The sequence below is a fragment of the Rhodoferax sp. genome (assembly GCF_028689295.1).
In the GTDB taxonomy this organism is placed as follows: domain Bacteria; phylum Pseudomonadota; class Gammaproteobacteria; order Burkholderiales; family Burkholderiaceae_C; genus Rhodoferax.
In genome coordinates, this window is sequence record NZ_JAQTWL010000007.1 from 1 (window position 1) to 55,363 (window position 55,363).

Below are 55,363 nucleotides of genomic sequence, written 5' to 3' on the forward strand. Positions count from 1 at the left end.
GCGCTTCACGGCCCGCGCAAAAGGTCGTGGCAACCAGATCAGAAAACCCACGTGCCATGTGTACGTGACGGTTGGTAACTGAAAGAGGCCAGCAAGATATGGGACAAAAAATCCATCCAACCGGCTTCCGCTTGTCGGTCAGTCGCAACTGGGCATCTCGTTGGTATGCCAATGACCGTGATTTCGCTGGCATGCTGGCGGAAGACATCAAGGTGCGCGAGTACCTTAAAGCCAAGCTCAAGAATGCGTCGGTTTCGCGCGTCTTGATCGAGCGTCCTGCCAAGAACGCCCGCATTACCATTTACTCGTCTCGTCCGGGTGTGGTGATCGGCAAGAAAGGTGAAGACATCGAGAACCTCAAGCGCGAATTGGGCCGCCAGCTCGGCGTGCCAGTGGCGGTCAACATCGAAGAAGTGCGCAAGCCAGAAATTGATGCCAAGCTGATTGCTGACTCGATCACGCAGCAGCTTGAAAAACGCATCATGTTCCGACGGGCCATGAAGCGTGCCATGCAAAATGCCATGCGTCTCGGTGCCCTGGGCATCAAGATCATGTCGTCAGGTCGTCTGAACGGCATTGAAATCGCGCGTTGCGAGTGGTACCGCGAAGGTCGCGTGCCGCTTCACACCCTGCGCGCCGACATCGACTACGGAACCTCTGAAGCCCATACCACCTACGGCACCATCGGTGTCAAGGTCTGGGTTTACAAGGGCGATACCTTGGGTCGCAACGATCTGCCGGCTGTGGAAACACCGCGTCCGGACGATGAGCGTCGCCCACGTGGCCCGCGTCGTGATGACCGTGGTGGCCGTCCAGGCGCCGATCGTCCTGCGCCGCGCGCCGCGCGCCGCCCGATGGGCAGCAACGCAGCCCCTGCTGATGGCAGTGACAAACCCGCAGTGGCTCTTGGAGCCGACGCACCTAAACCCACCGTTCAGCGCGTCCGCAAGGTAGCCGCGCCAGCCGCTGCAGCAGCTGACGGTAAAGGAGAATAATTATGTTGCAACCCGCTCGTCGCAAGTACCGCAAAGAGCAAAAGGGCCGTAACACCGGTATCGCAACCCGGGGTAGCTCGGTTGCATTTGGTGATTTCGGTCTGAAGTGTATTGACCGCGGCCGTTTGACAGCGCGCCAAATCGAGGCCGCACGTCGTGCTGTCTCCCGTCACGTCAAGCGTGGCGGTCGTATCTGGATTCGCGTGTTTCCCGACAAACCCATTTCCCAAAAACCCGCAGAAGTGCGGATGGGCAATGGTAAAGGTAACCCCGAGTACTACGTGGCTGAAATCCAGCCCGGCAAGATCGTGTTTGAGATCGTCGGTGTCACCGAAGAATTGGCTCGTGAAGCGTTCCGTCTGGCAGCCGCCAAACTGCCGCTGCGCACCACCTTCGTGTCGCGCATGATCGGTCAGTAATCAGGAGAAATTGATATGAAAACGACTGAATTACGCCAAAAAGACGTTGCAGGTTTGCAGGCAGAAGTCAAAGCGCTGCAAAAGGCACACTTTGGTTTGCGCATGCAAAAGGCAACCCAACAACTCAACAATACAGCCACACTGCGCCTCGCGCGCCGTGATATCGCTCGCGCCAAGACCATTCTGGTCGAAAAGCAAGCCGCTGTTCCATCCGCCAAATAAGGAGCGAAACATGACGGAAGCTAAAACATCCCTCAAGCGCACTTTGATTGGCAAGGTGGTCAGCGACAAGCGTGCGAAAACGGTCACCGTGCTGATCGAGCGTCGTGTCAAGCACGAGCTCTACGGCAAGATCGTCGGCAAGTCCAGCAAGTACCACGCCCATGACGAAAAGGGTGAGTACAAAATGGGCGACATGATCGAAATTACGGAAAGCCGTCCTATCTCAAAAACCAAGAACTGGGTCGCAACGCGCCTGGTGCAAAAGGCCTTGCTGGTCTAAGTCTTTGCTTGGGCTGCGTGTCAGCACTTTACAAAACGGCTCACAATTGTGGGCCGTTTTTATTTATTCAATTGTTTTTTAAATCAGGAGTTAAATATGATTCAAGTCGGTGACCAGTTACCAGCCGCAACGCTGATGGAATTCCATGAAACCGAAGGTGGCGGCTGCAGTCTGGGCCCCAATCCGGTCGATGTTGTGGCCGCCAGTGCGGGCAAGACCATTGCGTTGTTCGCCTTGCCTGGCGCCTTCACCCCCACCTGCTCTGCCAAGCATGTGCCGGGTTATATCGCCAACCATGATGCGCTCAAGGCCGCTGGCGTTGATGAAATCTGGTGCGTCAGCGTCAACGACGCTTTCGTCATGGGCGCCTGGGCGCGTGACCAAAAGACCGGTGACAAGGTGCGCATGCTGGCCGATGGTGATGCGGCATTTGCCAAGGCCACCGGTTTAACGCTCGACCTGACCGGCAAAGGTTTGGGGCTGCGCAGCAATCGCTATTCGATGCTGGTCAAGAATGGCAAAGTGGTCACGCTCAACATCGAGGGCCCTGGCAAATTCGAAGTCAGCGACGCGGCTACGCTGCTGGCACAAGTCAAGGCCTGATCCTTTTCAACTCATCAGGGGACATCTGTGCAGAGACTCCCCTGATCAAAGTCGCGCCATCAAATAGTGCGCGCCTTCAATGGGGTTGAAGTAATAGGGCGCGACTTCCACGAACCCCAACTCCTGGTACATGGCGCGTGCCGTTTCCATTTCGCTCAGGGTGTCCAGCAGCACATAGGCGTAACCGGCTTGACTGGCGGCCTGTATCACCGCTTCGGCCAGACGCCGACCCAAACCATTGCTACGCAAGGCCGGGCGCACATACAAACGTTTCATTTCACAGGCGTTGGGGTAATCGGCCGTGTCCAAAGGGCGCAGCGCGCAGCAGCCGACCATGTCATTGGCTGAGTGGGCTATGAACAAGGCGCCGCGCGGCGGCGCGTAGTCACCTGGCAGGCCCGCCAGTTCTGCCTCAAAGTTCTGGAAACACAGGTCGATGTCCAGACTGTTTGCATACTCTTTAAAGAGCGCGCGCACCTGCTCAACATCATCCGTGCCTTCAAACGCTTGAATTTGAATAGGTTCTGAAGTCATGGTGGGCTAGAACTTGAGTCGTTCATTCAGCCAACCAGTCCGATGACCGTGCCACTCACCAGGCCCATGCAGACCAGAAAAATCACGGCGGCAAGCTTGCGCTCAGACCCACTGTCGCGCGCGCTGGGTGCGGCAAAGTCTAGCGTCTTGTCGCCCGTGATCATGGGTTGAATCAGGTTTTCCTGCTTGCCAAAAAAATAATAGACGATGGCCGACACATGCAAAGTCACCAAGCCCAGCAAGACCAATTTGCCAATCGCCTTGTGGTAGTAAGTCGCATTGCTGACCCAGGCCGAGGACACAAAGCGTGTCAAAGGACCTGCATTGGCGATTTCATCATCACTCATCAGGCCGGTGGTGACTTGCAGGGCTAGGAACACCAGCATAGCGACAACCGACAGGGCGCCCAACGGGTTGTGACCGACATCGTGATGTTGCAGGCCCTTTCCACGCAGGTAACGCCATACCTCCCTGGGGCCGACCAGGAATGTGGAAAAGCGCGACCAGTGGCCGCCCAGCAAACCCCACACCATGCGAAACAGCAGCAAGGTCAACACACCGTAACCAAACTGGAAATGCCAGACCATGGCGCCACCACCCATTTGGCTGGTGACGATCAGGCCGACAAAACACGCCGCCAGCGCCCAGTGAAACAGGCGCGTCGGGGCATCCCAAACACGAACAAGCAAAGCAATTACCTCCTTGAAAGACGCGGGAGAAAGGTTAAATGATTTCTCATACACTTCGCCTCCCATCTGTTTTAGTTTAACGACGAAAGGACTTCCATGAAAAAACTCACTGCTTGTCTTCTGGCGGGCGCAGCATTGGTCATGGCCGTGCCTGCCTCGGCACAATTCGCCAAAGCTGAAGATGCCATTAAATACCGCAAAAGTGCCCTGTTTGTGATGCAGCAGAATTTTGGCCGTGTTGCTGGCATGGCTGGTGGAAAAATTCCGTTTGATGCCAAAGTCGCCGCAGAGAGCGCCGCCGTTGCGGAATTCATGGCCAAGCTGCCCTGGGCTGGTTTCGGTCCGGGAACCGACAAAGGCGAGACCAAGGCAAAACCTGAGATATGGACTGACAAAGCCAAGTTCGACGACCACGCCAAAAAATTGCAGGGCGAAATGAGCAAACTGGCAACTGCTGCCAAATCCGGTAATCTTGACAACATCAAGGTGGCGGTGAATGCCACTGGCGGCGCGTGCAAAGCGTGCCATGACGACTTTCGCGCCAAATAATCTGCGCTTCAAGCCAGGGGCAAGCTTCTAAGTCAGCTGCATGCCCCCGGTATGACCGGCGTTAAGATGTCGCTACCCCATGAACTGCCCAGGACATGCTTATGAATCGACGCCGGTTTGGATCCTTTTCAGCTTCGCTACTGGCGTCTTCATGCCTGGGGCTCAGTGCAAGCGCAAACGCACTGTCGGTCAATGACCTGACCAATGCCCAGGCCTCGCAGGGGCTCAAGCTGGCATTGGAAAAGGGCGCCATTGCGGCCGTCCAGTTGCTGGGTCGGCCCGACGGGTTTTTGGGCAATGACAAGGTCCGGATTCCATTGCCGGGCTTTCTGCAAGACACTGCCAGGTTGTTGCGCAGCTTTGGTCAGGGCGCCCGCCTGGATGAGCTGATTGTGGCCATGAACCGTGCGGCGGAGACCGCAGTGCCGTTGGCGCGTGACATGCTGGTGGGCGCAGTCAAAACCATGAACGTGAAGGATGCCAAGAAAATATTGACTGGTGGCGACACCTCGGTGACGCAGTTTTTTGCGGAAAGAACGCGGCAACCTCTGGGTCGAAAGTTCTTGCCCGTGGTCGCCCGGGTCACCTCGCGGGTCAATCTGGCTGATAAGTACAACCAAGTCGCCGGCAAAGCCGCTGGCATGGGTTTGCTCAAAGGAGACCAGACCTCGATCGAGCAATACGTCACCGCCAAAACGCTCGACGGCATCTACTTCATGATTGGTGAAGAAGAGAAAAAGATCAGGCAAGATCCGGTGGGCACCGGCAGCGCCTTGCTGCAAAAAGTATTTGGTGCCCTGCGGCCTTGATGCGACGACTCCCGCTGTGCTGACCCTGTTACCACGGCGCAACGCGATATTGGTGTTTGTTGCGTTCGCCTTTGCCTACTTCCTCTCATCCCTGATTCGTGCCATCACGGCCACCCTTTCGCCCACGCTGACGCAGGAATTCGCGCTCAATGCGCAAGATCTTGGGCTGCTTGCGGGTGGTTATTTTTTGGGATTTGCCGCAACGCAACTCCCGCTGGGTGCCTGGCTGGATCGGCATGGGCCCAAAAAAGTGATTCTTTATTTCCTGCTGGTGGCGGTGTTGGGCTGCATGGCCTTTGCCATGGCCGACAGTTTTCGCGGTTTGCTGCTGGCGCGCGTGCTCAGCGGTGTCGGGGTCAGCGCCTGCATGATGGCGCCGCTGACCGGTTACCGGCGCTGGTTTGCGGTCAGTTCGCAAATGCGCGCCAATTCCTGGATGCTGATGACCGGCGCCTTCGGCATGGTGGCATCCACCCTGCCCGTGCAGTGGCTGATGCCGCTGGTGGGTTGGCGCCCCCTGTTTTGGGCGCTGGCGGCTTTGGTCGCGTTGGCCATGTTGCTGATCGCCTGGCAGGCGCCCCGTTGGCAGGAGGTTGCCGCCGCCCCCCCCGATATGATTCATCCTGTGGCTGGGACCAGCTATGCCGAGGTCTGGCGTCACCCGTACTTCAAAAAAATGGCGCCCATGGCGTTTTTCATTTACGGCGGCCTGATCGCCATACAGACCCTTTGGGTGACGCCCTGGATGATTCGCGTGGCTGGCTTTACCCCGATGCAAGCGGCTATGGGACTCTTTTGGCTCAACATGGCCATGCTGGGCACCTTCTGGTCTTGGGGCATGGTTTATCCTTGGCTGGCCCGCCGCGGCTACAGCGCTGATCGCCTGATCAGCTATGGCATGCCGCTGAGCTTTATCCTGCTGGCGTTGATCATTGCGGCGGGCTCGGGCATTGGCGTTTGGGCCGGCGTGGCCTGGGCCTTGTATTGCATGAGCTGCACCTTCATTTCTCTGGCGCAGCCGGCGGTGGCCATGGCTTTTCCCCCCGACCTGGCCGGGCGCGCCCTGTCGTCCTACAACCTGGTGTTGTTTGCCGGCGTTTTTGCCGTGCAGTGGGGCATCGGCCTGGCCATTGATGGTTTTCGGGCGCTGGGATCGACCGAGGTGCCGGCTTTTCAGATGGCGATGGCGATATATTTGCTTTGCACCATGGCGTCCTACGCGTACTTTCTGACTACAAAAAGTCATAATCAGCATCCGTGTTGAATCACCAGAGCCAGCACCATGCCCCTTCAAAATTGCAGCACCCGTGAAAGACATGAATAACGGCATTTTCATCATTGCGCATGCACCCTTGGCCACAGCCTTGCGCCAGTGCGTGTTGCACGTTTTTCCGGATGCGGCATCCTCGCTGGCGGTGCTCGATGTTCAGCCCAATACCCCGGTCGATGAATCCCTGGACAGCGCCCGATTGACCATGGCGCTGCTCAATACCGGGCGCACGCTGATCCTGACCGACATGTTCGGCGCCACGCCCTGCAATGTGGCACAAAAACTGGTGGATGGCGTTAATTCCAGACTGGTCGCCGGTGTGAACCTGCCCATGCTGCTGCGCGCCATCACGTACCGCAACGAGTCCATGGATGCCCTGGTGGCGCGCGTGCTCGCCGGGGGTACCCAGGGGGTGATGCAAGTGGCCGTCACGGCCCCGCAAAATCAGCAACGAAAACCAAATGATCAAAACCACGACGACCATCAGCAATAAATTGGGACTTCATGCCCGCGCTTCCGCCAAGTTGACCAAACTGGCAGGCAGTTTCCCATGCGAAGTCTGGATGTCGCGCGGCGAGCGTCGCGTTAATGCCAAAAGCATCATGGGCGTAATGATGCTGGCCGCCGGGATGGGCTCGCAGATCGAAATTGAAACCAGTGGTGAGCAGGAGCAGCAGGCGATGGAGGCGTTGTTGAATTTGGTGGCAGACAAATTTGGGGAAGGTGAGTGACTTTTGCCATCCATGGTCTGGCAGTGGCCCGGGGCATCGCCATCGGGCGGGCGGTACTGGTGGCCTCCAGCCGGCTGGACGTGGCGCATTACTTCATCGAACCCGCGCAGGTTGCCGCCGAGATCAACCGGGTGCGTGATGGCCGCGATGCGGTCGTGGAGGAAATCCACCGACTGCAGACCAGCATCGCCCACATGGGGCCCAAAGACACGCCCCACGAGTTGTCGGCGTTGCTTGATGTACACCTGATGCTGCTGCAGGACGAAGAGTTGTCGTCCGGCGTTCGCCACTGGATCAAGGACCGGCTTTACAACGCGGAGTGGGCGTTGACCACCCAGCTCGAAATTGTGGCGCGCCAGTTCGACGAGATGGAAGACGACTATTTGCGCGAGCGCAAGGCCGACCTGGAGCAGATCACCGAAAAAATCCTGCGCGCCATGCGCGGCGTCTCATCGCCGTTGATCCAGCCGCTGGGGCGCCAGGAGCGCAAGACGTCGCAACAGGATTTGTTGCTCGACGATACCGTGGATGTGCCCCTGATCCTGGTGGCGCATGATCTATCCCCGGCGGACATGCTGCAATTCAAGCAAAGTGTTTTTGCCGGTTTCATCACCGATGTCGGTGGCAAAACCTCACACACAGCCATTGTGGCGCGCAGTCTGGACATTCCGGCGGTGGTGGGTGCGCGCTTGAGCAGTCACCTGATCCATCAGGATGACTGGGTGGTGATCGATGGCGATGCCGGTGTCGTGGTGGTTGACCCATCGCCGATCATTCTCGCGGAATACGGCTTCAAGCAACGCCAGGGCGAACTCCAGCGGGGCCGCCTGGGGCGGCTGCTGCACACGCCGGCGGTGACGATGGACGGACAAAAAATCGAGCTGCTGGCCAATATCGAGATGCCCGACGATGCCACCGCCGCGCTCAAAGCGGGTGCCGTCGGTGTCGGCCTGTTCCGCAGCGAGTTCTTGTTCATGGGGCGCCATGGCAAACTGCCCAACGAAGAGGAACAGTATCTGGCGTATCGGCGCGCGGTGGAGGGCATGAAGGGCCTGCCGGTCACGATCCGTACCGTCGATGTGGGCGCCGACAAACCCCTCGATGACACGCTGCGCGACGACGCCCATCTGAACCCGGCGCTGGGACTGCGTGCCATTCGCTGGAGTCTGGCCGACCCGGCCATGTTCCTGACCCAGTTACGCGCGATGTTGCGTGCCGCCGCCCACGGCCAGGTGAACGTGATGATTCCGATGCTGGCGCACGCACGGGAGATCCGCCAGACCATGGCGCTGATCGACCACGCCCGTGTGCAGTTGGACAACCGTGGCGTGGCCTATGGCCCGGTCAGGATTGGCGCCATGATCGAAATCCCTGCCGCCGCGCTGACGCTCAAGGTGTTTCTCAAGTACTTCGACTTTCTGTCGATAGGCACCAACGATTTGATCCAGTACACGCTGGCCATCGACCGCGCCGACGAGTCGGTGGCGCACCTTTACGATCCGATGCATCCGGCTGTTTTGCGCTTGGTGGCCAACACCATTGCCGAGGGTCGGGCGCAGGGCAAGCCGGTCAGCCTGTGTGGCGAAATGGCGGGCGATGTGAGCATGACCAAATTGCTGTTGGGCATGGGCTTGCGCAGCTTCTCCATGCATCCGGCACAAATCCTGGTGGTCAAACAAGAGGTGTTGCGCTCCGATACCAGCAAGCTGGCGCCCTGGGCCGCGCAAGTGATCGAGGACGATGAACCCTTTGTGCAGCCGCAAAAAGCGGCTTGATCAAGCCGCTTTGCAAATCAAAACAGCCGGAACAGCAGCGGAATCAGCAGGGACGCCAGCACCACCTGCAGGCCCAGGGCCAGCCCGGCAAATGCGCCGGCGTCGGCGTTGACCTGCAGCGCCCGTGCCGCGCCGATGCCGTGCGCCGCCGTCCCCAAGGAAAAACCACGCGCCATCCAACCATTGCCGTCCGTTGGAATCTTCAGGAACCCAAACAAGGCTTTGCCGCTGAGCGCTCCGACCATGCCCGTCACCACGGCAAACACCGCAGCCAGCGCCGGGATGCCGCCAATTTTGTCGGCAATGCCCATGGCGACTGGCGCGGTGACCGATTTGGGCGCCAGCGACAGCACCACGTCATTGGGCAAACCTGCCAGCCAGCCCAGCAGCAAGGCAGAGCCGCTGGCCGCCACGCCGCCCACCACGGCCGCAGCCAGCAACGCACGCCAGTGCTGGCGCAAGGCGGTGCGCCGCTCCCACAACGGCCAGGCCAGCGCCACTACGGCCGGGCCGAGTAAAAAGTGGATGAATTGCGCACCCGAAAAATAGGTGGGGTAGTCCACCCCCGTGAGCGTGAGCAGGCTGGCCAGCGTGATGACCGACCACAGCACCGGATTGGCCCAGGCCGGCTGATCCAGCCGGGCATACAGCGCCTGCGCCAGCACATAGACCACCAGCGTGGCGGTCAGGCCGAACAGCGGCGTGGCGGACAGGTAAACCCACAACTCGACAAATTTAGGCATCGCCGGGCTCCTTGAAGGTCCGCAGAACCAGCACCGTCACGGCAAGCCCGGTCCAGGTGGACAGCACGATAACGACCAGCATGCGCACGCCGTACTGGCCCAGCAGCCCCAGGTGCGTCATCACTCCGACGCCCACCGGTACAAACAGCAGCGACAAATGCGAGAGCAGAAAATTGGCGCACGCCGCCACCGGTTCGCGCACCAGCGGCAGTCGTAGCGCCAACAGCAGCAGCAGCATGCCGATCACCGGCCCAGGAAACGGCAACTTCAGGCCGCGAGACAGCAGCTCGCCCAATGACTGCATGGCCAGCAGCCAGGCCAGTCCGCGCAGGCCGTTCATGCGGCGTCCACTTTAGAACCGGGGCAAGTCCGGGTGCTTGAGCTGGCCGCCGCGCACCAGCATCTTGCCGTACTCGGCGCAGCGCTGCAGCGTCGGAATCACCTTGCCCGGATTGAGCAGTCCCTTGGTGTCGAAGGCGCGCTTGACGCCGAACATCTGCTCGTTCTCGGCGGCGCTGAACTGCACGCACATGCTGTTGAGTTTTTCCACACCCACGCCGTGCTCGCCGGTCACGGTGCCGCCCATCGCCACGCTGGTCTCCAGAATGTCGGCCCCGAACAACTCGGCCCGGTGCAATTGGTCGGCCTCGTTGGCATCGAACAAAATCAGCGGGTGCAGGTTGCCGTCGCCGGCGTGGAACACGTTGGCGCAGCGCAACTGGTATTTCTTCTCCATCTGCTGGATCGCCAGCAAAATGTCGGCCACGCGTTTGCGCGGAATGGTGCTGTCCATGCACATGTAGTCGGGGCTGATGCGGCCGCTGGCGGGGAACGCGTTTTTGCGCCCGCTCCAGAATGTCATGCGCTCCTGCTCGCTCTGGCTCACCGCCACCTTGGTGGCGCCCGCGGCCATCAGCACATCACTCATGCGACCAATTTCCTCTTCGACTTCCTCGGGCGTGCCGTCGCTTTCGCACAGCAAAATGGCCTCGGCGCTGAGGTCGTAGCCCGCATGCACATAGTCTTCCACCGCCGCCGTCATCGGCTTGTCCATCATCTCCAGACCCGCCGGAATGATGCCGGCGGCAATCACGGCCGCCACCGCCTCACCGGCCTTGCGGATGTCATCGAAGCTGGCCATGATGCAGCGCGCCAGGATCGGCTTTGGAATCAGTTTGACCGTGACCTCGGTTACCACCGCCAGCATGCCCTCGCTGCCAATCATCACGCTCATCAAGTCGTAGCCGGGCGCATCGAGCGCGTCGGAGCCAAACACCACAGGCTCACCGTCCATGGTGAAACCCTTGATCTTGACGATGTTGTGCAGCGTCAGGCCGTACTTGAGGCAGTGCACACCGCCCGAGTTTTCGGCCACGTTGCCGCCTATGGTGCAGGCGATCTGGCTGGACGGGTCCGGCGCGTAATACAGCCCCAAAGGTGCGGCCGCCTCGCTGATGGCGAGGTTGCGCACGCCGCATTGCACCAGCGCCGTGCGCGACACCGGGTCGAGTTTCAGGATCCGGTTGAAGCGCGCCAGCGACAGCGTCACGCCCATCAGGTGAGGCATGGCGCCGCCCGACAAACCGGTGCCGGCACCGCGAGCCACCACCGGCACCGCCAGATCAAAGCAGGTCTTCAGCACCGCCTGCACCTGGGCTTCATTCTCCGGCAAGGCCACCACCAGCGGGCGCTGGCGGTAAGCAGTCAAGCCGTCGCATTCATAGGGCGTGGTGTCCTCGCTGTTCCACAGCAGGGCATGGGCTGGCAAATGCGCCGACAGCCCTTGCACCACCTGCGCCTGGCGCTCGGCGCGTTGTTGTGCAGAAAATTCTTGCGGGGTCGCGGAGGCGTTCATCTGAATCCTTGTGATCTCCGGCTGGGAAGAACCGGGTTTGAGAGCCATGACTTTACTGCCTGCAGCAAGCATTGCTGTTGAGCATTTTTATATACTTTTTTGAAATTTCTCAAACCACGCTTTGCTTGAGCCAATCGGCAAACGCCACGCATTCCCAGCGCTCCATCATGCCGGTGCGCCAGCACAGGTAGTGGGCGTGCGGGCTGGGCACGTTGGTGCCAAAGACATCGCTGGTCCCCAGTCGCACCAGCGAGCCGTTTTCCAGCCAGGGCACGGCCAGCTTGAGGCGAATCAGGGCAATGCCCATGCCGGCCGCCGCGCCATCACACATCAGGCCGACATCGTTGAACTGCGAGCCATCCAGCGGCTCGGGCCAGTCCAGCCCGCGGGCGGCAAACCAGGTGCGCCAGGGCTCCAGCGGGCTGCGCAGCAGCTCTTCGCCCTCCATATCTTGCGCCACGTCAAACGGCCCGTGCTCGCGCACAAAGGCGGGCGAGGCCAGCGGGGTGACCTCGTCCTTGAGCAGGCAGACATGCTCGACATCGGCGTAGCGCCCGGTGCCAAAGCGGATCATCAGGTCGGCGTCTTCGGCCACCACGTCGAGCAGCGGGATGGAGATTTGCAGGGTCAGGTCGATCTCGGGGTAGGCTTCGGTGAACTGGCGCAGGCGTGGAATCAAAATGGAGCGCGCAAAGGTCGGCGTGACAGCCAGGCGCAGCTTGCGCTTGCCCGGCATCGCCGCCGAGCTGGGAAATTTTTGCAGCATGGTCAGGCCGTCGCGCACATGCGCCAGGTATTCCACGCCTTCGATGGTGAGTGAAAAGTCGGCCCTGCCAAACAACTTGGTGCCAATGATTTGCTCAAGCTGCTTGACCCGGTGACTCACCGCACTGGGCGTCACGCAGAGTTCTTCGGCGGTTTGCGTGACGCTGCGCAGGCGCGCCAGCGCCTCAAAAGTCAGCAGGCATTGAATGGGGGGAATGCGGGCGGCGGACATGGTCTGATTGTGGCAGGCGCTCAGCTGAATGCACTGCGTAGAATCCCTGCCTTATGACTGACCGCGCCGCCGTACTCGCCCAATACATCATCCCCAAACAGGCCATCACTTTGCTGGCCGGGCGCATTGCGCGCGCCCAAGGTGGCGCGCTGACGACACGCTTGATCGCCTGGTTTGTGCAGCGCTACCGCGTGAACATGCAAGAGGCTACCAACCCGGATATGGCCAGCTACGCCAGCTTCAACGACTTTTTCACCCGCGCCCTCAAAGACGGTGTGCGTCCTTTGGCGCAGGCGGACCTGATTTGCCCGGTCGATGGCGCCATCAGCCAGTTTGGCCGCATCGAAGGCCAGCAGATATTCCAGGCCAAGGGCCACCACTACAGCAGCACCGCGCTGCTTGGTGGTGACGCCACGCTGGCCGCGCAGTTTGACAACGGCCACTTTGCCACGCTGTATTTGAGCCCGCGCGACTACCACCGCATTCACATGCCCTGCGCCGGGCGCCTGACGCGCATGATCTATGTGCCAGGCGACCTGTTTTCAGTCAACCCCGCCACTGCGCGTGGCGTGCCGGGGCTGTTTGCGCGCAACGAGCGGGTGGTGTGCGTTTTTGAAGGCCAGCATGGCCCGTTTGTGCTGGTGCTGGTGGGCGCCACCATTGTGGGCAGCATGGCCACCACCTGGCACGGTGCGGTCAATGCCCCGCGGCCGGGGCGTTTGAGCGAATGGCCCTATGACGATCAGTCCATTGAATTCAAGCAGGGCGATGAGATGGGCCGCTTTTTGCTCGGCTCCACCGTGGTGATGCTGTTCCCGCAAGGGCCGCTCAAATTCAACCCGGATTGGCAACCGGTCGGCGCTGTCCGGATGGGTGAGGTGATGGCGCAGCGCTGTTAACAAGCAGATCAGACATCAGCCGCCACTTAGCCCCTGCTGGGAGGTGCTGCTTGGTCCCGGATCACAAGACAAGAATACAAATTGCCTAGGCAGGTTGGGTGACGGCTTCACAGATCGCAGCCGCATCAGCGGCATCGTTCTTGCCCCGTTTGCCGCTCATGCATAGGGCACTACGAACTTCGGAGCCATCATGCGCACCGTGTGCCCAAACTTGGAAAACTCACGGTTCCAGTGATGGGCGCCGGAGCAGGCTTCCATGCCGATGAGGCAGGGTGGCAGATTGCCAATGAGCTCCAACAGCTTGGCGCGTGGTACCTCGGGGCGCACCAATACAGCCTTGCCTGTTTCATCCACGCCATGGACTGCAAAGACGTTCTTGGCGAGGTCAATTCCAACGGTTACGATAGCCATGATTTCCCCTCTCAGGTGAGTTGATGAAAAGTTTTGCCTCTCCATCTTGGCACTCTGTTGCCGTAAACCGCAACCCCCACGGGTCGCGGCTCGCCTGGGACGGGGATGTCCCTTTCATTCGTTAGCGATCCAGCCGGCCCCGCCCGGACTCCGTGCCGAAGAAACTTGATTTTTTAGATCGTTGATTTGTATGGATATTTTTGAAGTTACTTAAGAGGCAACTCCAATGGGCGAAGATGAAACAAAAACGAATGCCTTCCTGAGCTTCTCTATTGGGGAGGAGCGTGTTACGGATTCACATCGTGCGCTCCTTGCGGCAATTGATGCGAAGCTTTGTCAACTCAAAGGCCCAGTACCGTTTACGATTCGCGACGAGATTGATTTGCATAAACACGTATTGCAATACATCGACTCCTGCATTTCACAGATTTCAACTATGCAAAAATTGATGGGCCTGCCGCGTCTAGAATTCCCGGTACATCACGACCTGCTCCGATTATTCCGGGATCACAATCATCATGTCGGCTATTTGGCATTTGTGCCGCTGGCGTCAACTAAAGGAGCACCCGATTTTTTTGCGTGGCCGACACTGCAGATGATTGATGCTGTGAAGCAGAAACATAAGAAATGGGTTGCGGCAGTTCCGCAAACCACTCTCAGTGAATTGATCTACCTAAATCACGCTTATGTCCTCAGCGTCATCGAAGGAGAGAAGCAAAAGTTCCAAAGTAATGGCGTTCCGCTATTCACAATTCGCAAAGAATACCCGATGGGAGTTATTTATTTTGGCACTAGCCTCGCCGATACGAACGATGAGAAAAATTAGTACCCGCGACTTAAGACGCGAGCCTATACGAAACAAGAGAAGCCAGAAGTGATTTCAATGCCTAAACGCTTGGTGCAGCCGACGCGCATGAAGCCGCGCGCGGCTGACCAAGAACGTTGACGACGCAAAGAATCAGTCAATTTGGCTGTCGGCTAAGGGTCTTTTGCCATAAGTGCAGCAGCCAATTTTGTCAATGAAATAATGCCGATCCATCGCACGCGTAATGGATCCAGCATCTTTGCCCGCACTGCTGTTTCAAGTTGTAAGTTGCCTTGACTTGGTCGCCTGATGCGGATTGAATCGCAACTTTTCGACCTAACAACAAAGGGAAACCATGAAAAGCTTCAAAAAATTCGTCTCCACCGGCCTGATCGTCTGCATCACCGCTGCCGGTCTGCCGTTCAGCGCGCAAGCCCGTATCGTGGCGACCGAAGAAATCACGGCGCCTGCAGCTGCCAGCACCTTGAACGACAGCCGTGCCACCGTGAACCAGTTTTTGGCGCGTGACGAGGTTCGACAGGCTATGCTGGGCCAGGGCGTCACCTCACAGGCCGCGCTGGAGCGTGTGGCTGCCATGTCTGACAGCGAAGTCGCCCAACTGGCCGGTCGCATTGACCAGGCCCCAGCGGGTGGCGATGTGCTGGGTATTTTGTTTACCGTGTTCATTGTGCTGTTGATCACCGACATCATGGGCCTGACCAAGGTGTTTCCGTTCACCCGATCGGTGCGATGACCGGTCGAATTTCTGGTCTTCTGGCCCCCGTCCTGACGGGGGTTTTTGTTTGTGCGGCCTTGCTGCTGGGCGGCTGCGCCACGCCCCAGGTCGCCATGCTCGATGCGCGCTGGCCAGAAGGACTCCCGGCGCAGGTCGTGTTGTCTCAGGTGCCGTTTTTTCCGCAAGAAGACTATGAATGCGGCCCGGCCGCACTGGCCATGGTGGCCAATACAGCAGGTGTCAGGGTCACGCCTGAAGCCCTGGTGGACCAGGTGTATCTGCCAGGTCGCCAAGGCTCATTGCAGCCTGAAATGATGGCTGCCACACGCCGGCAAGGCTTGCTGGCTTACCCATTGAAGCCCAGCATCGAAGCTGTCATGCGCGAAGTGGCGGCGGGCAACCCGGTGCTGGTGTTTCAGAATCTGGCGTTTCCAATTTACCCGGTCTGGCACTATGCCGTGGTGATGGGCTTTGACCGGGAGCGCCATGTGCTGCTGCTACATTCCGGGCGCACCGCGCGCATGGAAATTTCGCTGGTTGCCTTTGAGCGCACTTGGGCGCGCGGGCAATATTGGGCCATGCTGGCGCTGAAACCCGGGCAACTTCCCGCCACCGCCGAGCCTCGCGTTTACGCCGCCGCCGCCGCCACGCTGGAGCGCACCGATGCCCATGGCGCACAGCATGCGTTTGCCGCCGCGCTACAGCGCTGGCCGGATGACCGCGCCGCCTTGCTGGGCGCAGGCAACAGCGCCTATGCGCTGGGTCAGCGCGAGGACGCCGCAAAAGCCTACCGCCAGACGGTGGTCAAGCACCCCGATTTTGCCGAGGCCTGGAACAATCTGGCACAAGTCTTGATGGAACTGGGTCACCGTGCCGACGCCAGCCGGGCCATTGCCCGCGCGGTGGCGCTGGGCGGTGAGCGCCTGCCGGACTACCTGACGCTACAGGCGCAGATCGACCAAAAATAGGGCGGCAGCCCTTGCCGACAAAGCCGGCGGCTACTTGAAAATCACGGTCTTGTGGCCGTTGATCAGCACCCGGTGTTCGCTGTGCCATTTGACGGCGCGGGCCAGCACCTGGCTTTCGGTATCGCGGCCCAGGGCGGTCAAGTCCTCTACCGTTTTGCTGTGGTCCACACGCGCCACGTCCTGCTCGATGATCGGGCCCTCGTCCAGGGCGGCGGTCACATAGTGGGCGGTGGCGCCAATCAGCTTCACACCCCGGTCATGTGCCTGGTAGTAGGGCTTGGCGCCCTTGAAGCTGGGTAAAAACGAGTGGTGAATGTTGATGGCGCGGCCACTGAGCTTGCGGCATAAATCGTCAGACAAAATTTGCATGTAGCGCGCCAGCACCACCAGCTCGGCGCCTTCGCTCTCAATGATCTCGATCTGCTTGGCTTCCACCTGGGCCTTGCTGGCGGCTGTCACCGGCAGGTGGTGAAACGGCACGTTGTAGCCGGCCGCCAGCTGGTAAAACTCGCGGTGGTTCGAGATGATGGCGCAAATGTCCAGCGGCAGCAGGCCACTTTTCCAGCGAAACAGCAGGTCATTAAGGCAATGGCCTTCCTTGCTGACCAGGATCACGGTGCGCATTTTTTGCGCCTGGGCGTGCAATTGCCATTGCATCTGGAACGGTGCGGCAAAGTCGGTCAGCTGGGTTTTCAGCGCGTCAAAGCTGTGCTCGGCACAGGCAAATTGCACGCGCATGAAAAACAGGCCGGTGCTGGTGTCGTTGTATTGCGCGGCCTCTTCGATGTTGCCGCTGTGCGCCAGCAAAAAGCCGGACACGGCATGCACCAGGCCGAGGCGGTCGGGGCATGACAGGGTGAGGGTATAAACAGGGTTCATAGGGGCGGTATTGTCGCAGCCTTGTTTCATCACTCTCCGGGGAAAAACCAAATGGACATCCAGGCACTGCAACAGAATTTGCGCGATTTCGCAGCCGCACGCAACTGGAAGCAATTTCATACACCCAAAAACCTGAGCACGGCGCTGATGGTGGAGGCTGCCGAACTGGCCGAGATTTTCCAATGGATGACCGCAGAAGAATCACAAGCCGCGCAACTTGATCCCGTGATGAAAGAGCACATCGCTGACGAGGTGGCCGATGTGTTGCTGTATCTGCTGCAGGTGGCCGATCAGTGCGCTATCGACCTGCCCAGCGCGGTGGCCCACAAGCTGGTCAAGAACGCCATCAAGCATCCTGAGTCCGGCGCCGCACCGTCGCGTGGATAATCTGATCCATGCGAATCCCCTTTACCAAGATGCAAGGTGCAGGCAACGACTTTGTGGTGCTCGACGAGACCCAGGCCCGCTTTGGCTTGGACACCGCGCACTACCGGTTTCTGGCCGACCGCCACTTTGGTGTCGGTGCCGACCAGATCCTGACGGTGCGCCCGTCACCCGCGCCGGGCATCGACTTCGAATACCTCATCCACAACGCCGATGGCGCCGAGGTGGAGCAGTGCGGCAATGGCGCGCGTTGTTTTGCGCGCTTTGTGCGTGATGCCGGGCTGACCCGCAAGGATGCGATCCGGGTGCAGACCCGGGGCGGGGTGATCGAGCCGGTACTTCAAGCCGATGGCCGCGTCACGGTCAACATGGGGGCGCCGGTCTTTGAGCCAGGGCGCATTCCGTTCGCGCCCGGACAGGTGCCCGCCGAGCCAAGCGGTTCATGGCAGCAATGGCCGCTGCGACTGGCCACGCCGGGGCAAGACACGCTGGTGCGGGTGGCTGTGGTGTCAATGGGTAATCCGCACGCGGTTCAGCTGGTGGACGATGTTGCTACCGCACCGGTTTTGCTGCAGGGCCCGCTGATCGAACACCACCCGTTTTTTCCGAACCGGGTCAATGCCGGCTTCATGCAGGTGCAAAGCCGCCGCCAGATTCGGCTGCGGGTGTATGAGCGCGGCGCCGGCGAGACGCTGGCCTGCGGCTCGGGCGCCTGCGCCGCCGTGGTGGCGGGCATCCGGCTCGGTTTGCTCGACGCCGAGGTCGATGTGCAAACCCACGGCGGCGTGCTCACCATTGCCTGGGCCGGCGACAGCGAGCCGGTCATGATGACTGGCCCGGCCACCACCGTATTCCAGGGTCAAATTGAAATCCCCGACGATCTTCCCAACGCGTAACGACCATGCCAAATTCAAAACTGCCCAGCGCCATCGCCAACCCGATCACCGAGGACGACATTGCCAACTACCTGGCCAATACGCCAGATTTTTTTGAGCGCCATGCCGACATGCTGGCCGCTGTGCAATTGACCAGCCCGCACAGCCAGCGCGCGGTGAGCCTGCAAGAGCGCCAGGCCAACATGTTGCGTGAAAAAATCAAGCTGTTGGAACTGCGTATCATGGACATGATTCGCAACGTCAACGACAACACGGCGCTGTCAGACAAACTGCTGCGTTGGGCGCGCACGCTGTTTTTGAACACCGAAGCCGCTGCCTTGCCCGACCTGATGGCCGCCGAGCTGGCCGACCAGTTTGCCGTGCCGCAGGTCGGCATCAAGGTCTGGGGCGTGGACCCCGCCTACGCTGGCGCGGCGTTTGCACAGGGAGTCAGCGAAGATGCCAGGCTGTTTGCCAGCTCATTGACCGAGCCCTATTGCGGCGTCAACACAGGGCTGGAAGCCATCAATTGGTTGCCCGACCCCAAGGCGGCGGCTTCGCTGGCGATTTTGCCGTTGCGTGCTGGCCAGGTTGGCAGCACCGCGCCGGCCTTTGGCCTGCTGGTGCTGGCATCGCCCGATGCACAGCGCTTCAACAGCACCATGGGCACCGACTTTCTGGCGCGCATTGCCGAGCTGGCCAGCGCCGCGCTGTCGCCGCTGCGCTAACCCGAACCAAATGGCGACATCGTCATTGCGAGCCCTTCGACAAGCTCAGGACAGGCTGAAGCATGGCCATCCATGAACCCCTCAATGACCCGGTGGCGAGCCCGCCCAGGGATGCGCTGGTGCAGCGCTACCTCGACCACGTGCGTTTCGAGAAACGCCTGGCCGAGCGCACCGTGGCGCTTTACACCCTGGACCTGGAAAAGCTGGAAGCCAATGCGGTGCAGGCTGGCGTCAGCTTGACCGCGGTTGAGTCCAGCCACATCCGGCGCTGGGTGGCGCAAATGCACAGTGGTGGGCGTAGCGGCCGCGGCATTGCTTTGATTTTGTCGGGCTGGCGCGGGTTTTACATATGGCTGGGGCGCGAAGGTTTGGTGGCCTGCAACCCGGTGCTGGACGTGCGCGCGCCCAAAGCCGCCAAACCCCTGCCCAAAGCCCTGAGTGTGGACGATGCGGTGCAAATGGCGAGCTTCGAGAACGCCGGCAATGACCCCTGGCTGGAGGCGCGCGATGCTGCCATGGTGGAACTGCTCTACGGTGGTGGTTTGCGGGTGGGCGAGCTGACCGGGCTGGACATTCTGGCCAGTGCTGCGGCGCGCGGCTGGGTCGACTTGGCAGCGGGTGAAGCGCATGTGCTGGGCAAGGGCAGCAAGCGGCGCATTGTGCCGGTGGGTGCCAGGGCGGTGCAGGCGCTGCAGGCCTGGCTGCTGGTGCGCGCGCAGGGTCTGCCGGCATCGACTGCACCCGCTGATGCGGGCAGCGGAACGCAGGTGGCATTGTTCATCGGACGCAACAGCACGCGGCTCACCTCGCAGTCGATCTGGCAGCGCGTGAGGCTGCGCAGCCTGCAAGCCGGACTGGCCGCGCCGGTGCATCCGCACATGTTGCGCCACTCGTTTGCCAGCCATGTGTTGCAGTCCAGCAGTGACCTGCGCGGCGTGCAGGAACTGCTCGGGCACGCCAACATCAGCACCACGCAGATCTACACGCGACTCGACTTTCAGCACCTGGCCAAAGCCTATGATGCGGCCCATCCCCGCGCGCACCTGAAAACGGTTGGTTCAAGTGGTTCAAAATAGCGGTTGGCAAGAATTTTTTTCTATAGGTGACTTATGCAAAAGCAAATCATTGTGGCTTTGGACAAAGGTGTCGAATTTTCGTTTCATGTGCCCGAAGGTGCGCCGCTGACGCATGATGCGGCGCGCGCCTGGCTGGACCGGCAGTTCACCTCGCTCGATTGCGAACCCCTGCGCGCCAGTGGCAAGGTGCTTACCGCCGACAAGATTCTGGTGGTGACGCAGGCCGCCGGTGCCGCCCTGCTGGGCGACTCCAAATGGGCCGCCGACTATGTGGCAGCAGTTAGCGCCGCCTTGGGCAAGCCCATGATCCGCGTCGACGTGCCGGCGATGGCGATCACCTATTGAAAAACGTTCGCCTGCGCGCAGGCAAAGAGCGCTCGCTGCTGCGCCGCCACCCCTGGATTTTTGAATCTGCCATCGCCAAAGGCAGTGCCGATGCGGGCGAAACCGTGCGCGTGAAGGGCGATCAGGGCCAGTTTTTGGGTTGGGCGGCGTTCAGTCCGGCCTCGAAAATCCGCGCCCGGGTCTGGAGTTTTGACGAGGCGCAGCGCATCGATGCGGCGTTTTTTGCCGCTGCGTGCGCCAGCGCCGTCAAGGCCAGAGCCCGCTTTGACATCGACAGCAATGCCATGCGGCTGGTGCACGGCGAATCCGACGGCCTGCCGGGCCTGATCGTGGACCGCTACGGCGACACGCTGGTGGCGCAGTTCACCTCAAGTGGCGTGGAGCGCTGGAAAGACGTCATCGCCGATGCGCTTCTGGCCGCCACCGGCCTGAGCAAACTCTTCGAGCGCAGTGACGCCAGCAGCCGCGCTCTGGAAGGATTGCCCGAGGCCACCGGCTGGCTGCGCGGCCAGGGCGAGGTGGAACTGACCCTGCAAGAACACGACTGGCAACTGGAGGTCAACATTGTTGAAGGCCACAAAACCGGCTTTTACCTGGACCAGCGTGACAGCCGCAAGCGATTTTGTGACTACGCCCGTCGCCTCAAATTTGAGCGCGTACTCAACTGCTACTGTTACACCGGCGGTTTCACGGTGGCGGCACTGACCGGTGGCGCGGCCCATGTGACGTCGATCGACTCATCCGGCCCGGCGCTGGAGAAGGCCGCTGCCAATGTTGCGCTCAACGGTTTTGAAGCCAGTCGCGCCAGCTTCATGGATGCCGACGTCAACGCCTCTTTGCGTCAATTTATCGACCAAGGCCGCAGCTTTGACGCCATCGTGCTCGACCCGCCCAAATTTGCGCCCACCGTGGCGCACGCCGAGCGCGCCGCGCGCGCTTACAAGGATATCAACCGGCTGGCGTTCAAGCTGTTGGAACCCGGCGGCGTGCTGTTCACCTACAGTTGCTCAGGCGGCATCAGCGCGGACCTGTTTCACAAGATCGTGGCTTCGGCAGGCTGCGATGCCGGTGTCGATGGCTATATCCACGAGCGCATGGGCGGCGCACCAGACCACCCCATGACGGTCAATTTCCCCGAAGGCGAATACCTTAAGGGCTTGGTGGTGATGCGTAAGTGAGGCTTGGCCCGGGGTCGTTACACTCGCACCCTTTCGACATCCTTTGATATGAGCCTTATTCCCGCCACCATCCTCACCGGTTTTCTCGGTTCAGGCAAGACCACGCTGCTCAAGCGCGTGCTGTCGGAGGCGCACGGTCAGAAGATCGCCATCATCGAAAACGAGTTCGGCGAAGAGAACATCGACAACGACATCCTGGTGACCGATTCCAAAGAACAGATCATCCAGATGAGCAATGGCTGCATCTGCTGCACCATCCGCGAAGACCTGCGCGAAGCACTGCAATTGCTGGCCGCCAAAAAGCGCCAGGGCCTGCTCGACTTCGACCGCGTGGTGATCGAGACCACTGGCGTGGCCGACCCCGGTCCGGTGGCGCAAACCTTTTTCATGGACGACGAGATTGCCGAAAGCTATCTGCTCGATTCCATTTTGACGCTGGTCGATGCCAAGCACGCCAACCAGCAGCTCGACGATCGCCAGGAAGCGCGCCGCCAGGTCGGTTTTGCCGATCAGATTTTTATCAGCAAGACCGATCTGGTCTCGGCTGCGGAAACCGAAGACCTGATGCACCGACTCAAGCACATGAACCCGCGCGCGCCGCAAAAAGCGGTGCATTTTGGCGAGGTGGCCTTGAGCGACGTCTTCGATCTGCGCGGTTTTAACCTCAATGCCAAGCTCGACATCGACCCGGATTTCCTCAAGGAAGAGGAGCATGCGCACCACGACCACGAACATGGCGAGCATTGCGACCACCCCTCGCACCAGCATGGTCACCACCACGCCCATGATGACGATGTGAAGAGTTTCGTCTTCCGCTCCGAACGGGCATTCGATCCGGCCAAGCTGGAAGACTTTTTGGGCGCCGTCGTCAATATCTATGGCCCGCGCATGCTGCGCTACAAAGGTGTGCTGTACATGCAGGGCACCGACCGCAAAGTCATTTTTCAGGGCGTGCACCAGCTGATGGGCAGCGACCTGGGGCCAGCTTGGGCGCCGGGTGAAAAACCCTGCAGCAAGATGGTTTTCATCGGCATCGACCTGCCCCAAGATATATTCTTGCAGGGTATGGCGCAAAGCCTGGTGTGAGTTCGATGTGTTGACCTTAGCCCGGAGGCTTGATGTTTGTCTCGATTTTGCAACTGATGGGCTTTGCCTCGGCTAAGCCTGTACACTCGCGCGCCGACTCAAAGCCCTTGCATGGGCCTGACCGCAAGACCCATCAGACAAGTTCCGTTGACAAGGTGGAAACGTCGACCACCGCTCAAACTGTTCAGGATAAACCCGCGAGGAGATCTTCCGTGAAAGCAAAAGCTGCCAAACCAAAAGCCACTGTCAAGAAAACCACCATTCCCGTCAAGCCGGTCAAGCCGGTCAAGCCGGTCAAGCCGGTCAAGCCGGTCAAGCCGGTCAAGCCGGTCAAGGCGGCCAAGGCAGTCAATACCGTCAAGCCGGTCAAGGCGCTCCAGCCCGTCAGAGCAGCCAAGTCCGTCAAGGCAATCAAGCCTGTTGTGGCTGCCAAGTCCGCCAAGGCGGTGAAACTCGCCATGACGGTTAAGGTGACCAAGCCAGTCAAGGCCTCCAAGCCTGCTCAGGTTGTCAGGCCCGTCAAGCCAGTCAAGGTAGTCAAGGTAGTCAAGGCAGTTTCCCAAGTCAAGTTGACGCCTTCAGTCAAGGCAAAAGCCGTGAAACCCGCGCCCGCGAAGCAGGCGCCGGTCAAAAAAGTCAACGCTGCTCCCGCGCCTGTGCGCAAGCCTGTTTTATCCTCTCCCAAGAAAAAGCCTCAAGAAGTGACTATTCAAGCCCCCGTATCCCCCAAGACTGCAGCTCCCGCAGCCGCCAAGCCGGTGGCCAAAGCGGCGCTGCCTGCGACCCAGATGACATCCTCCGGTGTGCCGGTGCGTACCGGACGGCCCTCCTCGCGACTGGCCCAATTGACTGTGCCTTCCATGGCCCAGTCGGTGGCCTCCACGGCCGCCAAGTCCAGCTTCACCCAAATGACCAATGTGGTGCCCATTGTTTCTCCACTCGCCTCATCGGTCAAAAAAGACAAGAAGCTGGTCAACAACTGGAAAACCAAGCCGGTTGAAGCATTGACCGATGCCGAGGTGCTGGCCATGCCCGATGATGCCTACATGAATGAGACGCAGCTGGCGTTCTTTCGGCTGAAATTGGTTCATTTGAAAAATGACATACTCAGCAGCGCAGGCGAAACCACCGAGCATTTGCGCGAAGACACCGTGGTAGTGCCCGACCCGGCCGACCGCGCCACCATCGAGGAAGAGCACGCACTCGAGTTGCGCACCCGTGACCGCGAGAGAAAACTGCTGAAGAAAATTGAGCAGTCGATTACGCGCATCGATGCTGGCGACTATGGCTATTGCGACGAGACGGGCGAAGCCATTGGTGTGGGCCGTTTGCTGGCCCGGCCGACCGCTACGCTGTCGCTCGAAGCGCAGCAGCGCCGTGAGCTCAAGCAAAAAATGTTTGGCGACTGAGGCTAGCTGACGCGACCTGGCGTCGGTTTGAACAGCATGGCAACAAAAACAAGCAGCTCAAAACTTCTTTCCAAGATTGCCAAGTTTGTCCGTCATCCCAATATCGATTGGCGTGATCTGGACAAGATCGAGCGCGAACCTGCGAATGCACCTGAACCGATGCCGGCGCACAACCGGCAAACGCTCAAGGACATGATCGAGCGCAAGCGTCATGAAGACGCTATCCGCAAGCATGAGTTTGACCAGTTGCGCCACCTTCGCCGCGAGACGCCGGTAGCCACGAATGAGCCCAGCGAGGAAAGCACCCTGATTGGCAGCACCGCCGGACCCTCTGATCTGGATGATCGGGCCTCCACGATTCGGAAAATCGATGAAATTGAAGTCCAAATGTCAAAGCAATGGTGGAAGGCGCAAAGCCTGCCGCATCAGGATGCCGCACCGCCACCTGTGGCCCACGCGCCGGTCGAGCTCCTGACTGAGGGAGCCGAGAGCTTCTTTGCGTCGACCCAGCTCAAAACCGGTCTGATCGACTTTGACGACATCCCCACCTCGCTCGGACCGGCGACTTCAGCGCAGTTCGGCGAGCCGGAGGGGAAGTCAAGCGACATCGCCGATTGGCAGCGCCAGCCGATCGACAGCAAAGGCTTTGATTCGTCCAAATTGTTTGCCGCCGAGATGGCTGACAACCTGGCCGACCCTGACCTGGAGGATGCCGCGGTGCGTTTTGCCAATGGGGATGAAGCGGGCACCGAAGCTGTATTGCTGAGCGCTTTGCGCTCCCAGTCTGCGTTGAGCGCTGTCGCCCAAGCGCGGGCCGAAGCCCTGTTTGACCTTTACCGCAGTTTGGGTCAGCAAACCAATTTTGAACGTGAGGCGCTGAATTACGCACAGCAATTTGGCTGTTCGGCACCCGTCTGGCGGCATCCTGAGGGCGCATCGGGCAGCGTGCAGGCTGTTGTGATGCAGACCATTGCATGGCGTTGTCCTGCGCATCTTGAGCCGCTGGCGCTGGCGCAGCTGCCCAGCCATTTACCGCCCGGCAATAGCCTGTCACTGGATTGGTCGGCACTGGTGCTGATCTCCGAACCTGCGGCCCGGGATTTGGCAACTTTGCTGGCCGCCTGGAGCCAGCAACAGGGTGCGCTGTATTTCAAAGGCCAACAGGTGCTTGATAAGTTGTTGCGTGCCGCCACACCAAGAGGGGTGCGGCAGACGGCACAGTTCTGGTGGACTGCGCGCATGGATCAGCTGCGCATTCTGCAGCTCCAGGATGATTTCGAAATGGCTGCTTTCGACTATTGCGTCACCTATGAAGCAGCCCCCAGCCCATGGCGAGCGGCAAGTTGTGAACTGCTGCAGCAACCCCCGGTTGCCGAACCCAGCGACCAGTGGTTGACAGACTCATGGCCGCAACACGCAGACCTGCGGGCAGCGGCCACGCCACCCTTGATCTCCATGCCAGGCGCTGATGCGCCAGCATCTGGCCCTGTGCGCTTGACGTTGGCGGGTGAATTGCTGGGTGATGGGATCCAGGGCTTGCCCCCTTTGGACGCGGCCAGCCAGCAGGGTCAGCAACTGACGATTGACTGCAGCCAGCTGATCCGGGTCGATTTTTCCGCCGCCGGCAGTATTCTGAATTGGGTTGCCCAGGGCCAAGCGCAGGGCTGCCAGATTGAATTCAGGGATGTCCCGCCTCTGGTAGCCTCATTTTTCAATCTGATTGGCATCAATCAGCATGCGCACGTGATCACGCGAACGCATTAATTAGTCAGGACAGGACAATTCATGGAGCAATTTCACGGCACCACCATCATTAGCGTGCGCCGGCAAACGCCTGAGGGCATGCAGGTTGCCATTGGCGGCGACGGCCAGGTTACGCTGGGCAACATTGTCGTCAAGGGCACCGCGCGCAAGGTGCGCAAGCTCTACCACGGCAAGGTTCTGGCCGGTTTCGCCGGCGCTACCGCCGATGCCTTTACGCTGTTCGAGCGCTTCGAGGCCAAGCTCGAAAAACACCAGGGTCACCTGGTGCGCGCAGCCATCGAGCTCACCAAGGACTGGCGCACCGACCGCGTGTTGCGCCGCCTCGAAGCCATGCTGGCGGTGGCCGACCTGGAGGCCTCTTTGATCATCACCGGCAACGGCGACGTGCTGGAGCCCGAAAATGGCATTGTGGCCATTGGCTCAGGCGGCGCCTACGCCCAGGCAGCCGCCATCGCCCTGCTCAACCACACCGACCTGTCGGCCACCGACATGGTCAAAAAATCGCTGGAAATTGCCGGTGAGATCTGCATCTACACCAACATGAACCACACGATCGAATCCCTCTAACATTATGTCTAGTCTCACACCCCAACAAATCGTCGCCGAGCTCGACAAACACATTGTCGGCCAACAGCAGGCCAAACGGGCCGTGGCCATTGCCTTGCGCAACCGCTGGCGCCGCCAGCAGGTCGGCCTCGACTTGCGCGCTGAAATCACCCCCAAAAACATTCTGATGATCGGCCCCACGGGTGTAGGCAAGACCGAGATTGCCCGCCGTCTGGCGCGTCTGGCCGACGCTCCGTTCATCAAGGTCGAGGCCACCAAGTTCACCGAAGTCGGTTACGTGGGCAAGGACGTCGATGCCATCATCCGGGATCTGGCCGATATTGCCGTCAAGCAAACGCGCCAGGCTGAGACCAAAAAGGTGCGCGAGCGCGCCGAGGACGCCGCCGAAGACCGCGTGCTCGACATTCTGATTCCGATGCCCAAGCAGGAGTTCGGCGTGGTGCAGGGCGTGGATCCCGAAAGCACCGCGCGCCAGACCTTTCGCAAGAAGCTGCGCGAAGGCCAGCTCGACGAGCGTGACATCGAGCTCGATGTGGCCCAGACTGCGCCGCAGCTCGAGATCATGGGTCCGGCCGGCATGGAGGAAATGACCGAGCAGTTGCGTGGCATGTTCGGCCAGCTCAACCAGAACAAAACGCAAAAGCGCAAGCTCAAGATCGCCGAGGCGCTTAAGCTGCTGGTCGAAGAAGAAGCCGCCAAGTTGGTCAACGAGGACGAGATCAAAACGCAGGCCTTGCAGATGCTGGAGCAAAACGGCATTGTCTTCATCGACGAGATCGACAAGGTCACCTCGCGCGCTGAGGGCAACGGTGCCGAAGTCTCGCGCCAGGGCGTGCAGCGTGACCTGCTGCCGCTGGTGGAAGGCACCACGGTATCGACCAAATACGGCATGGTCAAGACCGACCATATCCTGTTCATCGCCTCCGGTGCGTTTCACTTGAGCAAGCCCAGTGACCTGATTCCCGAATTACAGGGGCGCTTTCCGATCCGGGTCGAATTGCAGTCACTCTCGGTCGAAGACTTCGTGGCTATCCTGACGCAGACCACGGCCTCGCTGGTCAAGCAGTATCAGGCCCTGCTAGCCACCGAGCAGGTGACAGTTGAATTTTCGGATGCCGGCATTCAGCGGCTCGCGCAGATCGCCTTCGATGTCAACGAACGCACCGAAAACATTGGCGCGCGCCGCCTTTCAACAGTGATGGAGCGACTGCTCGACGAGGTCAGTTTCGATGCTGCCAACCTGACCGGCCAGACAATCCAGATCGATGCGGCTTATGTCGATGCGCGCCTGGCCGAACTCAGCCAGAACGAGGATCTGAGCAGGTATATTCTCTAAACATTGCGGGTCAGACCACTCGCGCAGCGACGTGCTCTGACCCCAACTGATAAGGGGTGTTCTTGCGGGTCAGACCACTCGCGAAGCGACGTGCTCTGACCCCAGCACTTTGTCGGATGTCCCGCTGCCCCAACACGCATATTTCTCATGCATCACATTCACTTAGCTTTCTAAGTGCTTCATTTAGAACGATTTTCACCTGAATTTAGGTTTCAAATCGCCTCTAAGTCTTTGATTTCATTGTTAAAAATTTATCGCAAACGCGTTTGCATGCCTTGCTTTTGCTGATACAGTGCAAAAAAGTGCAATTTAGTGGTGAATTGTGCTTTTTCTCCACCGCATTCCAGTTCATTCTGAAAATCAAGGGTCAGCAATCGTGTTTCAAGGGGCTTCCTCATTAAGTCTGGACGCAAAGGGTCGGCTCTCGGTGCCAACCCGGCATCGCGACGTCTTGAGTGCTACCGCGGCAGGCCAACTCACCATCACCAAACATCCGCACGGCTGCCTGATGATTTTTCCGCGTCCCGAATGGGAAAAATTCCGCGAGCGCATTGGCGCCTTGCCCATGTCGGCGCAGTGGTGGAAGCGGATTTTTCTGGGCAACGCCATGGATGTAGAGATCGATGCCACCGGACGCGTGCTGATTTCGCCCGAGCTGCGCGCCGCTGCGGGCATCAGCAAGGAGTCGGTGTTACTGGGCATGGGCAACTTTTTTGAGTTGTGGGACAAGGCCACCTATGAAGCCCAGGAAGCCAAAGCAATGCAGGGTGACATGCCCGATGTCTTCAAGGACTTCTCTTTCTGAAGGTCGACGGTGGACACTCCATGGACACATACCACCGTATTGTTGAGCGAAGCCGTTGATGCTTTGCTTGGCGGCGTCGACGCTGCCGGTGCGGCGCCAGTGGTTGTCGATGCCACCTTTGGCCGCGGCGGCCACAGCCGCCTGATCCTGTCGCGGCTGCCAGCCGACGCCCGCCTGATCGCGTTCGACAAAGACACCGACGCTTTGATTGCAGCGGCCACCATCACAGACCCGCGGTTCTCCATTCGCCACCAGGGTTTTAGCCATTTGGGTGAATTGCCTGGCGCCAGCGTGGCTGGGGTGTTGCTCGATCTGGGCATCAGTTCGCCGCAGGTGGACAACCCGGCGCGCGGTTTCAGTTTCAGGTCTGAGGGCCCGCTCGACATGCGCATGGATACCACTCGGGGTCAAAGTGTGGCCGAGTGGCTGGCGAATGCCGAGGCGGACAAAATTACGGAGGTCATACGTGACTATGGCGAAGAACGGTTTGCTGGCCCCATTGCAAAGGCGATTGTTGCGCGCCGACAGGCTCGGGGCCCCATTTCTACCACCACTGAACTGGCCAGAATCGTGGCTGAGGCGGTCAAAACCCGCGAGCCGGGCAAGGACCCTGCAACGCGCACATTTCAGGCTTTTCGGATTTTCATCAATGCCGAGCTTGAAGAGCTGCAACAAACGCTAGCGGCCTCGCTCAAGGTGCTGCAACCCGGCGGGCGCCTGGTGGTGATCAGTTTTCATTCTCTGGAAGACCGCATCGTCAAGCAGTTTCTGGCCAGCCATTCGCGCGAGGTGTTCGACCGTCGGGCGCCGTTTGCGGCGCCGCAGGTGATGCAATTCAAGGTGCTGGCGCGCGTCAAACCCGGCGCTGCCGAGGTAGTGGCCAATCCGCGTTCGCGTAGCGCCATCATGCGGGTGGCCGAGCGCATCGGCAGTGCAACACCGGAGCAGCACGCATGACGCGGCTCAATCTGGTGCTGCTGCTGGGTCTGCTGCTCAGCGCGCTGTACCTGGTCAATGTGCAGTACGAGTCGCGCCGACTCTATTCCGAGCTCGACCGGGCGCAGTCGCAGGCGCACCGGCTGGAAGCCGAAAACGAACGCCTGGAGGTAGAAAAGCGGGCCCAGGCCACGTCGGCGCGGGTTGAAGAGTTGGCCAAGTCGAAACTGCAAATGCGTGCGGCCACGCCGGCAGTCACAACCTATGTCAGCTATGTCAACGGTGCCGATGTGCCAGCTGCCAGTGCTGCAAGCGCTGCCGGCGGAGGCCAGCCATGAGCCGCGGCATCACCTACACCTCCAGCCCCTTGCTGGCCAGCCCGACGCCGGTGTGGCGCAGCAAGTTCATTGTGGCCACCATCGCGCTGGCTTTTGCCGGCCTGATTGGGCGTGCGGTCTATATCCAGGTGATCGAGAATGAATTCTTCCAAAGGCAGGGCGAAGTGCGCTTTGCCCGCACCCTGGCGCTGCCGGCCAATCGGGGCCGAATTCTGGACCGCAACGGCGTGATCCTGGCGTCTAGCATTCCGGTGCCCAGCATCTGGGCCATTCCGGAAGACGTGCCGCGTGCGCCCGAGGGTTTGAAAAAGCTGGCCAGACTGCTCGACATGCCGCTGGCGGAACTCAATAAAAAGCTCGAAGACGAAGATAAAACATTTGTCTGGCTCAAGCGCCAGGTTAATGAATCGGTGGGCAACGAGATCGCGGACCTGGGCCTCAAGGGCATCTACCAGCGCAAGGAATACAAGCGCCAATACCCCGAGGGTGAGGCTGCTGCCCACGTGGTGGGCTTCACCAATGTCGAAGACCAGGGCCAGGAGGGAATGGAGCTGACCTTCAACAAGGAACTCGGTGGCCGCAATGGTTCACGGCGCGTCATCAAGGACCGCTTGGGCCGTGTGGTGGAGGACGTTGGAGAGCAAATCGCGCCAGTCGATGGCCGCGACCTGCAGCTCAGCATCGACAGCAAAGTGCAGTTCTTTGCCTTCCAGACCCTCAAGGAGGCCGTGCTGCAGCAAAAAGCCAGGGCCGGCAGCGTGGTGGTGCTCGACGTGCAAAGCGGTGAAGTGCTGGCACTGGCCAACTACCCCAGTTTTGTGCCTGACAAGCGCCGCAACTTGAGTGGCGCCCAGTTGCGCAACCGGGCCCTGACCGACAGTTTCGAGCCCGGCTCGACCATGAAACCTTTTGTCATCGCGGCGGCGCTCAACTCGGGGCAGGTGACGCCAGAGACGCAAATACAAACCGCGCCGGGTCGCTTGACCATTGGCAGCGCCACCATCAGCGATTCCCATCCTCAAGGCCTGCTGAGCGTGACCGGCGTGATCCAAAAGTCGAGCAACGTTGGCACCGTCAAGATTGCCATGCAAATGCCGCCGCGCAAGATGTGGGAAATGTTCAGCCAGGTGGGTTTTGGCCAAAAGCCCGAGTTGCCGTTTCCGGGCGCCGTGAGCGGTCGCCTGCGCCCCTACAAGAGCTGGCGCACGATCGAGCAGGCCACCATGAGTTACGGTTACGGCGTGTCGGTGAGCCTGTTCCAGCTGGCCCATGCCTACACCATCTTCGGCCGTGAGGGCGATCTGGTGCCGGTGACGATGTTCAAGATGACCGAGCCCGCCATGGGTCTGCCGGTGATCGAGGCGCGCCATGCCCGCGCCGTGCGTCACATGCTGCATCTGGTAACCCTTCCCGGCGGCACCGCACAGAAAGCGCAGGCCATGGGTTACTCGGTGGGCGGAAAGACCGGCACCGCGCGCAAGGTCGAGGGCAAGGGTTATGCCGCCAAAAAATACCGCGGCGTCTTTGCCGGCCTGGCGCCCATCGACGCGCCGCGCATTGCCGTGGCCGTGATGATCGACGAGCCCAGCAACGGCAAGTATTACGGCGGCGATACGGCTGCCCCGGTGTTCAGCCAGACGGTGCAGCAGACCCTCAGGGTGCTCGGCGTCGAGCCCGACATGACGGTCAAACCGCAAGTGATCACCGACGCCGTGCAGGAAAGCTTCTGATGCTGCAGCAGCTCCGCACCCAGCAAGAAGCAGCCGCCTGGTTGCGCGCGCGCGTTACCGGCACGCTGCGCACTGACAGCCGTCAGCTGCAGCCCGGCGATGGTTTTTTGGCCTGGCCCGGTGCGGCGGTCGATGCGCGTGCCCATGTGGCCGGCGCCCTGGCGGCGGGTGCGCGGGCCTGCCTGGTGGAGCATGACGGTGTGCAGGCCTTCGGCTTCTCCGATGCCAGAATCGTCACTTACCAGGGTTTGAAAGCTGCCAGTGGTCTTGTGGCTGATGCCTGGTTTGGCGCGCCGAGCCAGCAACTGGCGGTGCTGGCGGTCACCGGTACCAACGGCAAGACCTCGACCACCTGGTGGCTGGCGCAAGCGCTGTCGAATCTGAATCCGGAACTGGCCGAAATCGTACCCTGCGGCGTGATCGGCACACTGGGCGTTGGGGTGCCTCCGCACTTGGCGAGCACCGGCCTGACCACGCCAGACCCGGTGGCGTTGCAGGCGGCGATGGCGGATTTCGTCAAACAAGGCTTGCGCGCCTGCGCCATCGAGGCCTCGTCAATCGGCATCGAAGAGCAGCGGCTGGCAGGCACCCGCATTCACACTGCGGTACTGACCAATGTGACCCAGGACCACCTCGACTACCACGGCGACATGGAGCGGTACTGGCGGGCCAAGGCCGGCCTATTTGCCTGGCCCGGGTTGCGCGCGGCGGTGATCAATGTCGATGACCCTTGTGGTGCCGAGCTGGCCGCGCAGTTGGCCGGCGGCGCGCTGGACGTCTGGACGCTGTCGATCACCCAGGGTGTTGCCAATCCCGCCCGCTTGCAGGCGCAGGACATCCGATACGAAACCCAGGGCGTGGCGTTTGACGTGGTCGAGGGCCGGCAAAAGCTGCGCCTGACCACGCATCTCATTGGTGCTTTCAATGTGAGCAATGTGCTGGGTGTCATCGCCACCCTGCGAACGCTGGGCATTTCCCTGGCGGCCTCTGTGCAGGCCTGTGCGCATTTGACGCCGGTGCCGGGCCGCATGGAATGCGTCAGCGCCCCGGGTCGGCCGCTGGTGGCCGTCGATTACGCCCACACGCCCGATGCGCTGGCCAAGGCGCTCGATGCCCTGCGGCCCGCGACGCAAGCGCGGGGCGGCAAACTGTGGTGTGTGTTTGGTTGTGGCGGCAGCCGTGACAGCACCAAACGCCCGTTGATGGGCGCGGTGGCGGGGGCACATGCCGACCGCGTGGTGGTCACCAGCGACAATCCGCGCGCCGAGGCCATGGACGCCATCATCAGCCAGATTCTGCTCGGCCTGACGGGCGTGGCTGGCGTGCAGGTGGAGCCGGACCGGGCCTGCGCCATTGCGCAAACGCTGGCGCAGGCCGCTGCGGCTGATGTAGTGCTGTTGGCCGGCAAGGGCCATGAGGACTATCAGGAAGTTGCGGGCAAACGCCTGCCGTTCTCGGACCTGGTGCAAGTGAAAAAAGCTTTTGCGCAATTGGCCATCCCTTCGGCGCAAAGGAAATCTGCATGAGCGCCATGATGAACCTGCAGCAAGCTGCCGCCTGGCTGGATCAGGCGCAGCCGGTGACTGACGGGCTCGCTACTTCCGATGTGACGATTCAACGCGTGCACACCGACACGCGCACGCTGGCGCCGGGTGACCTTTTCGTGGCGCTGCGCGGCGAGCGCTTTGACGGCAGCGACTTTCTGGCCGACGCCCGCGCCCGGGGCGCGGTGGCGGCCATTTGCCAGGGAGTCGGCGCGGCAGAAAAACTGAACCAAGCCGGATTACCCGGCCTGGTGGTGACTGACGCCAAACAGGCCTTGGCGCAACTGGCCACGCACTGGCGCGCGCAATTCTCCTTGCCACTGATCGCAGTCACTGGTTCCAACGGCAAGACCACGGTGACGCAGATGATCGCCAGCATCCTGCGCGCCTGGCAGCCGCAGGCCTGTCACGCCACGCAAGGCAATTTGAACAACGACATCGGAGTGCCGCTGACCGTGCTGGGCTTGCGCGAGCACCACCGAATTGCCGTGGTCGAGCTCGGCATGAACCATCCCGGCGAAATTGCCGCCTTGGCGGCCATCGCCCAGCCCACCGTGGCGCTGGTCAACAACGCCCAGCGCGAACATCTGGAGTTCATGGCCACCGTCGAAGCCGTGGCGCGGGAAAACGGCGCGGTGATTGACGCGCTGCCGGCAGATGGCGTGGCCGTGTTCCCGGCCGACGACGACTTCAGCTCGCTGTGGGCTGACAAGGCCGGCGCGCGTGCTTGCCTGTGTTTTGGCGCAACACAGCAGGTCGAGGCGCAAGTCTGGGCTACGCAGGCGCTCTGGTCGGGCGCGGTCTGGCAGGTCAGCGCCATGACGCCGCAAGGCGCGTTGCATTACGCCCTGCACATTGCGGGCGTGCACAACGTCAAAAATTCTTTGGCGGCGGTGGCCTGTGCTCTGGCCGCCGGGGTGCCGCTGGCCGCCATTGAGGCCGGGCTGGAAGCGTTTGAGCCGGTCAAGGGCCGCTCGCGTGCGCTGCTGGTGCGCCATGGCGGGCGGGCGATCACGCTGGTCGATGACACTTACAACGCCAACCCAGACTCGGTGCGCGCCGCCATCGACGTGCTGGCCGCGCTGCCCGCGCCGCGCCTGCTGGTGCTGGGCGATATGGGCGAAGTGGGCAACCAGGGGCCGAAGTTTCATGCCGAGGCATTGCAATGGGCGCTGGCGCAGCAGATCGACAAAATCATCGTCACCGGCAGCGCCTGTGCGCAAGCCGCAGCGCCCCTGACCACGTCCCTTGCAGCGGTTGAGGTGCATGCGCAAATAAATGAGGTCCAGGCGGCTGTGCTGGCGGCGCTGCCCTCGGTGGTCAGCGTGCTGGTGAAGGGCTCGCGCTTCATGAAGATGGAGCGCGTGGTCGAAGCCATTGTGCAGGCCTCGCAATCCGACATGGCAGAGAAGGAGGTCGCCCCATGCTGATCTGGCTGAGTCAATGGCTGCAAACGCTGTCGCCCGAGATGGGCTTTTTGCGCGTCTTCCAGTACCAGACCTTTCGCGCCGTGATGGCCGCGTTGACCGCTTTGCTGATGGGCCTGGCCGCCGGCCCCTGGGTGATCCGGCGGCTGGCGGAACTCAAGATCGGCCAGCCGATTCGCGGCTACGGCATGGACACGCACCATGTCAAAAGCGGCACCCCCACCATGGGCGGCGTGTTGATTCTGTTGTGCATCGCGATCTCGACGCTGCTCTGGTTCGACTGGAGCAACCGCTTTGTCTGGATCGTGCTGTTGGTCACGCTGGGCTTTGGCGCCATTGGCTGGTCGGACGACTGGCGCAAGGTGGTCAACAAGGACCCCGAGGGCATGCCCTCGCGTGAGAAATACCTGTGGCAGTCGTTGATCGGGCTGCTGGCGGCGCTGTACCTGGTGTTCAGCATTTCCGAGAACACCAACTACCGCGTGCTGGAACTGTTCTTTACCTGGGTGCAGTCCGGCTTCGACCTGAGTCTGCCGCCCAAAGCGGGCTTGATGGTGCCGTTTTTCAAGGAGATCAGCTACCCGCTGGGCGTGCTCGGCTTTGTGCTGTTGAGTTACCTGGTGATCGTGGGGTCAAGCAATGCGGTGAACCTGACCGACGGGCTGGACGGCCTGGCCATCATGCCGGTGGTGATGGTCGGGGCTTGCCTGGGCATCTTCGCCTATGTCACCGGCAACGCTGTCTTTGCCCGCTACCTGTTTTTGCCGCACATCCCGGGAGCTGGCGAGCTGATGATATTTTGCGCTGCCATGGCCGGTGCCGGGCTGGCATTTTTGTGGTTCAACACGCACCCGGCGCAGGTTTTCATGGGCGATGTGGGCGCGCTGGCGCTGGGCGCTTCCCTGGGCACCATCGCCATCATCGTGCGCCAGGAGATCGTGCTGGCCATCATGGGCGGCATTTTTGTCGCCGAAGCCCTGTCGGTCATGCTGCAGGTGGTGTATTTCAAGTACACCAGGAAGCGCTTTGGCGAGGGTCGCCGCCTTTTAAAGATGGCGCCGCTGCACCACCATTTCGAGAAAAGTGGCTGGAAAGAAACGCAGGTGGTGGTGCGATTCTGGATCATCACCATGCTGTTGTGCCTGGTTGGACTGTCCACGCTGAAGCTGCGCTGAACTGAACATGAACACGCTGCAATCCCAACATGTGCTGATCCTGGGCCTCGGTGCGTCCGGCCTGGCGATGGCGCGCTGGTGCGCACGGGGTGGCGCGCAGGTGACGGTGGCCGACACCCGCCCCTTGCCGCCTCAGTTGGCCACGCTGCAGCGCGATGTGCCAGCGGCAAATTTCATCGCTGGACCGTTCGATGCCGGTTTGCTGCGGGACGGCATCACGGCGGTGTTCAAGAGCCCGGGGCTGAGTCCGGCTGACGTGGCCGTGCTTGCACAAGCTGCCAAAGCCAAGGGCATCACGCTTGCCGGTGAACTGGCCTTGTTTGCGCAAGCGCTCGCCGACCTCAAGGCCAGCCGCGACTACACGCCCAAAGTGTTGGCCATCACCGGTACCAACGGCAAGACCACGGTGACCTCGCTCACCGGCCAACTGATCGAGCGCTCCGGGAAAACAGTGGCCGTGGCGGGCAACATCGGCCCGACCCTGCTCGACACGCTGATGGCGCGGCTGGATACCGATGCGCTGCCCGAAGTCTGGGTGCTTGAACTGTCGAGTTTTCAACTCGACGGCGTTCGCAACTTCGAGCCCACCGCCGGCGCGGTGCTCAACATCAGCCAGGACCATCTCGACTGGCATGGCTCGATGGCTGCCTATGTGCAAGCCAAAACGGCCGTCTTTGGCGAGCACGGCCGGATGATCTTGAACCGCGATGACGAGACGGTCATGGCGATGCTGCCAGCGCCAACGCGCGTGAAATTGCAGAAGCCACGGCAACGGGACTGCGTCACCTTTGGGGGCGATCTACCACAGCGCCCCGGTGACTTTGGCATCGAAATCGTCAACGGTATGGCTTGGCTGGTGCGCGCGCTCGACCCCGACGAAACAGTCAAGCCGCGCAAGGGCGAAGCGCCCGAACTGTTCATCCAGCGTCTGATGCCCGCCGACGCGCTGCGTATTCGCGGCCGTCACAACGCCATCAACGCGCTCTCAAGCCTGGCGCTGGCTTGCGCTGCCGGTTGTGCGCTGGGCCCGATGCTCTATGGTCTGCGCGATTACCGCGGCGAGCCGCACCGGGTGCAGCCCGTTGGCATCATCGGCGGCGTTGAATTTTTTGACGACAGCAAAGGCACCAACGTGGGTGCCACGGTGGCGGCACTGCAAGGGCTGGGCGCCGAGCGCCGTGTGGTGGTGATTCTGGGCGGCGAGGGCAAGGGCCAGGACTTCTGCCCGCTGGCCGATCCGGTGCGCCGTTTTTGCCGCGCCGTGGTGCTGATCGGTCGCGATGCGCCGCTGATTCGCACCGCGCTGGCAGCTGCACAGGTGCCGATGTTTGATTCGGGCTCGATGATGGACGCCGTGACCCAGGCCAGTGCGCACGCCCGGACCGGGGATGCGGTTCTGATGTCGCCAGCCTGCGCCAGTTTTGACATGTTCGACAACTACGAGCACCGCGCCCGCCAATTTGTGCAGGCAGTGGAAAACCTGGCGGCGGATGCCGGTGTCATGCTGGAGGGCGGTCTGTGAGCGCGATGGCCGCCCGTTTTCAAGGTCTGATGGGCTGGCTGGGTCGCGTCAGGGCACCGGCAGGCGACGTGTTACCGGTGCGTTTGGGTGGCTCGCGTCTGTCGTCCACTGGCGCCACCCCGTCGCGTGCCCAGGGCTTCGACCAGCCGCTGGTGTGGGTCACGGTGGCGCTGTTGCTGTGGGGACTGGTGATGGTGTATTCGGCCTCGATCGCCATGCCTGAAAACCCGCGCTTTGCCCGCTACACCCACACCTACTTTCTGGTGCGCCACGCGATGTGGCTGGTGATTGCCTTTACGGTGGCACTGCTGGCTTACCAGGTGCCGCTGGCGCGCTGGGAAAAGGCTGCCCGGCCGCTGTTCTTGATCTCGCTGGGGCTGCTGGCGGTGGTGTTAATCCCGCATGTGGGCAAGGTGGTGTATGGCGCGCGCCGCTGGATCAGCCTGGGGCCGCTGAGCTTTCAGCCGTCCGAACTGGCCAAGCTCACCGTGCTGCTGTACGCGGCCGACTACATGGTGCGCAAGATGGACGTCAAGGAGCGATTCTTTCGCGCCGTGCTGCCGATGGGGGCTGCGGTGGCGGTGGTTGGCGTGCTGCTGCTGGCCGAGCCCGACATGGGCGCCTTCATGGTGATTGCCGTGATCGCCATGGGTATTTTGTTTTTGGGCGGTGTCAACGCGCGCATGTTCTTTTTGATCGCCACCATTCTGGTGGTGGCATTTGCCTTGATGATTGCCGCCAGCGAGTGGCGTCGCGAGCGCATTTTTGCCTACCTCGACCCGTGGAGTGAACACAACGCGCTGGCCAAAGGTTACCAGCTTACACACGCGCTGATCGCCATTGGTCGCGGTGAAATTTTTGGCGTCGGTTTGGGCGGCAGCGTGGAAAAACTCAACTGGCTGCCCGAGGCGCATACCGACTTTTTGCTGGCGGTGATCGGCGAGGAATTCGGTCTGATTGGCGTGGTCATGGTGATCGGCCTGTTTTTTTGGCTGGTGCGTCGCATGATGTACATCGGTCGCCAGTCGATTGCGCTGGAGCGGGTTTTTGCCGGCCTTGTGGCGCAAGGCGTGGCGATCTGGATGGGTTTTCAGGCGTTCATCAACATGGGCGTGAATCTGGGCGCACTGCCCACCAAGGGGCTGACGCTGCCGCTCATGAGCTACGGCGGCTCGGCCATTCTGGTCAATCTGGTCGCCATTGCCGTGGTGCTGCGCATCGACCAAGAAAATCGTACGCTGATGCAAGGGGGGCGCGTATGAGAGTCGACTCTGGCAAGTGTGCCCTGATCATGGCCGGTGGCACGGGTGGGCACATTTTTCCCGGCCTGGCGGTGGCGCACGCCTTGCGTGACAAAGGCTGGCGAGTGCATTGGTTCGGTGGCACCGGCACGGCCGGGCAGCCCAGCATGGAAAGCCAGCTGGTGCCGCCGCAAGGCTTTGCTTTTGAATCGATTGACTTTGGCGGTGTCCGCGGCAAGGGAATGGCGACCGTGGCCTTGTTGCCACTGCGCTTGCTCAAAGCCTTTTGGCAGAGCATCCAGGTGCTGCGCCGGGTCAAGCCTGACGTGGTGCTGGGCTTGGGTGGCTACATCACGTTTCCGGGCGGCATGATGAGCGTGTTGCTGGGCAAGCCGCTGCTGCTGCACGAACAAAACTCGGTGGCCGGTCTGGCCAACAAGGTCCTGGCGGGTGTGGCGGACCGGGTCTTTACTGCGTTTCCGGGTGTGCTCAAGGGTGCCCAATGGGTGGGCAACCCCTTGCGCGCGGCGTTTTTGCAGCAGCCCGACCCGGTGCAGCGCTTTGCCGGTCGCAACGGGCCACTGAAATTGCTGGTGGTTGGTGGCAGTCTGGGCGCCAAAGCGCTCAACGACATCGTGCCGCAGGCGCTGGCCCGGCTGCCCGAGGCCACTCGCCCCGAGGTGATTCACCAAAGCGGCGCCAAACAAATCGAGGCCCTGCGCGCCAACTATGCCGCCGCTGGCGTGCAGGCGCAGTTGACGCCGTTCATCGACGACACCGCGCAGGCCTTTGCCGATGCCGACTTGGTGGTTTGCCGCGCTGGTGCCAGCACCGTGACCGAGATCGCGGCGGTGGGTGCTGCCGCGCTTTTTGTGCCTTTCCCCTCGGCTGTGGATGACCACCAGACCGGCAACGCCCGCTTTCTGGTGGATCAGGGCGCAGGCTGGCTGGTGCCTCAGAACCAATTAACGCCGGCGCACCTGGCTGACATGCTCCAAAAAATGGAACGGTCAACGCTGATGAATAAAGCGCTGGAAGCCAAAAAAATGCAAAAACTGGATGCCACCCAAAGCATCGTGGCGACCTGTGAGGAACTCTGTCAATGAAGCACGCCATCCAACACATCCACTTTGTCGGCATCGGCGGTGTCGGCATGTCGGGCATTGCAGAAATCCTGTTCAACCTGGGTTACACCATCTCGGGCTCTGACCAGTCTGACAGTGCCACATTGCAAAGACTCACGGCTTTGGGCATCCAGACCAGCATCGGCCATGCCGCAGATCACATCAGTGGTGCTGATGCGGTGGTGACATCGACCGCCGTCAATGCTGATAACCCCGAGGTACAGGCAGCGCGGCACAACCGCATACCCGTGGTGCCGCGCGCTCTGATGCTGGCCGAACTGATGCGTCTTAAAAGAGGCATCGCCATCGCTGGCACGCACGGCAAAACCACCACGACCAGCCTGGTCGCCAGCGTGCTGGCCGAAGCGGGGCTGGACCCCACTTTTGTGATTGGTGGTCGCCTCAACAGTGCTGGTGCCAATGCGCGGCTCGGCCAGGGCGACTACATCGTGGTCGAGGCCGATGAGTCGGATGCGTCGTTTTTGAACTTGCTGCCGGTGATGGCGGTGGTGACCAACATCGACGCCGACCACATGGAAACCTATGGCCATGATTTTGGCAACCTGAAAAAAGCTTTCCTGGACTTTTTGCACCGCATGCCGTTTTATGGCACCGCCATCCTGTGCACCGACGATGCCGCGGTACGTTCCATCGTGCCGCAAGTGACCTGTCCTGTCACCAGCTATGGCTTTGACGAAGGCGCCGAGGTGCGCGCCGTGAATGTGCGGGCGGTGGATGGCCAGATGCGCTTTACCGTGCAGCGGCGCAACGGTCTGGTGCTTCCGGACCTGGACGTGGTGCTGAATTTGCCGGGTCGCCACAACGTGCTCAATGCCTTGTCGGCAATTGCGGTGGCGGTGGAGCTCAGCATTGATGACGCCGCCGTGCTGCGCGCGCTGGCCAGCTTCAAGGGCGTGGGGCGGCGTTTTCAAAGCTACGGAGATCAACCTGCCAGCGCTGGCGGCAGCTTTGCTTTGGTGGACGACTATGGTCACCACCCGGTCGAAATGGCCGCCACGCTGGCCGCCGCCCGTGGCGCATATCCGGGGCGGCGCTTGCTGCTGGCGTTTCAGCCACACCGCTTTACCCGCACACGCGACTGTTTTGAAGACTTCATCAAGGTCATTGCGCAGGCTGATGCGGTGTTGCTGGCCGAGGTTTATGCGGCGGGTGAAACCCCCATTGTGGCGGCCGACGGGCGCAGCCTGGCGCGTGCCCTGCGCGTGGCCGGGCGCATTGAGCCCGTCTTTGTCGATGACATTGCGGCCATGCCGCAAGCCATTGTGGACGCCGCCCGCGACGGCGACGTGGTGCTGTGCATGGGCGCTGGCTCGATTGGCGCTGTCCCCGCCAAAGTGGTCAGCTTGCTGCAAAAAAAAACGCCACTCAAACATGAAAGACAGGTGTTATGAGCCAATTTGACATAAAAACCGAAAAAGTGGCGGTGCTCATGGGCGGCGTATCGGCCGAACGCGAGGTGTCGCTGATGTCTGGCAACGGTGTCTTGCAGGCGCTGCAAAGCCTGGGCGTAAACGCCAGTGCGTTCGACCCGTCCGAACGCAATGTGTTCGACCTGAAAAAAGAAGGCTTCACGCGCTGCTTCATCGCCCTGCATGGCCGCTTTGGCGAAGACGGCACGGTGCAAGGTGCGCTGGAGTTGCTGGGCATTCCCTACACCGGCCCGGGTGTCATGGCCTCCAGCATCGCCATTGACAAGCTCATGACCAAGCACATCTGGCGCGCCGATGGCCTGCCCACGCCCGCCTGGAAAAATGTCGATAGTGCCCAAGCCACCCGCGCCGCCTTTGCCGAGCTGGGCTGCCCCATGATTGTCAAACCCGCCCGCGAAGGCTCCACCCTTGGCCTGAGCAAAGTGACATCCCTGGCGCAGTGCGACGACGCTTTTACCCTGGCTGCCGGGATGCGCGACGAGGTGCTGTGCGAGCAGTTCATTGCCGGTGACGAGGTCACCATTGCCGTGCTGGGCAGTGGCGCGCAAGCGCAGGCGCTGCCGGTGATCCGCATTGTGGCGCCCGAAGGCAACTACGACTACCAGAACAAATACTTCACCCACAGCACCCAGTACCTGGTGCCGTGCGGCCTGCCCGAGGGTGAAGAAGCGCACATCCAGCAGCTGGTACTGCAAGCCTTCAAAAGCCTGGGCTGCCGCGGTTGGGCGCGCGCCGACGTGATGATCGATGCCGCCACGCGCCAACCCTATCTGCTGGAAATCAACACCTCGCCGGGCATGACCAGTCATTCGCTGGTGCCGATGGCTGCCAAGGCGGCCGGCATCAGTTACCCCGAGTTGTGTCTGCAAGTGCTCACCCTGGCGAGCCGCGACTACGCACTATGAAAACCATTGCGTCCCTGCCGCTCGACATCAAGCTCATGAACGGAGTGGCAAGCGCCCTGTTCGGGGTGCTGGTGCTCATGTTGCTGGGCACTTCCCTGGCTTATGTGCAGCAGTTGCCGCTGTTTGCCATTCGCGGCGTCACGGTCACTGGCGATGTGTCGCACTACAACGCGATCTCGCTGCGCGCCAATGTGATGCCGCGCTTGCAGGGCACTTTTTTCACGCTCGACCTGCACGCCGCGCGCCAGGTCTTCGAGACCATGCCCTGGGTGCGCCAGGCGGTGGTGAAGCGCGACTTTCCGAACCGGCTCAAGGTGCAATTGCAAGAGCATCAGGCGGTGGCGTTCTGGGGCGTGGAAGGCGACTCGCGCCTGGTCAACACTTTTGGCGAAGTGTTCGAGGCCAATCTGGGTGAACTGGAGCAGGACGACCTGCCGCGCCTGAGCGGCCCCGAGGGCCAGAGCGCGCAGGTGCTGGCCATGCTCAACACCCTGCAGCCGCGGCTGGCGCCGATGGAGCTGACGCTGGAACAGCTCGAGCTGACACCCCGCGGTGGCTGGCGGGCGCAGCTTGACAACGGCACGGCGCTGGAGCTCGGCAGTGGCAGCACCGACGAACTGCTGGCGCGTCTGGAGCGATTTTTGAAGACGGTGACGCAGGCCACCGCGCACTACAACCGCAGCGTGGAGCAACTCGCTTCGGTCGATTTGCGCCATGCCGATGGCTATGCGATACGGCTCAACGGGGTCAGTACGGTCGAGGCTGATGACATGAAAAAAGTAATTCAAGGTAACAGGTGACGCAATGGCAAAAGAGTACAAAGAGCTGGTTGTCGGGCTTGACATTGGCACCGCCAAGGTCATGGTGGTGGTGGCCGAGGTCATGCCCGGCGGCGAGCTCAAACTGGCCGGCCTGGGCGTGGCCCCGAGCAACGGCCTCAAGCGCGGCGTGGTGGTCAACATCGACGCCACAGTCCAGAGCATCCAGCAGGCGTTGAAAGAAGCCGAGCTGATGGCCGACTGCAAGATCCAGCGGGTGTATACCGGCATCACCGGCAGCCATATCCGCGGCATCAACTCACACGGCATGGTGGCCATCAAGGACCGCGAGGTCTCCGCCGCCGACGTGGCCCGGGTGGTGGAAACCGCCAAGGCCATCAACATCTCGACCGACCAGCGGCTGCTGCTGGTGGAGCCGCAAGAGTTCATCATCGACGGCCAGGACGTGAAAGAGCCCATAGGCATGAGCGGCATCCGCCTGGAGGCCAAGGTGCACATCGTCACCGGCGCCCAGAGCGCGGCCGAGAACATCATCAAATGCGTGCGCCGCTGCGGCCTGGAAGTGGAGCAGCTTATGCTGAATCCTCTGGCCAGCAGCCTGTCGGTGCTGACCGAGGACGAACGCGAACTTGGGGTGGCGCTGGTGGACATTGGCGCCGGCACCACCGACCTGGCCATTTTTACCAACGGCGCCATCCGCCACACCGCCGTGATCCCGATTGCCGGGGATTTGATCACCAGCGACATCGCCATGGCGCTGCGCACGCCGACCAAGGACGCCGAAGAAATCAAGGTCGAAAACGGCTACGCCAAACAATTGCTGGCCGACCCCGAAGCGCAGGTGGAAGTGCCCGGCCTGGGGGACCGCGGCCCGCGCATGCTGAGCCGCCAGGCCCTGGCCGGTGTCATCGAGCCGCGCGTGGAAGAAATATTCAGCCTGGTGCACCAGGTCATGCGCGAGTCGGGCTTTGAAGAAATGCTCTCCAGCGGCATCGTGCTCACCGGCGGCAGCTGCGTCATGCCCGGCATGGTCGAGCTCGGCGAAGACATCTTCCTGAAACCGGTACGCCGCGGCATTCCCAAATACACCGGCGCCCTGTCCGACATGGTGGCGCAACCGCGCGCCGCCACGGTGATGGGCCTGCTGGAAGAGGCACGCATCGCCCGGCTGCGCGGCTTCAAGGTGGCGCAGAAAAACGGCTCCATGAAAACAGCCTTTGGCTCGGTCAAGGACTGGTTTGTGGGGAATTTTTAGCATGAAAACCTGCCTGTGGCGCTGCCGCGCCGGACCGAACCGACGATGGCGATGCATGGATCCGCCCGATGCAACCGCAAACCCATTCCAGCCCATTTTTTCGACTCATCTTTTATTCACTGAAACCCAAGGAGAACACCATGCCCATTGAACTCATCGACGAAGAATCCTTTAACCAGGGCACCCAGATCAAGGTCATCGGCGTTGGCGGCGGCGGCGGCAACGCTGTGGCCCACATGATTGCCAGCGCGGTGCAGGGTGTGGAGTTCATCTGCGCCAACACCGATTCGCAGGCGCTTTCCACCAGCGACGCCCACCTCATCATCCAGCTCGGCAGCACCGGCCTGGGCGCCGGCAGCAAGCCCGACAAGGCGCGCGAGGCGGCTGAACTGGCCATCGATCACATCCGTGAAGCCATCGACGGCGCGCACATGCTGTTCATCACCGCCGGCATGGGCGGCGGCACCGGCACCGGCGCAGCGCCGGTGATCGCGCGGGTGGCGCGTGAAATGGGCATTTTGACCGTGGGCGTGGTCACCAAGCCGTTCGAGTTCGAGGGCAAGCGCCGCATGGACAACGCCGAGACCGGTCTGGCGGAGCTCGAAGCCAATGTCGATTCGCTGATCGTGGTGCTGAACGAAAAGCTGCTCGACGTGCTGGGCGAGGAAGCCACGCAGGACGAGGCCTTTGCCCACGCCAACGATGTGCTCAAGAACGCCGTCGGCGGCATTGCCGAAATCATCAACGTGCCGGGCCATGTCAACGTTGACTTCGAAGACGTGCGCACCGTCATGGGCGAGCCTGGCAAAGCCATGATGGGCACCGCGGTGGCGGCCGGCCCCGACCGCGCCCGCATCGCCGCCGAGCAGGCGGTGGCCTGTCCGCTGCTCGAAGGCATCGACCTGTCGGGTGCCAAAGGCGTGCTGGTGCTGATCTCGGCGGCCAAGGGCAGCCTGAAACTGTCAGAGTCCAAAGTGGCCATGAACACCATCCGCAACTACGCCTCGCAGGACGCGCATGTGATCTACGGCACCGCCTACGACGACAACCTGGGCGACCAGATTCGTGTCACGGTGGTGGCTACCGGCCTGAGCCGCCAGGCGCAGCGCCCCAAACTTGTGGTGACACAAACCCAGCCCGAGATGGGTCTGCGCACCGGCACGCACGATGTGCCGTTCAATATTCCCACCCTCAACACCCCGGCGGGCGTGGGCCAGGTGAACAGTGCCATGGCGACCAGCAACGTGGGACGTGCGCCAACCGACTACAACACGCTGGGCACCCCCAGCGTCTGGCGCAACCGCACTTCGGCAACGGCCAAGGTGGATGCGCTCAGCAGCGGCGGCATGGACGACTTCGAGATACCGGCGTATTTGCGCAAGCAGGCGGATTGAGGGGGGACGCGCGCCGCCTGCAACCCAGCGTTGCGGGCGGTGGTGAGGCCATCACGGCATCATGCAGCCAAGTGCATCCAGCGGGCTGGCCGTGCCACCCGCAGCCACCTTGAGCACGTGGGTGTAGATCATGGTGGTGCTCACATCCGAATGGCCCAGCAACTCCTGCACTGTGCGGATGTCAGTCCCAGCCTGGAGCAAATGGGTGGCGAACGAATGGCGCAAGGTATGCACTGACACCGTTTGAAAATCTGTGCAGCGGCGCTTGCCAGCTTGATGGCACGTTGCAAACGCTCCTCGTACACGCACAGACTGGATGGCACAGAGTTTTTGCGCCGTTTCATGCTGCATGTACTGCCCACTGGGGTCAAGCGTATTCGGCACTATGGGGTGCTGGCATCGAGCTGCAAGGGCAGACTGCTCAATGCAGCACGGCTGGCCTTGCAGATGCCTGCTGCCAATCCCCAGGCGATGGAGTCTGCTCGAGGGTTCATGGCGCGGGTGGCCAAGATGGATGTGGGTTTATGTCCGTGCTGCAAAGTGGGGCGCTTGCGAATGGCTGAGGTGTTGGCCGGGGCCAAGCAGTTGCCTGCGCCGGGCGCGAGGGTTTCGCCACAGGAGCGCGGGCCACCGTGAGTGAGGGGCAAGGGGCTGGAATCAGCAGGTGGTTTACACGTCAGCGGCAAAGCCGATGGGGGCCGGGCTGCGTGGCGTGTTGGAAAAGCCGGATGACGGCTTCAAAAACCAGGCTGTCTGGCATCAATACGGGGGCTGCATTGCGCGTGCGTTGGGTGATTGGCCGACGGATTTGCGCTTGTATCGCGCTATGATCTGATGCCACAGACGGGGGAAAGCTTGCAATCCCCTATCGCCACCGCCCACGCAGGCGGTTCAATCCAACATGGTTTATCCGCCGCGGGAGGTGTTTATGGTTTCTACAAGCATTGCAGCGCGGCGGATAAACGCTGATCGTTAGGCATCAGGGAGCGCCGCATGCCAAAGAAGACGCCTTGCACCATTCCAGAGCTGGCATCGATCGCGGCGATCCAGCATGTCGCGCTGAAGGAGCCAGATCACCAGCGGCAAGAGATTGCCGACTACGTCGAGTGGCAGGTAAACAAGGGCGTTAAAACTGCCTACAAGGTGGTTCATCTGGAGCGCATCAAGTCTGAGGTCGTCTTCGGAACAGAGCACGTTGCATGGGATGTTCATACTGATGAACCGGGGCGTTGGTGGGTAATTACGGGACCGACCAACCTCTATTCGCAGCGAGAGTTCCCGTCGCTCGACTACACGCTGTCTTTTCACGTTGGCGTCATGGCCCGGGTGGCCGCCAGAGACGCCAAGCGCGCGCCACCATCTCGCAAAGATCGCCTGCGCTCAACATGGCGTCGGTGGGAAACTGCAACTGATGCCATTGACCTTGCGCGTGAGTCTGAAGACTTTCAAGCAGTCGGGATGCGCTGCAGGGAATCGCTGGTCAGCCTCGCGAAAGCGCTTCAAAAGGACATAGAAGTGCCTGCTGGCACGGAGCGACCGAAAGCAGCTGATTTCGTTGGCTGGTCCGTCCTCATCGCGCAGCACTTCGCTCTTGGTGCCCGCAATGAGCACGTGCGTAGCTATCTGAAAGCAACTGCCAAGGAAACTTGGCAACTCGTTAATTGGCTAACTCATACATCAAAGGCGAGTTTGCACGAAGCTCACTTGGCGCTCGACGCAACATCCAACTTGCTGGGCATGATGAGCCTCGTGGTCATGCGTGGCGAGGCTGGGTCGCCCGATGCCTGCCCGACATGTGGCTCATACAGAATCGTTGCCGTATATGAGCCAGATCTTGACCGCGAGCCTCCCTATGTCAGCTTGTGTGAGTCCTGCGGCTGGAACGATCATGAAGAAGCTGACGCCTAGCAATGTCGTGGTGTTGCAACCCGAAATTCAAAAGGCATTCCCCACCTCTGAGGCAGTCAACAAGGCGTTGGCAAGCATGTTGGCCTTTGCGCAAGAAACGCAGGGTTTAACAGGTCGCTCAAGTCGGACACCGCGCAAGCGCGTCGCCGCGTAGCTTCGTTAAGCCGATGAAGTTGGAGCCGTACGTTCTGGTCGATACGACGCCCTTCTCGGCGTCGCGGGAACAAGTCGTGGAGCAAAGGGGCCAGCCGCTGAAAGAACTACGAAACAGCGTCGGCCTCAACGAGCTTGACTACGGATCCGTTGTGTTTCGCTTCCAGGACAGTGGCGGGCTGGAAGAAATTTCCATGCGAGCGCCGGTGGTTTACATCGGCAACGTTGACGTGCCGTTCGCGGGTCTTGAGACGTTCGTTTGGGCCGAGGATGAGTCAGCCTTTGAGCGCGCGGGTTTCATCGTCAGTCCGAAGTTCGGGCTGGCGTTTGACCCGAGCTGCCCAACCTGGGTGACCGCACTTGCCGCGCACTGCATCGACACATGGCGGGCTATATGAACCCAACCAGACCTCAATTAAGGCGCAACCATGTACATCCCAAAACACTTTGAAGAGCCCCGGATCGATGTCTTGCACGCGCTGATGCGTGCGCGCCCCCTGGCGACCCTGATCACGCTGTCATCCGACGGGCTCAACGCCAATCACATTCCCTTGCTGCTCTCGGCTGAACCTGCGCCGCTGGGCACCTTGCGTGGCCACGTTGCCCGAGCCAACTCAATCCGAAGCGATGTTGCTAATGATGTCGAGGTGCTGGCGGTGTTCCAGGGCCCCGACGCCTACATCAGCCCCTCGTGGTATCCGACCAAACTGGAGCATGGCAAGGCCGTGCCCACCTGGAACTATGCGGTGGCGCACGCCTACGGCAGCTTGCGCGTGGTCGATGATGCAGCCTGGTTGCGCGCTCACTTGGAGGCGCTTACCAGCCACCACGAAGCCTCGTTCCCCAAGCCATGGCATGTCTCCGATGCGCCGGGCGACTACATTGAGAAGATGATGGCGGCGGTGGTCGGTATCGAAATCAACATCACCCGGCTCTTGGGCAAATGGAAGGCCAGTCAAAATCAGCCGGCACAAAACCAGGCGGGTGTCATTGCGGGTTTGGGTGTGCGTGCCGATGCCCGTTCGCTGGCCATGGCAGAGTTGATAAAAGTAAAATCGACCGGTGCTTAAACAACGAACCCTCAAAACCCTGACGCGTGCCGTCGGCGTCGGCCTGCACAGCGGCCAGCGTGTGGAAATCACCTTGCGCCCGGCGCAGCCTGACACCGGCATCGTGTTCCGGCGCGTGGACCTGCCCGAGCCGGTCGATATTCCGGTGTCGGCCCTGGCTGTGACCGACACACGCATGGCCTCCACCATTTCCAAGGGCAATGCGCGCGTGCTCACCGTGGAGCATTTGATGTCGGCTTGCGCCGGCCTGGGTGTGGACAACCTGTATGTGGACATCACCGCCGAGGAGGTGCCCATTCTGGACGGCTCGGCGGCTTCGTTCGTGTTTTTGCTGCAAAGTGCCGGCATTGAATTGCAAAACGCGCCCAAGCGCTTTATCCGCCTGCTGGCGCCGGTGGAAGTGCGCCAGGGCGAGGGCGATAACGTCAAGTGGGCGCGGCTGGAGCCGTACCATGGCTACCGGCTCAGTTTCGAGATCGACTTCAGCCACCCGGCGGTGGATGCCACCGGCCAGCGTGTGCTGTTCGACATGAGCACCGGCTCCTATTCCAAAGACATTGCCCGCGCCCGCACCTTCGGCTTTACCAAAGACGTCGAGATGATGCGCGCCAACGGCTTGGCGCTCGGTGGCGGGCTGGACAACGCCATCGTGATGGACGACTACAAGGTGCTCAACGCCGGTGGCCTGCGTTACGACGACGAGTTTGTCAAACACAAGATCCTCGACGCCATGGGCGACCTGTACCTGCTGGGCAAGCCGCTGCTGGCCAGCTACAGCGCGTTCCGCTCGGGTCATGCGCTCAACAACCTGCTGCTGCGCGAGCTGCTGAACCGCCAGGATGCCTGGGACGTGGTGACGTTCGACCAGGAAAAGCAGGCGCCGGCTGGTTTTGCCCAGCTGGCGCGCGCCTGGTAACGCAGCCAAGGCACCTCATGCTGTTACTTCGCTGGCTGGTGTTGTTGATGTTGCTGGCTGCGCTGGTGTCGTTCGCCTTTTATGCGGGCACTGGCGACGCGCGCTTCAAACGCTATGGCTGGTTGGTGCTGAAATGGGCACTATTGTCGGCGTTCGGCTTTTTCGCCGTGCTGATCCTGGAACGGGTGCTGTGAGTCCGACACGCGCTCCAGCCCCAGGCGCCACGGTCTTTTTCTGAGCCTGCAGTATCAAACTCAAAAGCCCCTCGCGGGGCTTTTTGATTGCAGCATGCAAGCGCCAGATATCAGAAGCGGTGGCGAATGCCGAAAGCCAGGCCCGTGGAGTCGGTGCCAGCTGATTCCGTGACGCCGCCCAGGTAGCCATTGCCGCCAGGTGCGACCTGCGCGTTGTCGCTGTTGGCGAACCGAACGACCACGGCACTGACGTCGGTGCGCTTGGACAGCGCGTAGGAATAGGCCGCGCCATAAGACGACACATCAGCATTGGCTGGGCGCTTGTCGTTGTAGCGGTTGTAGGCCACAGAAATGGTGTGTGGCCCGGTCACGTTGCGATAGCCGATGTGGTACAGCATGCCGTCTTGTTTGAAGGCTTCAAAAAATGCATCCTGAACCTGCTGTGCGATGACCGGACCCAGCGCCGGGCCAACACCGTTTGGTGGTAGCGCAGACAATCCAGGCGTCAAGGCAGCAGAGATGCCAGACAAACCGTTGGGGTTGTCATCCTTGATCTTGGTGACCATCGTGCTGATCTTGCTGCTACCCATATTCATCGAAGCGCCCATCACGGTCGAGGTCAGGGACTTGTCACCCAGTTCGTTATTCTTGGTGTTGTAGCCAACGCCCGCCGAGAACTTGTCGGTTTTGTAGGCCGCGTTAATGCCGAGCAAACTGCCTTTGCTGCCATCGCCAGCAACCTCGCCGGGTGCGTACATCAGGGCGCCAGAGATGCCATTCTTGACGATGCGGTAAGCCAAAGCATTCGACGTGCGGATTTCAAACATGGCCGGGAACTGCACAATTTGCCCCGCAGACAATGCCGATTGCGTTTCCATGATGTCGAAGGTGGCAAAGGCTTCATAAGCGGGGGTGTATTGCCGGCCCGCCAAAACAGCGCCCACAGGCGTGATCAAACCAACATAGGCTTGGCGGTCGAACACATTACCAGCCAGATTCACGCCAAACTGGGAAGCGATGATGCCATCGACACCATTGACCGCGGCCTGGTAAACAGCATTCAGTTGTGGAGATGGCGAGCTAAGTCCCAACCGGGATGCCTGCGAAAAACGGTCAGACAACTGGCTACCGGTAATGGGCCGGCTGCTCAATGCGCCAGAATCTGCCTCCAAACGCGATTCCAGCGTAAAAATCGCCTTGTAGCCACCGCCCATATCTTCAGTGCCCTTGATGCCCCAGCGCGAGCCTTCCATGATGCCGCTCGCAACTTGCGTCACGGTGCCAGCCTTCAGGCCACTGACCGAGGTAACGCCCACGTCGACGAGGCCGTAAAGCGTGACGCTGGAGCCGGTTTGCGCTTGCGCCAGACCGGCGCAGCACAGCGCGGTGGCAATGGCCACACGGTGGAAGCTCAGTGCCGTCGAAGGGGATGAAGGTTGTTTGTTCATGATGATTGAGACGCTGAAAGGGAAAACATTTGCAGAAAAGAACGACCGTGCTAACTATAAATAAGCATCCCCATGTCCGCAAGAGATGCAACTCAAACTATGCACCTGATTCGTGCTTTTTCCCACAAGGGTTTTCCCTGATTTGGTGCAACTCGGCGCACCAGGCCAGCACCCGAACATGTGCTTCATCAGAAGTTCAGTCACTGCGAGCCCTTCGACAGGCACAGGACAGGTTGTAGCGCGGCAGTCCATGCCTTTGGAGGTCTTTGAGGGCGCAACCTGACCTTCCCTGCATGTGAACCGTGATGCCAAGTTGCCCATTGGGTTGAAATCTGTATGGTCAATGTCGTGCAGTTGCAACAAAACCGGCAAAAAGAGGCACGTTATTTGCGTTCGCCTCACCCTGTTGGCGCATTTTGAGCGCCTTCATGGTGAAATCTGGCATGTGAAGTTTTTTCGCTGCTTCAAAACTTGCCGTAAATGGTGTTTTGATTTTTTTAACTTAAGGAGTTTTCATGAAAAAGAGTTTGATTGCTTTGGCAGTTCTCGCTGCTTCCGGTGCATCTTTTGCGCAATCTAACGTCACCCTGTACGGTCTTGCCGATATTTGGGTTGGTTCCGTCAAAACCGAAACTGCTGGCGTCAGCACAACTCAAACCTTGATGGAAAGTGGCGGCGTCAATAGCTCTCGCTGGGGTATGAAGGGTTCTGAAGATTTGGGCGGCGGCTTGAAGGCAAACTTCAAGCTTGAGCAAGGTTTTAAACTGGACACTGGTGCGGCATCTGCTGGTCAGGCGTTCTCACGTGAATCGTATGTGGGCTTTTCAGGCGGCTTCGGTGAAGTCAAGCTCGGTAAAGTCTGGACCGCCTATGACGACGTGAGCGGTGCGTCTGACGCCATGTTCGATTCTGGTGCCTTGGCCCCCATGAACATTGTTTTCAGAAGCGTCGGCTACAGCGGCAACCCTGGCAACACCATTTATTACGCTAGCCCATCCATGGGTGGTTTCGCTGCTGCCGTCAGCTACAGCCTGGATGAGAACGTCCTGGGTGCCGCTGCCGTTTCCAGTTTGAACCTGACCTACGGCGCAGGCCCAATTGCTGTGCAGTTCGGTTATCAGGTTGAGGACCTTGACGCGACCAGCGATGACACCAAATTCATGCGTGTGGGTGGTTCCTATGACTTCGGCATGGCTGTTGCGAAGCTGACTTATGGCAAAGTGACCGATGTTGGCAACGTGAATGGTGCTGACACCTCAGAATATCAACTCGGTGTTGATGTTCCGGTTGGCCCCGCTTTGACGGTGTCTGCCAGCTACGCCAAGTCTGACGACAATGCCGCAGCCGGTGACCAATCTCGCAAGGGTTATGGTATTGCTGCTGCTTATACGCTGTCCAAGCGTACCTTCTTGTACACGGGCTACACCAACAACAAGTTCAGTCAAGTGTCCGCCAGCGATGACACTGTCAGCGCGTTTGCGGTTGGCGTACAACACAAATTCTGATCGTAGCGCCAAGCTGTCTAAACACCAGCTTTACGCTTCGACAGTATCAAGCCGCCTTCGGGCGGCTTTTTTTTGCTCGAACAAAAAAACAAACCTATTGACTTTGATCTTGATAGGATAACTTGACAGACCCAGTGCCCTTTGTTGCAAGGTCACCACAGATGCACCAATCTTGCGCAAGTTTACCGGCCGTTTTGGGGCAAAAGCGCCGGCCATCTGTTTCAATAGCGGTTAACTTCCTGACACAGGAGGTTGGCTCTGGGTTCTGAAATAAGTTGGTTTCAGGGCCTTATGTTTAACCTTGGAGATACTTGTAATGAAAAAATCCCTGATCGCATTGGCCGTTCTGGCCGCTACTGGCGCCGCAATGGCCCAATCTTCGGTAACCTTGTTTGGTCGCCTTGACGCTGGCGTTGGCGTCATCGACAAAGAGACAACCGGTGCCGCTCCAGTGGCATCGCAGTCGCAAACCGTGGTGAATTCTTCCACATTCAATACCACCTACTGGGGCATGAAGGGCACAGAAGATTTGGGTGGCGGCTTGAAAGCCAACTTCAATCTCCAATCCGGTTTTGCGATTGACACCGGTGTGGGCAACACTGGTTTGTTTGAACGCCTCGCCACGGTTGGTCTGTCCGGCGGTTTCGGTGCCGTCAACCTAGGCCGTCAATACTCGCCTTACTACGATCTGTTTGGCGCAACTGACAACATTGACGATGCCAATGTCGCCACCACTGGGGCAGTTTACGGAAAAGGCATCGGACAATCAACTGTCACCCGTGCCAGCAATTCGATCCGCTACGACTCCCCGTCTTTCAGCGGCCTGTCGGTATCGGCCTTGGTCGGTCTTGGCGAAAATGAAAATGTTGCACCTAATGTCGGTGATGCTACCAACATCTTCAGCCTGAACATCATTTACAAGGCTGGCCCGTTGCTGGTTGGTTATGCACATCACCAGGAAAAGTTGACTCAGGCGGTTTTGACGACACCTCAGGACGAAAACACTTACGACATGGTCGGTGCTACCTTTGACTTTGGCATGGCCAAAGTCACCGGTGGGTACCAGCAAGTATCTAACGACAGCGGGACTGATGACAAGGAATTCAACGCGGGTGTTAAAGTGCCGGTCGGGACCGCAGCGACGGTTTACCTTGGTTACGCCGACTCGAACACAAGCAAAGCTGGTTTCGATCTGAACAGTCAGGGTTATACATTGGCTGGTACCTACAACATGTCCAAGCGCACCAAGCTGTATGCCAGCTATGACGCGACAGAACTCGAAAAAGGTACCCCCGGTGCGGTCAGTACCGACGAAACGAGCCGGTTTGCGGTTGGTGTCGTGCATCTGTTCTAATCTGACGCTGACGCAAGTCATCTGACGGTTAAACCTCAAAACCCCGCCTGGGTAACCCGGCGGGGTTTCTTGTTTCCGGACTGAGTTCAATCGTCCAAAGCTCAGCGACTGGCTCGCCACGGCGCGCTGGTCAACATCAAATCCGTAGGCGACGGCGTGTTTGAGATGCGCGACTTCTTCGGCCCCGGCTGGCGCATGTATTACCTGGAGCAACCGGGATCAATCATTCCAAAGACATTCAACGTGCAATACAGCTGGCAAAGGAGCAGTGATGAAGAACATCAAAATCCGAGCATTCGATGCAGCAAACTTTCTCAATGACGAGCAAGACATTGCAGAGTAGATGCGTCAATTCCTTCGACGAGAATCAAGAGTTTGCGGGGTCATGGTCTCGCCCAAAGTTGAGCGGCTGTCGGCCTGATGAATTCACTCACCCCAGCGGGTGCTCGATGATCCGGCCAATGTCCGGCCAGCGGCGATGCAGCCAGAGCCAGGCCAGCAGGCCCACCGACAGCATGGCCAGTGAGGCGGCCGCCAGCGCCACGGTGGAGTGCATTACCAGCGGCGCAATCAGGCCGGCCACCACGCCGTTGGCACTGGCGCCAATGAAAGCCTGCAGGCTCGACGCCATGCCACGCCGGTCAGGGTGCAGGTCGAGCACCAGCAGCGTGATCACCGGAACCATCATGGCCCAGCCAAAGGCAAACAGCGCCACCGGGAACATGGCCCACACCACATGCGCGACAAACAGCGCGTTGGCCAGCAGATTGATGAGCGCAATGCCGAGCATGATGGCAAAGCCGTATTTGATTTGCTGCTTGGGCGCCAGTCGCCCGGCCATGCGGCCACTGACCCATGCACCACCCATGATGCCGCTGATGGTCAGCACGAAGAACCAGAAAAACTGCGTGGGCGCCAGCGCCAGGTGCTCGCCCAAAAACACTGGCGCCGACAACACGTACAAAAACATGCCGTTGAACGGAATGCCGCTGGCCAATGCCAGCAGCAAAAAGCGCGGGTCAAGCCCCAGTTTCCAGTAGCCCTGCATCAAGTTGCTGACCTTGAGCGGCTGACGCTGGGAAACGTGCAGGGTTTCAGGAAGCAGTTTGTAATTGGCGGCCCACAACGCCACGCCCACTGCCGTCAAAAACCAGAACACGCTGTGCCAGCCCAACTGCGCAAACAACACGCCGCCGATCATCGGCGCAATGGCGGGCGCCACGCCAAAAAAAAGGGTGATCTGGCTCATCACCCTTTGCGCCTGCGCCGGTG

Annotated in this window: 59 protein-coding genes and 3 pseudogenes (1 of these 62 cut by a window edge); 51 read left to right on the forward strand and 11 right to left on the reverse strand. The window is 60.5% G+C overall.

From position 1 onward, the window contains the following. The 6 genes and pseudogenes from rplV to PHF15_RS07795 form a co-directional block, all read left to right on the forward strand. A pseudogene (rplV, locus tag PHF15_RS07770) lies at positions 1-82 on the forward strand (50S ribosomal protein L22); the annotation flags it as partial. 16 nt (positions 83-98) lie between these two features. Further along, a complete protein-coding gene (gene rpsC / locus PHF15_RS07775) occupies positions 99-995 on the forward strand; it encodes a 30S ribosomal protein S3 (RefSeq protein ID WP_300120152.1) in 897 nt (298 codons plus the stop codon). A gap of 2 nt (positions 996-997) precedes the next feature. Next, the gene (gene rplP, locus PHF15_RS07780) at positions 998-1,414 is read left to right on the forward strand and encodes a 50S ribosomal protein L16 (protein WP_296493788.1); all 417 of its coding nucleotides are present in this window, start codon (positions 998-1,000) and stop codon (positions 1,412-1,414) included. Between the two features lie 15 nt (positions 1,415-1,429). Further along, positions 1,430-1,636: a 50S ribosomal protein L29 gene (rpmC, locus tag PHF15_RS07785; RefSeq protein WP_300120160.1), complete on the forward strand. Its 207-nt coding sequence runs from the start codon at positions 1,430-1,432 to the stop codon at positions 1,634-1,636. Positions 1,637-1,646: 10 nt separating this feature from the next. Continuing rightward, positions 1,647-1,916, forward strand: a complete 270-nt coding sequence (gene rpsQ / locus PHF15_RS07790; RefSeq protein WP_300120161.1) for a 30S ribosomal protein S17 — start codon at positions 1,647-1,649, stop codon at positions 1,914-1,916. Positions 1,917-2,012: 96 nt separating this feature from the next. Further along, positions 2,013-2,519, forward strand: a complete 507-nt coding sequence (locus PHF15_RS07795; protein ID WP_300120162.1) for a peroxiredoxin — start codon at positions 2,013-2,015, stop codon at positions 2,517-2,519. A 45-nt stretch (positions 2,520-2,564) separates the two neighbouring features. On the opposite strand, the gene PHF15_RS07800 is transcribed toward PHF15_RS07795, so the two are convergent. Next, positions 2,565-3,053, reverse strand: coding sequence for a GNAT family N-acetyltransferase (locus PHF15_RS07800; protein WP_300120163.1), 489 nt, complete (start codon positions 3,051-3,053; stop codon positions 2,565-2,567). Between the two features lie 26 nt (positions 3,054-3,079). Next, entirely contained in the window at positions 3,080-3,742 is a 663-nt protein-coding gene (locus PHF15_RS07805; protein ID WP_366520591.1) for a cytochrome b/b6 domain-containing protein, read from the reverse strand. A 96-nt stretch (positions 3,743-3,838) separates the two neighbouring features. On the opposite strand from PHF15_RS07805, the gene PHF15_RS07810 reads away from it, so the two are divergent. The 6 genes from PHF15_RS07810 (at position 3,839) to ptsP (ending at position 8,876) form a co-directional block, all read left to right on the forward strand. After that, positions 3,839-4,291, forward strand: a complete 453-nt coding sequence (locus PHF15_RS07810) for a cytochrome c (RefSeq protein ID WP_300120164.1) — start codon at positions 3,839-3,841, stop codon at positions 4,289-4,291. Between the two features lie 101 nt (positions 4,292-4,392). Next, positions 4,393-5,100, forward strand: a complete 708-nt coding sequence (locus PHF15_RS07815) for a DUF4197 domain-containing protein (protein WP_300120165.1) — start codon at positions 4,393-4,395, stop codon at positions 5,098-5,100. Positions 5,101-5,119: 19 nt separating this feature from the next. Continuing rightward, positions 5,120-6,364, forward strand: a complete 1,245-nt coding sequence (locus tag PHF15_RS07820) for an MFS transporter (protein ID WP_300120328.1) — start codon at positions 5,120-5,122, stop codon at positions 6,362-6,364. A 52-nt stretch (positions 6,365-6,416) separates the two neighbouring features. Beyond that, positions 6,417-6,863, forward strand: a complete 447-nt coding sequence (locus tag PHF15_RS07825; protein ID WP_300120167.1) for a PTS fructose transporter subunit IIA — start codon at positions 6,417-6,419, stop codon at positions 6,861-6,863. Continuing rightward, positions 6,832-7,101, forward strand: a complete 270-nt coding sequence (locus PHF15_RS07830; protein WP_300120168.1) for an HPr family phosphocarrier protein — start codon at positions 6,832-6,834, stop codon at positions 7,099-7,101. Before PHF15_RS07825 ends, PHF15_RS07830 begins: the two co-directional genes overlap by 32 nt. Next, the gene (ptsP, locus tag PHF15_RS07835) at positions 7,098-8,876 is read left to right on the forward strand and encodes a phosphoenolpyruvate--protein phosphotransferase (protein ID WP_300120169.1); all 1,779 of its coding nucleotides are present in this window, start codon (positions 7,098-7,100) and stop codon (positions 8,874-8,876) included. The genes PHF15_RS07830 and ptsP overlap by 4 nt, the downstream gene beginning before the upstream one ends. A gap of 17 nt (positions 8,877-8,893) precedes the next feature. On the opposite strand, the gene PHF15_RS07840 is transcribed toward ptsP, so the two are convergent. From PHF15_RS07840 to PHF15_RS07855, 4 genes are all read right to left on the reverse strand, one after another. Beyond that, positions 8,894-9,619: an LrgB family protein gene (locus tag PHF15_RS07840; protein WP_300120170.1), complete on the reverse strand. Its 726-nt coding sequence runs from the start codon at positions 9,617-9,619 to the stop codon at positions 8,894-8,896. Continuing rightward, the gene (locus PHF15_RS07845) at positions 9,612-9,959 is read right to left on the reverse strand and encodes a CidA/LrgA family protein (protein WP_300120171.1); all 348 of its coding nucleotides are present in this window, start codon (positions 9,957-9,959) and stop codon (positions 9,612-9,614) included. Before PHF15_RS07845 ends, PHF15_RS07840 begins: the two co-directional genes overlap by 8 nt. A gap of 12 nt (positions 9,960-9,971) precedes the next feature. Continuing rightward, positions 9,972-11,474 (reverse strand): FAD-linked oxidase C-terminal domain-containing protein, encoded by a 1,503-nt coding sequence (locus PHF15_RS07850; protein ID WP_300120172.1) that lies wholly within the window; start codon positions 11,472-11,474, stop codon positions 9,972-9,974. A gap of 109 nt (positions 11,475-11,583) precedes the next feature. After that, the gene (locus tag PHF15_RS07855; RefSeq protein WP_300120173.1) at positions 11,584-12,471 is read right to left on the reverse strand and encodes a LysR substrate-binding domain-containing protein; all 888 of its coding nucleotides are present in this window, start codon (positions 12,469-12,471) and stop codon (positions 11,584-11,586) included. A gap of 53 nt (positions 12,472-12,524) precedes the next feature. Between PHF15_RS07855 and asd the strand changes: the two genes are divergently transcribed. Beyond that, on the forward strand, positions 12,525-13,370 hold the full coding sequence (gene asd / locus PHF15_RS07860) for an archaetidylserine decarboxylase (protein WP_300120174.1): 846 nt from the start codon (positions 12,525-12,527) through the stop codon (positions 13,368-13,370). A 91-nt stretch (positions 13,371-13,461) separates the two neighbouring features. Here asd and PHF15_RS07865 read toward each other — a convergent pair. Beyond that, a pseudogene (locus PHF15_RS07865) lies at positions 13,462-13,781 on the reverse strand (transposase); the annotation flags it as partial. A gap of 226 nt (positions 13,782-14,007) precedes the next feature. On the opposite strand from PHF15_RS07865, the gene PHF15_RS07870 reads away from it, so the two are divergent. The 3 genes from PHF15_RS07870 (at position 14,008) to PHF15_RS07880 (ending at position 16,290) form a co-directional block, all read left to right on the forward strand. Beyond that, positions 14,008-14,607, forward strand: coding sequence for a hypothetical protein (locus tag PHF15_RS07870; RefSeq protein ID WP_300120175.1), 600 nt, complete (start codon positions 14,008-14,010; stop codon positions 14,605-14,607). Between the two features lie 334 nt (positions 14,608-14,941). Further along, the gene (locus tag PHF15_RS07875; protein ID WP_300120177.1) at positions 14,942-15,340 is read left to right on the forward strand and encodes a PA2779 family protein; all 399 of its coding nucleotides are present in this window, start codon (positions 14,942-14,944) and stop codon (positions 15,338-15,340) included. Further along, the gene (locus tag PHF15_RS07880; RefSeq protein WP_300120178.1) at positions 15,337-16,290 is read left to right on the forward strand and encodes a PA2778 family cysteine peptidase; all 954 of its coding nucleotides are present in this window, start codon (positions 15,337-15,339) and stop codon (positions 16,288-16,290) included. The genes PHF15_RS07875 and PHF15_RS07880 overlap by 4 nt, the downstream gene beginning before the upstream one ends. 30 nt (positions 16,291-16,320) lie before the next feature. Here the strand turns inward: PHF15_RS07880 and purU are convergent, their stop codons facing one another. Next, the gene (purU, locus tag PHF15_RS07885) at positions 16,321-17,169 is read right to left on the reverse strand and encodes a formyltetrahydrofolate deformylase (protein ID WP_300120179.1); all 849 of its coding nucleotides are present in this window, start codon (positions 17,167-17,169) and stop codon (positions 16,321-16,323) included. A gap of 51 nt (positions 17,170-17,220) precedes the next feature. Between purU and PHF15_RS07890 the strand changes: the two genes are divergently transcribed. From PHF15_RS07890 to ftsZ, 26 genes are all read left to right on the forward strand, one after another. After that, positions 17,221-17,556 carry a nucleotide pyrophosphohydrolase gene (locus tag PHF15_RS07890; protein WP_300120180.1) on the forward strand — a complete coding sequence of 112 codons (336 nt, stop codon included), beginning with the start codon at positions 17,221-17,223 and terminating at the stop codon, positions 17,554-17,556. 8 nt (positions 17,557-17,564) lie between these two features. Continuing rightward, on the forward strand, positions 17,565-18,449 hold the full coding sequence (gene dapF / locus PHF15_RS07895; RefSeq protein ID WP_300120181.1) for a diaminopimelate epimerase: 885 nt from the start codon (positions 17,565-17,567) through the stop codon (positions 18,447-18,449). Positions 18,450-18,454: 5 nt separating this feature from the next. After that, the gene (locus tag PHF15_RS07900) at positions 18,455-19,156 is read left to right on the forward strand and encodes a DUF484 family protein (protein ID WP_300120182.1); all 702 of its coding nucleotides are present in this window, start codon (positions 18,455-18,457) and stop codon (positions 19,154-19,156) included. 62 nt (positions 19,157-19,218) lie between these two features. After that, complete coding sequence (locus PHF15_RS07905; protein ID WP_300120183.1) at positions 19,219-20,232, forward strand: tyrosine recombinase XerC; 1,014 nt, start codon at positions 19,219-19,221, stop codon at positions 20,230-20,232. 33 nt (positions 20,233-20,265) lie between these two features. Then, positions 20,266-20,577 carry a hypothetical protein gene (locus PHF15_RS07910; protein WP_300120185.1) on the forward strand — a complete coding sequence of 104 codons (312 nt, stop codon included), beginning with the start codon at positions 20,266-20,268 and terminating at the stop codon, positions 20,575-20,577. Continuing rightward, on the forward strand, positions 20,574-21,755 hold the full coding sequence (locus PHF15_RS07915) for a class I SAM-dependent rRNA methyltransferase (RefSeq protein WP_300120187.1): 1,182 nt from the start codon (positions 20,574-20,576) through the stop codon (positions 21,753-21,755). The genes PHF15_RS07910 and PHF15_RS07915 overlap by 4 nt, the downstream gene beginning before the upstream one ends. 48 nt (positions 21,756-21,803) lie before the next feature. Then, the gene (locus tag PHF15_RS07920) at positions 21,804-22,841 is read left to right on the forward strand and encodes a GTP-binding protein (protein ID WP_300120188.1); all 1,038 of its coding nucleotides are present in this window, start codon (positions 21,804-21,806) and stop codon (positions 22,839-22,841) included. A 212-nt stretch (positions 22,842-23,053) separates the two neighbouring features. Then, positions 23,054-24,250, forward strand: a complete 1,197-nt coding sequence (gene dksA, locus PHF15_RS16970) for an RNA polymerase-binding protein DksA (RefSeq protein ID WP_366520592.1) — start codon at positions 23,054-23,056, stop codon at positions 24,248-24,250. 36 nt (positions 24,251-24,286) lie between these two features. Then, on the forward strand, positions 24,287-26,014 hold the full coding sequence (locus PHF15_RS07930; RefSeq protein WP_300120189.1) for an STAS domain-containing protein: 1,728 nt from the start codon (positions 24,287-24,289) through the stop codon (positions 26,012-26,014). Positions 26,015-26,035: 21 nt separating this feature from the next. Beyond that, positions 26,036-26,581, forward strand: a complete 546-nt coding sequence (hslV, locus tag PHF15_RS07935) for an ATP-dependent protease subunit HslV (RefSeq protein WP_296542821.1) — start codon at positions 26,036-26,038, stop codon at positions 26,579-26,581. Positions 26,582-26,585: 4 nt separating this feature from the next. Further along, positions 26,586-27,917, forward strand: coding sequence for an ATP-dependent protease ATPase subunit HslU (gene hslU / locus PHF15_RS07940; protein WP_300120190.1), 1,332 nt, complete (start codon positions 26,586-26,588; stop codon positions 27,915-27,917). Positions 27,918-28,293: 376 nt separating this feature from the next. After that, positions 28,294-28,722 (forward strand): division/cell wall cluster transcriptional repressor MraZ, encoded by a 429-nt coding sequence (mraZ, locus tag PHF15_RS07945; RefSeq protein WP_300120191.1) that lies wholly within the window; start codon positions 28,294-28,296, stop codon positions 28,720-28,722. 9 nt (positions 28,723-28,731) lie between these two features. Then, positions 28,732-29,679: a 16S rRNA (cytosine(1402)-N(4))-methyltransferase RsmH gene (gene rsmH / locus PHF15_RS07950; RefSeq protein ID WP_300120192.1), complete on the forward strand. Its 948-nt coding sequence runs from the start codon at positions 28,732-28,734 to the stop codon at positions 29,677-29,679. Beyond that, the gene (ftsL, locus tag PHF15_RS07955) at positions 29,676-29,996 is read left to right on the forward strand and encodes a cell division protein FtsL (protein WP_300120193.1); all 321 of its coding nucleotides are present in this window, start codon (positions 29,676-29,678) and stop codon (positions 29,994-29,996) included. The genes rsmH and ftsL overlap by 4 nt, the downstream gene beginning before the upstream one ends. After that, positions 29,993-31,726 (forward strand): penicillin-binding protein 2, encoded by a 1,734-nt coding sequence (locus PHF15_RS07960; protein ID WP_300120194.1) that lies wholly within the window; start codon positions 29,993-29,995, stop codon positions 31,724-31,726. The genes ftsL and PHF15_RS07960 overlap by 4 nt, the downstream gene beginning before the upstream one ends. After that, a complete protein-coding gene (locus PHF15_RS07965; RefSeq protein WP_300120195.1) occupies positions 31,726-33,252 on the forward strand; it encodes a UDP-N-acetylmuramoyl-L-alanyl-D-glutamate--2,6-diaminopimelate ligase in 1,527 nt (508 codons plus the stop codon). The genes PHF15_RS07960 and PHF15_RS07965 overlap by 1 nt, the downstream gene beginning before the upstream one ends. A gap of 5 nt (positions 33,253-33,257) precedes the next feature. Beyond that, complete coding sequence (gene murF, locus PHF15_RS07970) at positions 33,258-34,700, forward strand: UDP-N-acetylmuramoyl-tripeptide--D-alanyl-D-alanine ligase (protein WP_300120330.1); 1,443 nt, start codon at positions 33,258-33,260, stop codon at positions 34,698-34,700. Further along, complete coding sequence (mraY, locus tag PHF15_RS07975; RefSeq protein ID WP_300120196.1) at positions 34,694-35,872, forward strand: phospho-N-acetylmuramoyl-pentapeptide-transferase; 1,179 nt, start codon at positions 34,694-34,696, stop codon at positions 35,870-35,872. Before murF ends, mraY begins: the two co-directional genes overlap by 7 nt. Before the next feature lie 7 nt (positions 35,873-35,879). After that, positions 35,880-37,394 (forward strand): UDP-N-acetylmuramoyl-L-alanine--D-glutamate ligase, encoded by a 1,515-nt coding sequence (gene murD / locus PHF15_RS07980; RefSeq protein WP_300120197.1) that lies wholly within the window; start codon positions 35,880-35,882, stop codon positions 37,392-37,394. A gap of 5 nt (positions 37,395-37,399) precedes the next feature. Further along, positions 37,400-38,656, forward strand: a complete 1,257-nt coding sequence (gene ftsW / locus PHF15_RS07985) for a putative lipid II flippase FtsW (protein WP_300120331.1) — start codon at positions 37,400-37,402, stop codon at positions 38,654-38,656. Further along, positions 38,653-39,741, forward strand: a complete 1,089-nt coding sequence (gene murG, locus PHF15_RS07990; RefSeq protein WP_300120198.1) for an undecaprenyldiphospho-muramoylpentapeptide beta-N-acetylglucosaminyltransferase — start codon at positions 38,653-38,655, stop codon at positions 39,739-39,741. Before ftsW ends, murG begins: the two co-directional genes overlap by 4 nt. Continuing rightward, positions 39,738-41,171: a UDP-N-acetylmuramate--L-alanine ligase gene (gene murC, locus PHF15_RS07995; protein ID WP_300120199.1), complete on the forward strand. Its 1,434-nt coding sequence runs from the start codon at positions 39,738-39,740 to the stop codon at positions 41,169-41,171. Before murG ends, murC begins: the two co-directional genes overlap by 4 nt. Further along, on the forward strand, positions 41,168-42,115 hold the full coding sequence (locus PHF15_RS08000; RefSeq protein ID WP_300120200.1) for a D-alanine--D-alanine ligase: 948 nt from the start codon (positions 41,168-41,170) through the stop codon (positions 42,113-42,115). Before murC ends, PHF15_RS08000 begins: the two co-directional genes overlap by 4 nt. Continuing rightward, entirely contained in the window at positions 42,112-42,915 is an 804-nt protein-coding gene (locus tag PHF15_RS08005) for a cell division protein FtsQ/DivIB (protein WP_300120201.1), read from the forward strand. The genes PHF15_RS08000 and PHF15_RS08005 overlap by 4 nt, the downstream gene beginning before the upstream one ends. A gap of 4 nt (positions 42,916-42,919) precedes the next feature. Beyond that, complete coding sequence (gene ftsA, locus PHF15_RS08010; RefSeq protein ID WP_300120202.1) at positions 42,920-44,149, forward strand: cell division protein FtsA; 1,230 nt, start codon at positions 42,920-42,922, stop codon at positions 44,147-44,149. Positions 44,150-44,289: 140 nt separating this feature from the next. Beyond that, positions 44,290-45,543, forward strand: coding sequence for a cell division protein FtsZ (ftsZ, locus tag PHF15_RS08015; RefSeq protein ID WP_300120203.1), 1,254 nt, complete (start codon positions 44,290-44,292; stop codon positions 45,541-45,543). Positions 45,544-45,594: 51 nt separating this feature from the next. On the opposite strand, the pseudogene PHF15_RS08020 reads toward ftsZ, so the two are convergent. Next, positions 45,595-45,848: pseudogene (locus PHF15_RS08020) on the reverse strand (tyrosine-type recombinase/integrase); the annotation flags it as partial. Positions 45,849-45,885: 37 nt separating this feature from the next. Between PHF15_RS08020 and PHF15_RS08025 the strand changes: the two are divergent. From PHF15_RS08025 to PHF15_RS08055, 7 genes are all read left to right on the forward strand, one after another. Next, entirely contained in the window at positions 45,886-46,179 is a 294-nt protein-coding gene (locus PHF15_RS08025; RefSeq protein WP_366520594.1) for a transposase, read from the forward strand. 357 nt (positions 46,180-46,536) lie between these two features. Beyond that, positions 46,537-47,451, forward strand: coding sequence for a hypothetical protein (locus tag PHF15_RS08030; RefSeq protein WP_300120204.1), 915 nt, complete (start codon positions 46,537-46,539; stop codon positions 47,449-47,451). Further along, positions 47,432-47,605 (forward strand): hypothetical protein, encoded by a 174-nt coding sequence (locus PHF15_RS08035; protein WP_300120205.1) that lies wholly within the window; start codon positions 47,432-47,434, stop codon positions 47,603-47,605. Before PHF15_RS08030 ends, PHF15_RS08035 begins: the two co-directional genes overlap by 20 nt. 13 nt (positions 47,606-47,618) lie before the next feature. Next, positions 47,619-48,002, forward strand: coding sequence for a hypothetical protein (locus PHF15_RS08040; RefSeq protein WP_300120206.1), 384 nt, complete (start codon positions 47,619-47,621; stop codon positions 48,000-48,002). 30 nt (positions 48,003-48,032) lie between these two features. Further along, complete coding sequence (locus PHF15_RS08045; protein WP_300120207.1) at positions 48,033-48,674, forward strand: FMN-binding negative transcriptional regulator; 642 nt, start codon at positions 48,033-48,035, stop codon at positions 48,672-48,674. Beyond that, positions 48,667-49,590, forward strand: a complete 924-nt coding sequence (gene lpxC / locus PHF15_RS08050; RefSeq protein WP_300120208.1) for a UDP-3-O-acyl-N-acetylglucosamine deacetylase — start codon at positions 48,667-48,669, stop codon at positions 49,588-49,590. Before PHF15_RS08045 ends, lpxC begins: the two co-directional genes overlap by 8 nt. Positions 49,591-49,607: 17 nt before the next feature. Beyond that, positions 49,608-49,784: a hypothetical protein gene (locus tag PHF15_RS08055; RefSeq protein WP_300120209.1), complete on the forward strand. Its 177-nt coding sequence runs from the start codon at positions 49,608-49,610 to the stop codon at positions 49,782-49,784. Between the two features lie 110 nt (positions 49,785-49,894). Here PHF15_RS08055 and PHF15_RS08060 read toward each other — a convergent pair whose 3' ends face one another. Beyond that, complete coding sequence (locus PHF15_RS08060; RefSeq protein WP_300120211.1) at positions 49,895-51,232, reverse strand: porin; 1,338 nt, start codon at positions 51,230-51,232, stop codon at positions 49,895-49,897. A gap of 515 nt (positions 51,233-51,747) precedes the next feature. Between PHF15_RS08060 and PHF15_RS08065 the strand changes: the two genes are divergently transcribed. After that, on the forward strand, positions 51,748-52,737 hold the full coding sequence (locus tag PHF15_RS08065; protein ID WP_300120212.1) for a porin: 990 nt from the start codon (positions 51,748-51,750) through the stop codon (positions 52,735-52,737). Positions 52,738-53,053: 316 nt separating this feature from the next. Next, positions 53,054-54,091, forward strand: a complete 1,038-nt coding sequence (locus PHF15_RS08070; protein ID WP_300120213.1) for a porin — start codon at positions 53,054-53,056, stop codon at positions 54,089-54,091. A 430-nt stretch (positions 54,092-54,521) separates the two neighbouring features. Here the strand turns inward: PHF15_RS08070 and PHF15_RS08075 are convergent, their stop codons facing one another. After that, positions 54,522-55,363: the 3' portion of a multidrug effflux MFS transporter gene (locus PHF15_RS08075; RefSeq protein WP_300120214.1), read on the reverse strand. The gene runs 397 nt beyond the window's last position; only the last 842 of its 1,239 coding nucleotides appear in the window; its start codon lies off the right edge, out of view; it ends in the stop codon at positions 54,522-54,524.

Bases quoted from the DNA above. Each gene is read 5' to 3' on its own strand.
- rpsC (WP_300120152.1), top strand. From the start codon at position 99: ATGGGACAAAAAATCCATCCAACCGGCTTCCGCTTGTCGGTCAGTCGC.
- rplP (WP_296493788.1), top strand. From the start codon at position 998: ATGTTGCAACCCGCTCGTCGCAAGTACCGCAAAGAGCAAAAGGGCCGT.
- rpmC (WP_300120160.1), top strand. From the start codon at position 1,430: ATGAAAACGACTGAATTACGCCAAAAAGACGTTGCAGGTTTGCAGGCA.
- rpsQ (WP_300120161.1), top strand. From the start codon at position 1,647: ATGACGGAAGCTAAAACATCCCTCAAGCGCACTTTGATTGGCAAGGTG.
- PHF15_RS07795 (WP_300120162.1), top strand. From the start codon at position 2,013: ATGATTCAAGTCGGTGACCAGTTACCAGCCGCAACGCTGATGGAATTC.
- PHF15_RS07800 (WP_300120163.1), bottom strand. From the start codon at position 3,053: ATGACTTCAGAACCTATTCAAATTCAAGCGTTTGAAGGCACGGATGAT.
- PHF15_RS07810 (WP_300120164.1), top strand. From the start codon at position 3,839: ATGAAAAAACTCACTGCTTGTCTTCTGGCGGGCGCAGCATTGGTCATG.
- PHF15_RS07815 (WP_300120165.1), top strand. From the start codon at position 4,393: ATGAATCGACGCCGGTTTGGATCCTTTTCAGCTTCGCTACTGGCGTCT.
- PHF15_RS07825 (WP_300120167.1), top strand. From the start codon at position 6,417: ATGAATAACGGCATTTTCATCATTGCGCATGCACCCTTGGCCACAGCC.
- PHF15_RS07830 (WP_300120168.1), top strand. From the start codon at position 6,832: ATGATCAAAACCACGACGACCATCAGCAATAAATTGGGACTTCATGCC.
- PHF15_RS07840 (WP_300120170.1), bottom strand. From the start codon at position 9,619: ATGCCTAAATTTGTCGAGTTGTGGGTTTACCTGTCCGCCACGCCGCTG.
- PHF15_RS07845 (WP_300120171.1), bottom strand. From the start codon at position 9,959: ATGAACGGCCTGCGCGGACTGGCCTGGCTGCTGGCCATGCAGTCATTG.
- PHF15_RS07850 (WP_300120172.1), bottom strand. From the start codon at position 11,474: ATGAACGCCTCCGCGACCCCGCAAGAATTTTCTGCACAACAACGCGCC.
- PHF15_RS07855 (WP_300120173.1), bottom strand. From the start codon at position 12,471: ATGTCCGCCGCCCGCATTCCCCCCATTCAATGCCTGCTGACTTTTGAG.
- asd (WP_300120174.1), top strand. From the start codon at position 12,525: ATGACTGACCGCGCCGCCGTACTCGCCCAATACATCATCCCCAAACAG.
- PHF15_RS07870 (WP_300120175.1), top strand. From the start codon at position 14,008: ATGGGCGAAGATGAAACAAAAACGAATGCCTTCCTGAGCTTCTCTATT.
- PHF15_RS07875 (WP_300120177.1), top strand. From the start codon at position 14,942: ATGAAAAGCTTCAAAAAATTCGTCTCCACCGGCCTGATCGTCTGCATC.
- PHF15_RS07880 (WP_300120178.1), top strand. From the start codon at position 15,337: ATGACCGGTCGAATTTCTGGTCTTCTGGCCCCCGTCCTGACGGGGGTT.
- purU (WP_300120179.1), bottom strand. From the start codon at position 17,169: ATGAACCCTGTTTATACCCTCACCCTGTCATGCCCCGACCGCCTCGGC.
- PHF15_RS07890 (WP_300120180.1), top strand. From the start codon at position 17,221: ATGGACATCCAGGCACTGCAACAGAATTTGCGCGATTTCGCAGCCGCA.
- dapF (WP_300120181.1), top strand. From the start codon at position 17,565: ATGCGAATCCCCTTTACCAAGATGCAAGGTGCAGGCAACGACTTTGTG.
- PHF15_RS07900 (WP_300120182.1), top strand. From the start codon at position 18,455: ATGCCAAATTCAAAACTGCCCAGCGCCATCGCCAACCCGATCACCGAG.
- PHF15_RS07905 (WP_300120183.1), top strand. From the start codon at position 19,219: ATGGCCATCCATGAACCCCTCAATGACCCGGTGGCGAGCCCGCCCAGG.
- PHF15_RS07910 (WP_300120185.1), top strand. From the start codon at position 20,266: ATGCAAAAGCAAATCATTGTGGCTTTGGACAAAGGTGTCGAATTTTCG.
- PHF15_RS07920 (WP_300120188.1), top strand. From the start codon at position 21,804: ATGAGCCTTATTCCCGCCACCATCCTCACCGGTTTTCTCGGTTCAGGC.
- PHF15_RS07930 (WP_300120189.1), top strand. From the start codon at position 24,287: ATGGCAACAAAAACAAGCAGCTCAAAACTTCTTTCCAAGATTGCCAAG.
- hslV (WP_296542821.1), top strand. From the start codon at position 26,036: ATGGAGCAATTTCACGGCACCACCATCATTAGCGTGCGCCGGCAAACG.
- hslU (WP_300120190.1), top strand. From the start codon at position 26,586: ATGTCTAGTCTCACACCCCAACAAATCGTCGCCGAGCTCGACAAACAC.
- ftsL (WP_300120193.1), top strand. From the start codon at position 29,676: ATGACGCGGCTCAATCTGGTGCTGCTGCTGGGTCTGCTGCTCAGCGCG.
- PHF15_RS07960 (WP_300120194.1), top strand. From the start codon at position 29,993: ATGAGCCGCGGCATCACCTACACCTCCAGCCCCTTGCTGGCCAGCCCG.
- PHF15_RS07965 (WP_300120195.1), top strand. From the start codon at position 31,726: ATGCTGCAGCAGCTCCGCACCCAGCAAGAAGCAGCCGCCTGGTTGCGC.
- murF (WP_300120330.1), top strand. From the start codon at position 33,258: ATGATGAACCTGCAGCAAGCTGCCGCCTGGCTGGATCAGGCGCAGCCG.
- mraY (WP_300120196.1), top strand. From the start codon at position 34,694: ATGCTGATCTGGCTGAGTCAATGGCTGCAAACGCTGTCGCCCGAGATG.
- murD (WP_300120197.1), top strand. From the start codon at position 35,880: ATGAACACGCTGCAATCCCAACATGTGCTGATCCTGGGCCTCGGTGCG.
- ftsW (WP_300120331.1), top strand. From the start codon at position 37,400: ATGGCCGCCCGTTTTCAAGGTCTGATGGGCTGGCTGGGTCGCGTCAGG.
- murG (WP_300120198.1), top strand. From the start codon at position 38,653: ATGAGAGTCGACTCTGGCAAGTGTGCCCTGATCATGGCCGGTGGCACG.
- murC (WP_300120199.1), top strand. From the start codon at position 39,738: ATGAAGCACGCCATCCAACACATCCACTTTGTCGGCATCGGCGGTGTC.
- PHF15_RS08000 (WP_300120200.1), top strand. From the start codon at position 41,168: ATGAGCCAATTTGACATAAAAACCGAAAAAGTGGCGGTGCTCATGGGC.
- PHF15_RS08005 (WP_300120201.1), top strand. From the start codon at position 42,112: ATGAAAACCATTGCGTCCCTGCCGCTCGACATCAAGCTCATGAACGGA.
- ftsA (WP_300120202.1), top strand. From the start codon at position 42,920: ATGGCAAAAGAGTACAAAGAGCTGGTTGTCGGGCTTGACATTGGCACC.
- ftsZ (WP_300120203.1), top strand. From the start codon at position 44,290: ATGCCCATTGAACTCATCGACGAAGAATCCTTTAACCAGGGCACCCAG.
- PHF15_RS08025 (WP_366520594.1), top strand. From the start codon at position 45,886: ATGCTGCATGTACTGCCCACTGGGGTCAAGCGTATTCGGCACTATGGG.
- PHF15_RS08030 (WP_300120204.1), top strand. From the start codon at position 46,537: ATGCCAAAGAAGACGCCTTGCACCATTCCAGAGCTGGCATCGATCGCG.
- PHF15_RS08035 (WP_300120205.1), top strand. From the start codon at position 47,432: ATGAAGAAGCTGACGCCTAGCAATGTCGTGGTGTTGCAACCCGAAATT.
- PHF15_RS08040 (WP_300120206.1), top strand. From the start codon at position 47,619: ATGAAGTTGGAGCCGTACGTTCTGGTCGATACGACGCCCTTCTCGGCG.
- PHF15_RS08045 (WP_300120207.1), top strand. From the start codon at position 48,033: ATGTACATCCCAAAACACTTTGAAGAGCCCCGGATCGATGTCTTGCAC.
- PHF15_RS08055 (WP_300120209.1), top strand. From the start codon at position 49,608: ATGCTGTTACTTCGCTGGCTGGTGTTGTTGATGTTGCTGGCTGCGCTG.
- PHF15_RS08060 (WP_300120211.1), bottom strand. From the start codon at position 51,232: ATGAACAAACAACCTTCATCCCCTTCGACGGCACTGAGCTTCCACCGT.
- PHF15_RS08065 (WP_300120212.1), top strand. From the start codon at position 51,748: ATGAAAAAGAGTTTGATTGCTTTGGCAGTTCTCGCTGCTTCCGGTGCA.
- PHF15_RS08070 (WP_300120213.1), top strand. From the start codon at position 53,054: ATGAAAAAATCCCTGATCGCATTGGCCGTTCTGGCCGCTACTGGCGCC.